This window comes from Streptomyces sp. AK02-01A, from assembly GCF_033795305.1.
Taxonomy (GTDB): Bacteria; Actinomycetota; Actinomycetes; order Streptomycetales; family Streptomycetaceae; genus Streptomyces.
In genome coordinates this window covers 1-57,671 of record NZ_JARBAE010000021.1, presented here as the reverse complement: position 1 = coordinate 57,671, position 57,671 = coordinate 1, and the positions used below count along the sequence as shown (strand labels likewise).

Annotated in this window: 46 protein-coding genes and 1 tRNA gene (1 of these 47 running past the window's edge); 26 read left to right on the top strand and 21 right to left on the bottom strand. The window is 66.7% G+C overall.

The features are described 5' to 3' along the window. The 5 genes from PV679_RS20300 to dnaB all read right to left on the bottom strand — a co-directional run. Positions 1 to 2,193 carry the 5' portion of a TniQ family protein gene (locus PV679_RS20300; protein ID WP_319681744.1) on the bottom strand. Its footprint begins 441 nt before the window's first position, so the window shows 2,193 of its 2,634 coding nt (coding positions 1-2,193); it begins with the start codon at positions 2,191 to 2,193; its stop codon lies beyond the left edge, outside the window. Continuing rightward, the gene (locus tag PV679_RS20295; RefSeq protein ID WP_319681743.1) at positions 2,190 to 3,308 is read right to left on the bottom strand and encodes an ATP-binding protein; all 1,119 of its coding nucleotides are present in this window, start codon (positions 3,306 to 3,308) and stop codon (positions 2,190 to 2,192) included. The genes PV679_RS20300 and PV679_RS20295 overlap by 4 nt, the downstream gene beginning before the upstream one ends. Beyond that, positions 3,305 to 5,434, bottom strand: coding sequence for a helix-turn-helix domain-containing protein (locus tag PV679_RS20290; RefSeq protein WP_319681742.1), 2,130 nt, complete (start codon positions 5,432 to 5,434; stop codon positions 3,305 to 3,307). The genes PV679_RS20295 and PV679_RS20290 overlap by 4 nt, the downstream gene beginning before the upstream one ends. Next, entirely contained in the window at positions 5,431 to 6,231 is an 801-nt protein-coding gene (locus tag PV679_RS20285) for a TnsA-like heteromeric transposase endonuclease subunit (RefSeq protein WP_319681741.1), read from the bottom strand. Before PV679_RS20285 ends, PV679_RS20290 begins: the two co-directional genes overlap by 4 nt. 139 nt (positions 6,232 to 6,370) lie before the next feature. Beyond that, positions 6,371 to 7,849, bottom strand: coding sequence for a replicative DNA helicase (gene dnaB / locus PV679_RS20280; RefSeq protein WP_319681740.1), 1,479 nt, complete (start codon positions 7,847 to 7,849; stop codon positions 6,371 to 6,373). A gap of 422 nt (positions 7,850 to 8,271) precedes the next feature. Here dnaB and PV679_RS20275 point away from each other — a divergent pair, with 422 nt between their 5' ends. After that, on the top strand, positions 8,272 to 9,609 hold the full coding sequence (locus PV679_RS20275; protein WP_319681739.1) for an MATE family efflux transporter: 1,338 nt from the start codon (positions 8,272 to 8,274) through the stop codon (positions 9,607 to 9,609). A 142-nt stretch (positions 9,610 to 9,751) separates the two neighbouring features. Here the strand turns inward: PV679_RS20275 and rplI are convergent, their stop codons facing one another. The 4 genes from rplI to rpsF form a co-directional block, all read right to left on the bottom strand. After that, complete coding sequence (rplI, locus tag PV679_RS20270; RefSeq protein WP_319681738.1) at positions 9,752 to 10,198, bottom strand: 50S ribosomal protein L9; 447 nt, start codon at positions 10,196 to 10,198, stop codon at positions 9,752 to 9,754. 18 nt (positions 10,199 to 10,216) lie between these two features. After that, the gene (gene rpsR / locus PV679_RS20265; RefSeq protein WP_003967857.1) at positions 10,217 to 10,453 is read right to left on the bottom strand and encodes a 30S ribosomal protein S18; all 237 of its coding nucleotides are present in this window, start codon (positions 10,451 to 10,453) and stop codon (positions 10,217 to 10,219) included. A gap of 44 nt (positions 10,454 to 10,497) precedes the next feature. Further along, positions 10,498 to 11,094 carry a single-stranded DNA-binding protein gene (locus tag PV679_RS20260; protein ID WP_319681737.1) on the bottom strand — a complete coding sequence of 199 codons (597 nt, stop codon included), beginning with the start codon at positions 11,092 to 11,094 and terminating at the stop codon, positions 10,498 to 10,500. 74 nt (positions 11,095 to 11,168) lie between these two features. Further along, positions 11,169 to 11,459: a 30S ribosomal protein S6 gene (gene rpsF / locus PV679_RS20255; RefSeq protein ID WP_006604399.1), complete on the bottom strand. Its 291-nt coding sequence runs from the start codon at positions 11,457 to 11,459 to the stop codon at positions 11,169 to 11,171. A 271-nt stretch (positions 11,460 to 11,730) separates the two neighbouring features. On the opposite strand from rpsF, the gene PV679_RS20250 reads away from it, so the two are divergent. From PV679_RS20250 to PV679_RS20240, 3 genes are all read left to right on the top strand, one after another. Further along, complete coding sequence (locus PV679_RS20250) at positions 11,731 to 12,045, top strand: hypothetical protein (protein WP_319681736.1); 315 nt, start codon at positions 11,731 to 11,733, stop codon at positions 12,043 to 12,045. Positions 12,046 to 12,405: 360 nt separating this feature from the next. After that, entirely contained in the window at positions 12,406 to 13,524 is a 1,119-nt protein-coding gene (locus PV679_RS20245; protein ID WP_319681735.1) for a lipid II:glycine glycyltransferase FemX, read from the top strand. 102 nt (positions 13,525 to 13,626) lie between these two features. After that, positions 13,627 to 14,658 carry an alanine racemase gene (locus PV679_RS20240; RefSeq protein WP_319681734.1) on the top strand — a complete coding sequence of 344 codons (1,032 nt, stop codon included), beginning with the start codon at positions 13,627 to 13,629 and terminating at the stop codon, positions 14,656 to 14,658. Between the two features lie 98 nt (positions 14,659 to 14,756). Here the strand turns inward: PV679_RS20240 and PV679_RS20235 are convergent, their stop codons facing one another. Continuing rightward, positions 14,757 to 16,259, bottom strand: a complete 1,503-nt coding sequence (locus PV679_RS20235; RefSeq protein ID WP_319681733.1) for a glycosyltransferase family 87 protein — start codon at positions 16,257 to 16,259, stop codon at positions 14,757 to 14,759. 118 nt (positions 16,260 to 16,377) lie between these two features. Further along, a complete protein-coding gene (locus PV679_RS20230; protein WP_319681732.1) occupies positions 16,378 to 19,086 on the bottom strand; it encodes a transglycosylase domain-containing protein in 2,709 nt (902 codons plus the stop codon). Positions 19,087 to 19,455: 369 nt separating this feature from the next. Between PV679_RS20230 and PV679_RS20225 the strand changes: the two genes are divergently transcribed. The 3 genes from PV679_RS20225 to PV679_RS20215 all read left to right on the top strand — a co-directional run bounded on the left by PV679_RS20225 (position 19,456) and on the right by PV679_RS20215 (position 22,869). Beyond that, a complete protein-coding gene (locus tag PV679_RS20225; RefSeq protein ID WP_319681731.1) occupies positions 19,456 to 20,172 on the top strand; it encodes a PadR family transcriptional regulator in 717 nt (238 codons plus the stop codon). A gap of 60 nt (positions 20,173 to 20,232) precedes the next feature. Next, entirely contained in the window at positions 20,233 to 21,315 is a 1,083-nt protein-coding gene (locus PV679_RS20220) for an inositol-3-phosphate synthase (RefSeq protein WP_319681730.1), read from the top strand. 252 nt (positions 21,316 to 21,567) lie between these two features. After that, on the top strand, positions 21,568 to 22,869 hold the full coding sequence (locus PV679_RS20215; RefSeq protein WP_319681729.1) for an MFS transporter: 1,302 nt from the start codon (positions 21,568 to 21,570) through the stop codon (positions 22,867 to 22,869). 55 nt (positions 22,870 to 22,924) lie between these two features. On the opposite strand, the gene PV679_RS20210 is transcribed toward PV679_RS20215, so the two are convergent. Further along, positions 22,925 to 24,367, bottom strand: coding sequence for a CCA tRNA nucleotidyltransferase (locus PV679_RS20210; RefSeq protein ID WP_319681801.1), 1,443 nt, complete (start codon positions 24,365 to 24,367; stop codon positions 22,925 to 22,927). Positions 24,368 to 24,578: 211 nt separating this feature from the next. Between PV679_RS20210 and PV679_RS20205 the strand changes: the two genes are divergently transcribed. From PV679_RS20205 to trxA, 7 genes are all read left to right on the top strand, one after another. Then, positions 24,579 to 26,924, top strand: a complete 2,346-nt coding sequence (locus PV679_RS20205; protein WP_319681728.1) for a DUF6049 family protein — start codon at positions 24,579 to 24,581, stop codon at positions 26,922 to 26,924. A gap of 45 nt (positions 26,925 to 26,969) precedes the next feature. Next, positions 26,970 to 29,099 (top strand): murein biosynthesis integral membrane protein MurJ, encoded by a 2,130-nt coding sequence (murJ, locus tag PV679_RS20200; RefSeq protein ID WP_319681727.1) that lies wholly within the window; start codon positions 26,970 to 26,972, stop codon positions 29,097 to 29,099. A 119-nt stretch (positions 29,100 to 29,218) separates the two neighbouring features. Continuing rightward, positions 29,219 to 30,919: a protein kinase family protein gene (locus tag PV679_RS20195; protein ID WP_319681726.1), complete on the top strand. Its 1,701-nt coding sequence runs from the start codon at positions 29,219 to 29,221 to the stop codon at positions 30,917 to 30,919. 25 nt (positions 30,920 to 30,944) lie between these two features. After that, a complete protein-coding gene (gene sigM / locus PV679_RS20190) occupies positions 30,945 to 31,649 on the top strand; it encodes an RNA polymerase sigma factor SigM (RefSeq protein ID WP_319681725.1) in 705 nt (234 codons plus the stop codon). Beyond that, complete coding sequence (locus tag PV679_RS20185) at positions 31,646 to 32,614, top strand: hypothetical protein (RefSeq protein WP_319681724.1); 969 nt, start codon at positions 31,646 to 31,648, stop codon at positions 32,612 to 32,614. The genes sigM and PV679_RS20185 overlap by 4 nt, the downstream gene beginning before the upstream one ends. Positions 32,615 to 32,730: 116 nt before the next feature. Next, positions 32,731 to 33,705 (top strand): thioredoxin-disulfide reductase, encoded by a 975-nt coding sequence (trxB, locus tag PV679_RS20180; protein ID WP_319681723.1) that lies wholly within the window; start codon positions 32,731 to 32,733, stop codon positions 33,703 to 33,705. Positions 33,706 to 33,744: 39 nt separating this feature from the next. Next, positions 33,745 to 34,077, top strand: a complete 333-nt coding sequence (gene trxA, locus PV679_RS20175; RefSeq protein ID WP_319681722.1) for a thioredoxin — start codon at positions 33,745 to 33,747, stop codon at positions 34,075 to 34,077. A gap of 94 nt (positions 34,078 to 34,171) precedes the next feature. On the opposite strand, the gene PV679_RS20170 is transcribed toward trxA, so the two are convergent. The 9 genes from PV679_RS20170 to rpmH form a co-directional block, all read right to left on the bottom strand. After that, positions 34,172 to 34,789 carry a GNAT family N-acetyltransferase gene (locus PV679_RS20170; RefSeq protein ID WP_319681721.1) on the bottom strand — a complete coding sequence of 206 codons (618 nt, stop codon included), beginning with the start codon at positions 34,787 to 34,789 and terminating at the stop codon, positions 34,172 to 34,174. 302 nt (positions 34,790 to 35,091) lie between these two features. Next, a complete protein-coding gene (locus tag PV679_RS20165) occupies positions 35,092 to 36,189 on the bottom strand; it encodes a ParB/RepB/Spo0J family partition protein (RefSeq protein WP_319681720.1) in 1,098 nt (365 codons plus the stop codon). After that, the gene (locus PV679_RS20160; protein ID WP_319681719.1) at positions 36,186 to 37,262 is read right to left on the bottom strand and encodes a ParA family protein; all 1,077 of its coding nucleotides are present in this window, start codon (positions 37,260 to 37,262) and stop codon (positions 36,186 to 36,188) included. The genes PV679_RS20165 and PV679_RS20160 overlap by 4 nt, the downstream gene beginning before the upstream one ends. 262 nt (positions 37,263 to 37,524) lie before the next feature. Then, complete coding sequence (rsmG, locus tag PV679_RS20155; RefSeq protein ID WP_319681718.1) at positions 37,525 to 38,241, bottom strand: 16S rRNA (guanine(527)-N(7))-methyltransferase RsmG; 717 nt, start codon at positions 38,239 to 38,241, stop codon at positions 37,525 to 37,527. Between the two features lie 105 nt (positions 38,242 to 38,346). Next, positions 38,347 to 38,856, bottom strand: a complete 510-nt coding sequence (locus PV679_RS20150; protein WP_319681717.1) for a protein jag — start codon at positions 38,854 to 38,856, stop codon at positions 38,347 to 38,349. 14 nt (positions 38,857 to 38,870) lie between these two features. Further along, positions 38,871 to 40,151 (bottom strand): membrane protein insertase YidC, encoded by a 1,281-nt coding sequence (gene yidC / locus PV679_RS20145; protein WP_319681716.1) that lies wholly within the window; start codon positions 40,149 to 40,151, stop codon positions 38,871 to 38,873. 3 nt (positions 40,152 to 40,154) lie between these two features. Next, positions 40,155 to 40,514 carry a membrane protein insertion efficiency factor YidD gene (yidD, locus tag PV679_RS20140; protein WP_319681715.1) on the bottom strand — a complete coding sequence of 120 codons (360 nt, stop codon included), beginning with the start codon at positions 40,512 to 40,514 and terminating at the stop codon, positions 40,155 to 40,157. Next, positions 40,511 to 40,882 carry a ribonuclease P protein component gene (gene rnpA, locus PV679_RS20135; RefSeq protein ID WP_319681714.1) on the bottom strand — a complete coding sequence of 124 codons (372 nt, stop codon included), beginning with the start codon at positions 40,880 to 40,882 and terminating at the stop codon, positions 40,511 to 40,513. Before rnpA ends, yidD begins: the two co-directional genes overlap by 4 nt. An 18-nt stretch (positions 40,883 to 40,900) precedes the next feature. After that, entirely contained in the window at positions 40,901 to 41,038 is a 138-nt protein-coding gene (rpmH, locus tag PV679_RS20130) for a 50S ribosomal protein L34 (RefSeq protein WP_003949374.1), read from the bottom strand. A gap of 361 nt (positions 41,039 to 41,399) precedes the next feature. Between rpmH and dnaA the strand changes: the two genes are divergently transcribed. The 12 genes from dnaA to PV679_RS20070 all read left to right on the top strand — a co-directional run bounded on the left by dnaA (position 41,400) and on the right by PV679_RS20070 (position 57,360). Beyond that, complete coding sequence (gene dnaA / locus PV679_RS20125; protein ID WP_319681713.1) at positions 41,400 to 43,160, top strand: chromosomal replication initiator protein DnaA; 1,761 nt, start codon at positions 41,400 to 41,402, stop codon at positions 43,158 to 43,160. An 851-nt stretch (positions 43,161 to 44,011) separates the two neighbouring features. After that, positions 44,012 to 45,142 (top strand): DNA polymerase III subunit beta, encoded by a 1,131-nt coding sequence (gene dnaN / locus PV679_RS20120; protein ID WP_319681712.1) that lies wholly within the window; start codon positions 44,012 to 44,014, stop codon positions 45,140 to 45,142. 77 nt (positions 45,143 to 45,219) lie between these two features. Continuing rightward, on the top strand, positions 45,220 to 46,107 hold the full coding sequence (gene gnd / locus PV679_RS20115; RefSeq protein ID WP_319681711.1) for a phosphogluconate dehydrogenase (NAD(+)-dependent, decarboxylating): 888 nt from the start codon (positions 45,220 to 45,222) through the stop codon (positions 46,105 to 46,107). Between the two features lie 33 nt (positions 46,108 to 46,140). Beyond that, a complete protein-coding gene (gene recF, locus PV679_RS20110) occupies positions 46,141 to 47,310 on the top strand; it encodes a DNA replication/repair protein RecF (RefSeq protein WP_319681710.1) in 1,170 nt (389 codons plus the stop codon). Continuing rightward, positions 47,307 to 47,861, top strand: a complete 555-nt coding sequence (locus PV679_RS20105) for a DUF721 domain-containing protein (RefSeq protein ID WP_319681709.1) — start codon at positions 47,307 to 47,309, stop codon at positions 47,859 to 47,861. Before recF ends, PV679_RS20105 begins: the two co-directional genes overlap by 4 nt. A 463-nt stretch (positions 47,862 to 48,324) precedes the next feature. Then, positions 48,325 to 50,403, top strand: a complete 2,079-nt coding sequence (gene gyrB / locus PV679_RS20100) for a DNA topoisomerase (ATP-hydrolyzing) subunit B (RefSeq protein WP_319681708.1) — start codon at positions 48,325 to 48,327, stop codon at positions 50,401 to 50,403. Positions 50,404 to 50,454: 51 nt separating this feature from the next. After that, positions 50,455 to 53,100, top strand: a complete 2,646-nt coding sequence (gyrA, locus tag PV679_RS20095; RefSeq protein ID WP_319681707.1) for a DNA gyrase subunit A — start codon at positions 50,455 to 50,457, stop codon at positions 53,098 to 53,100. 87 nt (positions 53,101 to 53,187) lie between these two features. After that, positions 53,188 to 53,805: a DUF3566 domain-containing protein gene (locus tag PV679_RS20090; protein ID WP_319681706.1), complete on the top strand. Its 618-nt coding sequence runs from the start codon at positions 53,188 to 53,190 to the stop codon at positions 53,803 to 53,805. A 58-nt stretch (positions 53,806 to 53,863) separates the two neighbouring features. Then, positions 53,864 to 53,937: transfer RNA gene (locus tag PV679_RS20085), tRNA-Ile, on the top strand. 596 nt (positions 53,938 to 54,533) lie between these two features. After that, positions 54,534 to 55,301 (top strand): hypothetical protein, encoded by a 768-nt coding sequence (locus PV679_RS20080; RefSeq protein WP_319681705.1) that lies wholly within the window; start codon positions 54,534 to 54,536, stop codon positions 55,299 to 55,301. 299 nt (positions 55,302 to 55,600) lie between these two features. Next, positions 55,601 to 55,735, top strand: a complete 135-nt coding sequence (locus PV679_RS20075; protein ID WP_003958712.1) for a DLW-39 family protein — start codon at positions 55,601 to 55,603, stop codon at positions 55,733 to 55,735. 284 nt (positions 55,736 to 56,019) lie between these two features. After that, positions 56,020 to 57,360, top strand: a complete 1,341-nt coding sequence (locus PV679_RS20070) for a hypothetical protein (protein WP_319681704.1) — start codon at positions 56,020 to 56,022, stop codon at positions 57,358 to 57,360. Positions 57,361 to 57,671 lie beyond the last annotated feature (311 nt).

Genomic DNA, 57,671 nt, shown 5'->3' with positions numbered 1-57,671 from the left:
GCTGGCCAGGGTCCGGGCCTGCCGGATGTACTGCTCTCGGAGCCACTGCTCATCGACGATCAGCTTCCTCGATGGCTCTCGGCTAGCGATGAGGCCGGACTGATTGAGTACCTCGCTGATGAGTCTCTTGGGGAGACGGGTCTCTGAGGCGATCTCTCTGACCGTCTTCCGCGCGTCGAGGTACTCGCTTCGCAGGAACTCGTCGGTGAGCACGGTATGTGCTTGTTGACGCGCTTGAGCTGCGGCAAGCCGGGACCGTCGGGCAATGGGCCTGCTGGGGTCAACCCAAGATCCGCCGCTTTTGGAGGGCCAGGGGCTGCTGGGTGGGTGCTGCTCGAAGCAATGGCGGATGCTCTCGAGAGCGACGCCCATCTCCTTCGCCGCGACGGCGGGCGCTCGGCCCTCATCGCAGATGAGACGGTGTGCTCGTCTCACGTCCACTGGTCCGCCGGGCAGGCAGAGTCCAGCGGCAAGGTCCGCTGGAGGCTCCCAGGCCAGCGGTTCGTCGATGCCCAAACCCCGTAGGTAGTTCTCGCCGTACTCGTCGAGAGTTCCCAGGAGGGCGGCGGTGATCCGGAAGGGAACCACCGCGACGCCTCCCGCCGCCTCGGCGGTCGTGATCCGGAGCAACCCTGGCGCCTGCCGGAGATCATTTCCGGTGATGCGCTGATAGAGGTAGCGGCGCACAGACAGCAACCGCGTTTCCTGTCCCGAGTGGACACCGGTCTGTGTGCAAATCGAAACCCAGTCATCAGCAGGCAAAAGGCCCTCGCCTGTCAGCCCGCGGCGACGTTCGTAGTCGATGGGGACGGGCTGGGTGTCCAGGTAGTCGGCGATCTCGCAGAGCCCGGTGAGGACTCCGTCGTGGCCCTGCTGGGCAAGCTCGGCGAGCGTGTAGTGGACGTCGAGTTGCGCCTGGTGGCCGAGCATGCTGATCAGGGGATCGAAGTGACGTTTGGATGCTCCGGGGAGTAGGAGTGCGACGGCCAGGGCCGCGCGGAAGTTGCCGATGTTCCGGACGCCGGCGGCGGGCAGGAAGCGAGCAGTCCATCCACGCCAGAGTAATTGTGGGACTCGGCCGGCCCGTGCGGCGGTCAGGGTCTCGTTCATCTTGTGGGGTGGGCGCGGGCGAGTGGTGCAGCTTCGGAAGCGGAGCCGGTCCACGTTCGCCATGCGGGTGTCCATGGCCTGCCAGATCAGTTGTTGCAGGGCAGTGGAGTGCCCTCTCCAGCGCCTGTTGATGTCACCCAGCGGCATGAGGTCAAGTCGTTCACCGTCTCGTTCGAGGAGGGTCCGCAGCGTGGCGATGTTTGCCTTGTCGGAGCCCTGTTGAAGGATGTGGACGGCGCGAGTGAGTCCGCCTGCGGTCACTGCCGCCGAGCTGGGCGAGAACTGGCCGTCTCCGGCGTAGTCCTGGCATGCCTGCTCGACATGCGGATCAAGTGTCGGGAAGTCGTCGGGTTCCGCGATGCGCAAGACCCAGGAGGCCAGCGCACGTAGGTCGTTGAAGATCATTCGGAGTGCGGGGAGGGACTGTGCTTGTCCCTGTTCGACTCGGTCCAGCAGGTCGTTGATCCAGCGCTGCGACGCCAGTACTGGGCTGTCTTCGCGAAGGGCGGCAGCGGGGGCCAGGGTGAGGTCCGTCTGGCAGAGCGCCCCTGACGGTTTCAGCGTCGTAGGACACTGATGGGGTGGAAGATCACGGAAGATGCTGACTCGGCCGTGGCGGGTGCGCTGGTTGCAAGAGGGACAGGCGTGCGGCAGCAGGATCCGGTGCCGAGTGCAAGCGAAGCTCCAGGGGAGGCGCCAGCGCAACTGCCAGCGGCCGTCGTGTTCGTGAAGGCACTGGGGGCAGTATCGGGAGCCGTTTCGGCCCCATAGCTGCATGCGGTTCACCGTCCGGCGGTGAGGGTGCAGTACGAGCGCATGGCCGTCGTACTGGCGCAACGTCATCGCATGCAACCGGTCAGCGGGGACTCCGCTGACGGCCGCGGCCTGCTCGGCCTGCTCCGGCTCGAGGTAGCGGGTGAGGTCAGGGAGGTTGCCGTCGCGCCGGCCGGGCAGTCCCAAGGCGATCAGGATCTCGCGGAAGCTGACCATGCTGCGGTGGGCCAGAGTCTCCAGCCACGAGTCCAGGGCTTCTCCTGGCAGCGGCGCGACTCTGATCGGGAGAGTCCGCAGGCCGGACGTCACGCGGCTTTCCGGTTGCTGGATCGGGGCCGGCTGGTGAGTCGTCGCTTGTCCAGGGCTGCTTCGAGCTCCCTGCGAGCATTCTCGGATGCCTCGTCGTTCTTCACTCGGTCGAGCAGGTCACGGTCGAGGCGTTCGGTGCCGCTGCGGACGGCTCTCTGGCAGCCCCGGTTGATCAGTGTCATCAGCGAGCCGATATGCCCGGTGCTGCGGGCAAAGAGGTAGTCGGAAAGATCGTCTGCGAGCATGCCGGGGTACTTGTCGGCCAGGACCGCTCGCTTCTCCAGGGCGAGAAGCATCTTCCTCCATTCTCGGCGGCCCGCCTCGTTCTTGATGGTGAAGGGCTGCATGTCCAGTCGAGTCGTGCGCCGGCCTGTCTGGGCCAGGGCTGTGTCACCAGAAGTAGTTCCTTCGCTGAACAGGCCCTTCTCTGCGAGTCCGACGCCGATCATCAGCAAGGTCACGGGGAACTCGTTGGCGATCCACTTCAGGTGGTTGCTGACCTCGATGCCGCTGGTGTTGCGCCACTTCAGGAAGTGCAGATCGTCGAGGGCGAGGACGCGCACTTCGCAGGACAACACGCAGTCCAGGGCCCGCTGGCCCATCTGGGCGGCTGTTCCGCGGTTGCGTCCGGCATGGCCAAAGAATTCCAGAATGCCACGGTTGAGGTCCTTCATGCCGGTATTGCCGGTCAGTCCAACCCGGCAGACCGGAAGCCGTTCGTGTCCCTGGGCTGTGAACTCGCCGTTCTCGGCGATCTCCCGGTGGTGGAACTCACGGAGGAACGCCAGCACCGAGGTCGTCTTCCCGAGGCCGGGAAAGGCGTCGACAGCCACGGCGCCCTTGGCCTTGTCGCCATCCTGCTGATTGCTGTCGACGATGTCCCACAAATCCTCGTGAAGATCGGCCAGTTGCTGCGTCCTGATCGGCCCGAGGTTGGCATGCCACTCCCGGCGCAGTCGGTCGTAGACGGCTCTCGCCTCAGAGGTCAGAGCTTTCAGCTCTGCCCTCGTCAGCAACCTGGGCTGTTCGCGACGCGGAGCGTTGGCGAACTCCTTGAAGTCCTCCTTCCGCGACAACGCCAGATTCCCCAGGCCCAGCGGGAGCGGGTCAGTCACACGTCCTCCAGTGCGTCGGCGTAGAAGTCGTCCTCTTCGACGAGGACTTCGAAGTCGGCCTCGTCGTCATCACCCGTCTCGGCCGGCTCCATCTCCTCCGGCTCCTCGTGGGACGAGCCCTCTTTGTCCCCCAGGGCTTTGCGGACTGAGGGCAGCGAGACGACTGACTCGTCGGACTCGGGCAGTTCGATGGCCGCTTGCTCTCGCGATAGCCGCAGGGCCATCCGCCGCTCTGCCAGCGTTGTGCCCAGGCCGAGGTTCCAGCGCTCCAATAGGTCGGCGACCGCGAGACGGTCGTCAGGAAAGCGATACTTCGCAGCAGCCAGTTTCCGGGCGAAGGCGAGAGCATCCTCGCTCAGCGGCATACCGGCCGTGGGCGCATGTTCCCAGGTCAGGGTGCGCCAGCGACGGTCCAGGTCCCGGACGTAGATGCGGGTGATGTCGTCGGGGTCGACCTGGAAGGGCCATCCGTTCTCGACCGGACCCTTGTAGGGACTCCGGACATGGCTGAGGCCTTTGAGGCCGGGGCCGCTGTAGCGGCGACGGCCGATCTCGACTCCGTAGTGCTGGATCGTGCGCCATTCGGTCTTCAGGAATTCGTAGGCGAGGTCGGGGTCTCTGGGGGCCTCGATGTAACCCGCCCGGGCCATGCCGTGCTCGAACATTGCGGCGGGGGACATCCGCAGCCCTGGCAGGCCCGGGTCGACCAGACTCGTGTGCGGTCGATGGTGGTAGACCGCCGCGACCCACTCACGGATGATCGCTTCCAGCTCATGCAGGAAGAAGAAGGCGTCGTCCTCGGGGTTCTCCCCCCGGGAATGGACGTCCGGCCCCTTATAGCCGGGCAATGCTTGAAGCAGGCCCTCGCGCAGGGTGCGAAAGAATCTTTCGACTGGCCCTTTGTCACGGCCCGTCCGTAGCCTCGCAGGCTGGATCGAGATGCCCATCCGCCTGCAGACGCTGGTCAGATGCTCGGAGTCGTACTGCTTTCCGTGGTCGATGACCAGGGTTTCTGGAACCAGAATGGGGCCAGCTGCACCAGCCCCTTCGGCGACAGCCGTATCCACGAGGACCGTCCGTGGGATGCCGTGCTCGGGCCAGACCGCGTAGCGCGGCCAGTCCTTCCCAGCCAGCCTGGGCCGGAACGACTGGTAGAGCACCGCGCTGACGTCCACCGCCTTCGTCGACACCGGGGTGAGGCGGATGCCGGTGACGCAGCGGGTGTACCAGTCCATGCCGACGCTGAGCTCGGCCTGCACCCATCGAAGCGTGAATGGGTCGAAGGCGAAAACGTCCAGCCGGGTGGAGTCCATCAGGAGATACTCGCCCGGCCTGGTCGGCCGCAACTTGCCATAAGGCCCATTGGGCCGGCCAGCGATGTCCCGGTTCCGCTTCGCACTCAGCCGGAAGAGCGGGTGCTGGTCCTCCAACTCCTCAAGCAGCCGGAAGGCCGTAGCCCGGCTGGGTTGCGGGACGACATCCGGACCGAACCGTGCGACCACCCGTGCTCGGGTCCGCTCGATCACCAGCGTGCGGGACGGCTTGGACTCCTTGGCGTGCTCGACCATGACCTCCGTGGCTGTCTCCACCCACCGGTCATCCAGTTTCGTGGCCCGCCCACGTGCGGGTCGCCCAGCAGCCGCCAAGCTCGCCTCGCCGCCGCGGCGGAAGTCCCGAACCCAGCGCTCGACAGTACGGACGGTGACGCCGAGTTCAGCGGCCTTGCTCGCGTAGCGCTCGCCGAGCGGGAGGTCAGGCGAGTATTCCGGCCTCGGCTCTCCTTCCGCCGCCAGCTCCGGAGCACCCACCCGGTAACCGGTGAGGACTTCCCGGACGTGGCCTGCCCGCTCTCGTAGTCCGTCTTGCTCGGCTTTCGACAGCTGGCTCAGCACGACACCAGCGACGTCTTCGTCGTCGTCACCGGACGGTCCCGGAGCATCCGGGATCACACGAGCTCGGTCAGACAGCAGCAGTTCCTTCACTGCCAGTCTCAGCAGCTTCCCGCGGCCATTCTTCAGTACCGCCTCGTTGCCGTTCGCGGTGATCGCCAGCTCGACTACCTCAACGGTCTCGCCGTCATAGCGGAACCGTGTACCAACTCCCACGCGGATTCCGGCCCAGCTCACTTCGGAACCTTCAGAACGTGATGACCGCTGAGCGGGGTACTCAAGTCGGTGACCAGTTCGCCACGCCAGAGAAGGTGAAGGACCCCAGCTCGGACCTCCTCCGGTTCCCGTCCGGCAAGTGCGTCATCGAGTTCGCCAAGTGTCCGGCGGTCCAGCCCCATCGCTCGAAGTTCGTCGAGCAGGAGACCATCGAAGAGCCAGTCGCGTCGGTACCCGGCGAGGAACCGAAGGTTCTCGAGTTCCGCCGACGCAGGTTCGCTCCACACGACGTATCGCCATCCGCGTGTCTCCAACAGCCGTCGCGTCCAGTCAAAAGTGAATGCCACCTCTGGCTTGGCCACCCGGTGCCTCGGCTTGACGTCGACCACGACCGGACCGTCCTCGCTGATCAGCAGGTAGTCCGGGATGTGTTTGCGAACCTTGCCTTCCACCTCGGCTTTCAGCAGGAAGGGCTGGGCAAGGATTCGGCGGACAGATGGGTCGAAGTCGTCAAACAGCAGTCGAGCAAGTTCAAGCCGCGACTCGTAAATCACGTGGTCACGCATGGTCGACGACCAGTAGGTGCCCGAGTAGTGCTTCTGGCCGTCGTACCACCGGAATGTCCGCCATGGAGACGCTGTCGCTAACGTCGCGCCGCTGACGCTCTCCCACGGCTCGTCTTCGAACTCCCGGCCCGATGTACGGAAACACACCATTGCCGACTTAACTGGCATAAGCACCCCCACTCCCGCAGCATCAGGCTCGATGCGATCAAGCAGTCGGTGACAGCCTGGGCCGTACGGCGGTACGTTCGCCAAGAGAGCTTGGAACGTCCACACGTTTGAGCGAATTCGGCTTCAAAGCCTGGCCAGTCTCACAGCGATGTCGTATCCGACATCCATCCGACATCGACCGTGAGATTCCGACACGGAACATGAGGCCCTACAAGTGGCGGGCTCAGGTCTGTGCCATGTCCACGAAACGCGAGTAGTGGCCCTGGAACGCCACCGTGATCGTCGCCGTCGGGCCGTTACGGTGCTTGGCCACGATGAGGTCGGCCTCGCCCGCTCGGGGCGACTCCTTCTCGTACGCGTCCTCGCGGTGCAGCAGGATCACCATGTCCGCGTCCTGCTCGATGGAACCCGACTCACGCAGGTCGGAGACCATCGGCTTCTTGTCCGTACGCTGCTCGGGTCCACGGTTGAGCTGTGAAAGCGCGATGACCGGCAGCTCCAGCTCCTTGGCCAGAAGCTTGAGGTTTCGCGACATGTCCGAGACCTCCTGCTGTCGGCTTTCGGCGCGCTTCGAACCGCCGGACTGCATGAGCTGGAGATAGTCGATGACCACCAGCTTGAGATCGTTCCGCTGCTTGAGCCGGCGGCACTTCGCGCGGATCTCCATCATCGAGAGGTTCGGCGAATCGTCGATGTAGAGCGGCGCTTGTGACACGTCCGGCATACGGCGAGCCAGCCGGGTCCAGTCCTCGTCCGTCATCGTGCCCGAACGCATGTGGTGCAGCGCCACGCGTGCCTCCGCCGACAGCAGACGCATCGCGATCTCGTTGCGTCCCATTTCCAGGGAGAAGATCACGCTGGGCAGGTTGTTCTTGATGGAAGCGGCACGGGCGAAGTCCAGCGCGAGTGTGGACTTACCCATGGCGGGACGGGCCGCGATGACGATCATCTGACCGGGGTGAAGACCGTTTGTGAGGGAGTCGAAGTCGGTGAAGCCGGTGGGCACGCCGGTCATCTCTCCACTGCGCGAACCGATCGCCTCGATCTCGTCGAGTGCGCCTTCCATGATGTCGCCGAGCGGCAGGTAGTCCTCGCTGGTTCGTTGTTCGGTGACGGCGTAGATCTCGGCCTGGGCGGAGTTGACGATCTCGTCGACGTCTCCGTCGGCCGCGTATCCCATTTGCGTGATCTTGGTGCCGGCCTCGACGAGCCGCCGCAGCACCGCCCTCTCGTGGACGATCTCCGCGTAGTACGAGGCGTTGGCCGCGGTGGGCACCGACTGGACGAGCGTGTGCAGATAAGAGGCCCCACCGACGCGGGTGATCTCACCACGCTTTGTCAGCTCGGCCGCCACCGTGATCGGGTCGGCCGGCTCCCCCTTGGCGTAGAGGTCGAGAATCGCCTGGAAGACCGTCTCGTGGGCGGGGCGGTAGAAGTCGTGCCCCTTGATGATCTCCACGACATCGGCGATGGCGTCCTTGGACAGCAGCATGCCGCCGAGGACCGACTGCTCGGCGTCGAGGTCCTGCGGCGGCACCCGCTCGAAACCCGGGGACCCGCCGTCCCAGGCCGCGTTGTCGCGGCCGCGCTCGTGCTGCTCCTCGCGTCCCCGCCCCTCGCCACGGCGCTGCCGGGAGACTGGTAGACGGTCACTGGGACCGGTGTCGGTCCAGGGGTCGTCCAATGGCTCGGGAATGCTCACCGGCCACCTCCTCACGTCCGCGCCGCGGACCTCGCCGTGCCATTCTTTTTACGGCACGACACAGACAAAACGAGAGGCCTGACTCCGGTTCTGGCGCGTCGGACGCCGGTCCACGGTAGGCCCGCCGGCACCGTCAGCCAATCTGGTTATCCACAGGCCATGTGGACGACGGACCAGATGCTGTGGAGAAGTCCCGCGAACCTGTGCACGGACCGGGGGACAGCACTGTGGACAAAGTCATACCCACCTCGGCGCACCCGCTCTGAGCTGGCCTTTTTCCGTCCACCGGCTGTGGGGGAGAAAAACTTTCCCGGCTGGACCAAGATCAGAACAAACGACGCACGACAGAGCCTCCACACCGGCCGCAAGTAAGGACTCCACCTGCATTGCATCACTTACCTGTGGAAGATTAGATTGAGCGCATGACACAGGCCCCCACGGCATCCAGGACAAGACAGCGACGGCATGACCGAGAGATCATCTCGCTCGCCGTGCCGGCCTTCGGCGCGCTCGTCGCCGAGCCGCTCTTCGTGATGGTCGACAGTGCGATCGTGGGCCACTTGGGCACACCGCAATTGGCCGGGCTCGGCATCGCGGCAGCCCTGCTGACCACCGCGGTGAGCGTCTTCGTCTTCCTCGCCTACGCCACCACGGGTGCGGTGGCCCGGCGCGTCGGTGCCGGCGATCTCTCAGCCGCCATCCGCCAGGGCATGGACGGCATCTGGCTCGCGCTGCTGCTCGGTGCCGTGGTCATCGCCGTCGCCCTGCCCACCGCACCCTGGCTCGTCGGCCTGTTCGGAGCGTCGGACACGGCAGCCCCGTACGCCATCACCTATCTCCGCATATCCAGCCTCGGTATCCCCGCCATGCTGGTCGTGCTGGCCGCCACCGGGGTGCTGCGCGGGCTCCAGGACACCCGCACACCTCTGTATGTCGCCATCGGCGGGTTCGGCGCCAACGCGGCGCTCAACGGCGCACTCGTCTACGGCGCCGGGCTGGGCATCGCCGGTTCTGCCTGGGGCACGGTGATCGCACAGTGCGCCATGGCCATCGTCTATCTGGTGGTCGTCGTGCGAGGAGCGCGTCGTCACAGCGCCTCGCTGCGCCCCGATATCGCGGGGATACGGGCCAGCGCGCAGGCCGGAGTGCCCCTGCTTGTGCGCACACTCTCGCTGCGAGCGGTCCTGATGATCGCCACCGCCGTCGCCGCGCGTCTTGGTGACAGAGACATCGCCGCCCACCAGATCATTCTGTCTCTGTGGAGCCTGATGGCCTTCGCGCTCGATGCGATCGCCATCGCGGGACAGGCGATCATCGGCCGTTATCTCGGAGCCGACGACACCACGGGCGCGCGGGAGGCATGCCGCCGCATGGTGCAGTGGGGAGTCGCGTGCGGTGTCGTGCTCGGAGTTCTGATAGTGCTCGCGCGCCCGCTGTTCATCCCGCTGTTCACCGGCGATCAGGCAGTGCGGGACACTCTGCTGCCCGCCCTGCTGGTGGTAGCCGTCTCTCAGCCGATCGCGGGAATCGTCTTCGTGCTGGACGGCGTGCTGATGGGCGCTGGGGACGGACCGTATCTCGCTGGGGCCATGCTGGTGACGCTGGCGGTCTTCGCGCCGGTTGCCCTGCTCGTCCCCACTCTTGGAGGTGGGCTGACCGCTCTGTGGTGGGCGATGGGGCTGATGATGGCGATCCGCATGCTGACACTCTGGCTGCGCACCCGGTCCGGCCGCTGGCTGGTCACGGGCGCCACCCGTTAGCGCGTGTCCATCACACCGGGGACGTTTCACGTGAAACGTCCCCGGTGCCCGTTTCGCCTTGCCCATAGGCACCATCAGGAACGGCGAGAGGGCCGCATCCCCAAGGGATGCGGCCCTCTCCATGCTCTGTCGTACGCAGCGCTTACGCGGCGATGACCTCGATGCCGAGCTTCGCGGCAACCTCGGGGTGCAGACGCACAGACACCTGGTGCGAGCCCAGGGTCTTGATCGGCGAACCGAGCTCGATGCGACGCTTGTCGACCTCCGGACCACCGGCGGACTTGATCGCCGAAGCGAGGTCAGCCGGGGTGACGGAGCCGAAGAGGCGGCCGGCGTCGCCGGAGCGAACGGCCAGACGAACCTTCACGCCTTCGAGGCGGGCCTTGATCTCATTGGCCTGCTCGATGGTCGCGATCTCGTGGATCTTGCGGGCGCGGCGGATCTGCGCCACGTCCTTCTCGCCGCCCTTGGTCCAGCGGATCGCGAAACCACGCGGGACCAGGTAGTTGCGAGCGTAGCCGTCCTTGACGTCGACGACATCGCCGGCGGCACCGAGGCCGGAGACCTCGTGGGTGAGGATGATCTTCATGATTCAGTCACCCTTCCCTTATCGCGCGGTGGACGTGTAGGGCAGCAGCGCCATCTCACGGCTGTTCTTGACTGCCGTGGCGACGTCACGCTGATGCTGCGTGCAGTTGCCGGTAACGCGGCGGGCACGGATCTTGCCGCGGTCGGAAATGAACTTCCGCAGCATGTTCGTGTCCTTGTAGTCCACGTACTGGGTCTTGTCCTTGCAGAATGCGCAGACCTTCTTCTTAGGCTTGCGCACAGGCGGCTTCGCCATGGTGTTTCTCCTGTGTGATCAAGAAGTGGGGAACGAACCCGCCCTTAGAAGGGAGGCTCGTCCGAGTAGCCGCCGCCGGAGCTTCCGCCCCAGCCGCCTCCATTGCCCCCGCCGCTCTGCGGCTGCTGCTGGCTGCCGCCGGCCGGCGCGCTGGTGGCCCACGGGTCGTCGGCGGGAGCACCGCCACCGCCCTGCTGGCCACCACCACTGGGGCCGCCGCCCCAGCTACCGCCGCCCTGCTGGCCGCCGCCGTAACCGCCCTGGCCACCACTGCGACCGGTGGTCTTGGTGACCTTGGCCGTGGCGTTCTTGAGACTGGGGCCGACTTCCTCGACGTCCAGCTCGTAGACCGTGCGCTTGACGCCCTCGCGGTCCTCGTACGACCGCTGCTTCAGCCGGCCCTGCACGACGACGCGCATGCCTCGCTGGAGCGACTCGGCGACGTTCTCCGCCGCCTGACGCCAGACCGAGCAGGTGAGGAACAGGCTCTCGCCGTCCTTCCACTCATTGGTCTGACGGTCGAAGGTGCGAGGAGTGGACGCGACGCGGAACTTCGCGACCGCCGCACCGGACGGGGTGAAGCGCAGCTCGGGGTCGTCGACGAGATTGCCGACGACCGTGATGACGGTCTCGCCTGCCATGGGTGAACCTCTCGGCGGGGATTGCTTCTGGCTGCTTGCTGCTACTCGAACCCGATGGCCTCTGAGCTAGGCGCTCAGTGGGTCTCGGGACGGAGGACCTTGGTCCGGAGGACCGACTCGTTCAGGTTCATCTGTCGGTCGAGCTCCTTGACGACCGCAGGCTCGGCCTGAAGGTCGATGACCGAGTAGATGCCCTCGGGCTTCTTCTTGATCTCGTAAGAGAGACGACGACGGCCCCAGGTGTCGACCTTCTCGACCTTTCCATTGCCCTCACGGACGACGGAGAGGAAGTTCTCGATCAGCGGGGAGACTGCGCGCTCCTCGAGATCGGGGTCGAGGATGACCATCACCTCGTAGTGACGCATGTGGAACCCACCTCCTTTGGACTCAGCGGCCACGGTCGTTCCGTGGCAGGAGGGTCGTGATGCGTAAGCAAAGGTATCGGCCGCCACTGACAATCCAGCTCGAAGTACGAGTGATCATGTTGTGGCCTGGGCAGACACCGGTGCAGACCATACAGACTACCCGCACACCGGCTTCCGGTTGAAATCCGGCCGCCCGCGGACGCAATCTGTACACATCGGGTGCGTGCGACGCTACGATGCGCCGCCTTCCGGCAAGGCCAGGAGGTGCCACATGGCACAGGCAATGCGACCGAACTCCGCCACATCACTCTTCGCCACCGATGGCAAGCGTCATCCGCTCCAGGACAGCCTGGCCGCGGTGACACTGGTTCTGGGCCTCCTCGCCGTCATCGCGGCGATCTTCGACAACCTCCATCTGCTCAGTTCGTGGGCCGGGCTGGTGGGCATCCTGACCGGCGCGTACGCGCAGTTCATCTCGGTGACGACCCGGGAACGGTTCCTGACCATCCTCGGACTCGGAGCCTCGGCCGTCGGCTTCTTCATCGGCATGGCCCACGGAGGACTGTTCGGCGGGATCGTCGGCTAGGCGCTGTCCGACCGGACAGAGCCCAGACGTATCGCCCCTCCGGTCGCCAGTGACGGATCACACGGTCCGAGAGGATCCGGCGGTCCGGCCGTTCCCGCCGTCCTCGGCGGCGCACAACGACAGTCGGCGCCGCACCTGTGGCCGGGTCGTCCCCATACGACCAGATATGAGGGCGGTGTTCCGCCCCTCGGCGCACCGCGACCGACTGCCGCGTACCGTCCCACCGGCGATTACGGGACAGCGCTTGGTCGGCGGGTCCCCCGTCGGGCCAGACGAGGCGCTCCATCGGCACAGTAGGCTTCGGCGCGAGAGCCGGAGCCCCTGTATCCATGGGGACACACCTGCCGAGGAGCGCCCCGCATGAGTCTGACCCTGAGGACCATCAGCCGAGAGCAGCATCTGGCATACATCCAGAGCCTGCCCGCGGCGAGTCATTGCCAGGTCCCGGCTTGGGCTGACGTCAAGACGGAGTGGCGCTCCGAGAACCTGGGCTGGTTCGACAAGGACGACCAGCTTGTTGGCGCCGGGCTGGTGCTCTACCGGCAGCTCCCCAAGATCAAGCGGTATCTGGCGTACCTCCCCGAGGGACCGGTGATCAACTGGTACGCCCCCAATCTGGACGAGTGGATGCAGCCGATGCTGGCGCATCTCAAGCACCAGGGCGCCTTCTCCGTGAAGATGGGACCGCCGGTCGTCATCCGCCGCTGGGACTCGGGTGCGATCAAGTCCGGCATCCAGGACCCGGACGTCAAGCGCCTGCGCGATGTCGAGGCGACGCATATCGAACCGCGCGCGTTCGAGGTGTCCGACCGGCTGCGGAAGATGGGCTGGCAGCAGGGCGAGGACGGCGGCGCCGGCTTCGGTGACGTACAGCCGCGGTATGTCTTCCAGGTGCCGCTGGCGAACCGCTCGCTCGACGATGTCCTCAAGGGCTTCAACCAGTTGTGGCGGCGCAATATCAAGAAGGCCGAGAAGGCCGGCGTCGATGTCGTCCAGGGCGGCTACGGCGATCTTGAAGAGTGGCAGCGGCTGTACGAGATCACCGCCGAGCGGGATCACTTCCGGCCGCGCCCGCTGTCGTACTTCCAGCGCATGTGGACCGTCCTCAACACAGAGGACCCCAATCGCATGCGGCTCTACTTCGCCCGTCACGAGGGCGAGAACGTCGCGGCGGCGACGATGCTCATCGTCGGCGGCCATGTCTGGTACTCCTACGGCGCCTCCGCCAACCACAAGCGTGAGGTCCGGCCCTCGAACGCGATGCAGTGGCGCATGCTGCGTGACGCCTACGCGATGGGCGCCACCGTCTACGACCTGCGCGGCATCTCCGACTCGCTCGACGAGACCGATCATCTCTTCGGTCTGATCCAGTTCAAGGTGGGCACCGGCGGCGAGGCCGTCGAGTACATCGGCGAGTGGGACTTCCCGCTCAACAAACTGCTTCACAAGGCGCTCGACATCTACATGTCGCGCCGCTGACCGCGAGGACAAACCGGCAAAGACAGCCGTGACGTCGTCAAGAACTCCAAGACCATTCATACCCTTCATACACCGCAGCCACGAGAAAGGTTCCGGACCGGCATGGCGCTCTCCCTTTACGTCGACACCGCGCGCTGGCGGGCGCACCAGAAGTCGGTCATCGAGCAGTTCCCGGGTCTGGTCCCGGTCTGCAAGGGCAATGGCTACGGCTTCAGTCATGAGCGTCTCGCCGACGAGACCACCCGCTTCGGCTCGGACACGCTCGCCGTGGGCACCATCTACGAGGCCGCCCGGATCAAGGACTGGTTCAGCGGCGACCTTCTCGTCCTCACGCCTTTCCGGCGCGGTGAGGAGCCGGTGCCGCTGCCCGACCGTGTGATCCGCTCCGTCTCGTCCGTCGACGGCGTGTTCGCCCTGGTGGGCGCCCGTGTCGTGGTCGAGTGCATGAGCTCCATGAAGCGGCACGGTGTCAAGGAGGAGGAACTCGGCCAGCTCCACGCGGCCATAGAGGACGTACGCCTGGAAGGCTTCGCCCTGCACCTCCCGCTCGACCGTACGGACGGCTCCGACGCGGTCGAGGAGGTCATCGCCTGGATGGACCGGCTGCGCGCGGCGCGGCTGCCGCTGCACACCATGTTCGTCAGCCATCTGCGCGCCGACGAGCTGGCCCGGCTCCAGCAGCAGTTCCCGCAGACCCGCTTCCGCGCGCGTATCGGTACGCGGCTGTGGCTGGGCGACCACGAGGCGACGGAGTACCGCGGTTCCGTTCTGGATGTCACCAAGGTCGTCAAGGGTGACCGGTTCGGCTACCGCCAGCAGAAGGCCGCCTCCGACGGCTGGCTGGTGGTCGTCGCCGGAGGTACGTCGCACGGTGTCGGCCTGGAGGCCCCGAAGGCGCTGCACGGTGTGATGCCCCGTGCCAAGGGTGTCGCCCGCGCGGGCCTGGCCACGGTCAACCGGAACCTCTCGCCGTTCGTCTGGGACGGCAGGCAGCGCTGGTTCGCCGAACCGCCGCACATGCAGGTGTCGATCCTGTTCGTGCCCTCGGACGCTCAGGAGCCCAGGGTCGGGGACGAGCTGGTGGCCCATCTGCGGCACACGACGACACAGTTCGACCGCATCGTCGACCGCTGAGCCGCGGCCGGCCCCGGCCACCGCGACGCCGGAGCCGGCCCTACGCGTCACCGGGGCCCGGAGGCCGGCCGAGAGGCTGATCCGGCCCCGGCAGGCCCTCAGGCGGCCCCCGGCGGCCGTACACCCCATTCGACCCGCAGCCGTCCGTCCTCGGCGTCCTCGGCCCGCGCGGCGTCCCGCTGCGGCTGTGCGGCCTGCCCGAGTACGAACACGTCTTCCGCACCGTCCAGCACTCCGCCCGACGGGTCGTCCGAGCCATCGGTCCGCACCCCGTCCCGCTCCGGCGTCAGGATGTCCCGTACGACCAGCGCGCACAGATACAGCGTCCCCAGCAGATGCAGGGCGATGGCGAGCTGGTAGCCCTCCGTCGGCAGTCCCTTGTGGGCGTCACCGCTCGTCGTGTACGCGAGGTACATCCAGATGCCGAGGTAGTACATGACCTCGCAGGCCTGCCAGATCAGGAAGTCCCGCCAGCGTGGCCTGGCCAGGGCGGCCAGCGGAATCAGCCACAGCACGTACTGCGGCGAGTAGACCTTGTTGGTGAGGATGAAGGCGGCGACGACCAGGAAGGCCAGTTGTGCGAAGCGCGGGCGGCGCGGAGCCGTCAGTGCCAGCGCTCCTATCCCCGCGCACGCCAGGAGCATCAGCAGCGTCGCGTAGGTGTTGACGGTGCCGACGTCCAGGGACTCACCCGTGCGCTGTGTGATGATCAGCCAGAAGGAGCCGAAGTCGATCTGCCGCTCCTGGCTGAAGGTGTAGAACTTCTTCCAGCCCTCGGGCGCGAGCACCATGACCGGCACATTCACCACCAGCCAGGCGCCGGCGGCTCCCAGCAGCGCCGTCCCGTACTCCCGGTACTTCCCGGCCCGCCAGCAGAGCACGAGCAGTGGTCCCAGCAGCAGTACGGGATAAAGCTTGGCCGCGGTCGCGAGCCCGATGAGGATGCCGAAGGCCAGGGCCCGGCCGCGTGACCACATCAGCATGGCGGCCGCCGTGAGCGCGACGGCGAGCAGATCCCAGTTGATGGTGGCGGTGAGAGCGAAGGCGGGTGCGAGAGCGACCAGCAGGGCGTCCCAGGGGCGGCGCCGGTGGGTGCGCGCGGTGCAGACCGCGATGACCGCGGCGCAGATCATCAGCATGCCCGCGTTGACCATCCAGTACATCTGCTCGCGGTACTGCATGGAGCCGCCCGGTGTGAGCCAGGAGGCGACCTCCATGAAGAGGCCCGTCAGCACGGGATACTCCAGGTACTCCATGTCGCCGTTGAGCCGGTCGAAGTACGGCACGAGGTTGTCGGCGAAGCCGCGCCCGAGGTAGAGGTGCGGAATGTCCGAGTAACAGGCGTGCGTGTACTGGGAGCTGGCGCCGCGGAACCACGCCCAGTCGTAACACGGCATCTTCTGCGCCATGCCCAGCGCGAACATCCCGATCGCCACCAGTGCGACGACCCGCACCGGCGTGAGCCGGCTGCTGCCGAACCAGGCCCAGCGGCCGGCGGGGCCGCCTATCAGCTCACTGCCGGCCGCGGCGATCTCGTCCCGTCGTGTGGGCGGCACGACCGACCGGTCCTGGTGCACGGTTGTCTCTTCTGTGCTCGGCATGCCGCCCATCCTGCCGTACGCCGCCATGGATGCGGCGAGGGCCGCCGCACCGTACGTACACGCTGTGTACGCAGCCGGTGCGACGGCCCTCCAGGCGCATGCCGTGAGCCAGGTTTCGTCAGCCTCCCTGGCCGCCGAAAATGCCTCCGTTGTTATTGGCGCCGTTCTGGCCGCCCTCGTTCTCGCCGCCCGGTGGCGAGGAGCTCATGCTTGGCTCCCCACCACTGGCCCCGCCGTTGTCGCCGCCCTGATTGCCGCCGCCGTTGTCCCCGCCCTGGTTGGCGCCGCCGTTCTCACCACAGCCCCACCACTTGTCACAGGTGTCGCTCGGGGTGGGCGCGGACTGGGAAGGCGTCTCGGACGGCGTCTCCGAAGGCGTCTCGGAAGGCGTCTCGGAAGGGGTCTCGCTCGGCGTCTCGCTCGGCGACGCTCCGCCGCCCCAGACCGCCTCGCCCCAGGGCTCCGGCTTCGGGAAGGGCTTGGGCGCCTGCCCCTTCAGCGCCTGTTCCATGTAGTCGTGCCAGATCTCGGCCGGGAAGGAGGCACCGTGGATCGATTCCTGATCTCCGGTGCCGTACATCATCTCGAACTTGCGGTCCTTGCTCTCCGCGTTGTCGTCCATCCGGTACATGTCGATGGCGGTCGAGAGCTGCGGGGTGTAGCCGACGAACCAGGCCGACTTGTTGCCGTCGGTAGTGCCGGTCTTACCGGCCGCTTCGCGCCCCGTGAGCTGTGCCTTCGTACCGGTGCCCTTCTCGACCACGGTCTTCAGTACGTCCGTGACGTTGTCCGCCACCGGCGCGGGGAAGGCCCGCTTGGGCTTGTCCTTGTGCTTGTAGACGGACTCGCCGCCCTTGAACACCTCGGACACGGAGTACGGATCCCGCTGTTGGCCGCTCGCCGCGAAGGTGGCGTAGGAGCCGGCCATCCGGATGGCGCTGGGGTCGGAGATACCGATCGAGAACGACGGCACATTGGACTTGGCGAGGGAGCTCTCCAGCAGACCGGCGTCAATGGCCGCCTGCCTGACCTGCGGGATGCCGACATCCATGCCCAACTGCACGAAGGGTGAGTTGACGGAAAGCCTCATGGCTTCACGCAGGTCGATGTCGGGAGTCGGAGGCGAGTAGTCGCCGTCGTTGGTCTGCAGCCACTCCTTGCCGTCCTCGTTGGTCCAGATCGACCCGTCATAGTTCTTGATCTTCAGCTTGTTCTTACCGATGTAGCGGGCCTTGTCCGGCGAGATCTTCGTACGCTCGTTCTCACCCTGCACTTCGCCGCCCTGGGGGTCACGGACCCCGTCCTGCATCGCGGCGGCCAGCACGAACGGCTTGAAGGTCGATCCGACCTGGGCACCGGTCTGGTCCGCGTTGTTGGTGAAGTGCTGGGTGGCGTCCTTGCCGCCGTAGATCGCGACGATCTTTCCGGTCGAGGGCTCGACGGAGGCACCACCGAACTGGACGTACGTATCGGTCTTCGGGCGCTTCTTCGGATCGATATTGGCCTTCTCGACCTTCTGGACGGCCTCGAACAGCTCCGAGACCTTCTTCTTGTTGAAGGTCGTGTGGATCTCGTAGCCGCCTCGGGAAAGGTCTTCCGCCTTGATGCCCCGAGTGTTGTTGTTGACGAAGTTGGCCTTGGCGAGGTCGACCAAATAGCCGATCTGTCCGCTCAGCTTGTTGTTCTTCTTCGGCTTCTGCGGCATCGGGAACTCGGTGTACTTGGCACGCTCGGCGGCGTCGAGGTGCTTGTCCTTGACCATCTCGTCCAGGATCCACTTCCACCGCTTGGTGGCGCGCGTGGTGTTGTCCGCGGCGGTGGCCGTCGGGTCGATCTCCGTGGCGCCGGCCGGATCGTAGTAGGTCGCGCCCTTGAGGAGCGTGGCGAGGAACGCGCACTGGCTCGCGTTCAGGTCCTTGGCGTCCTTGCCGTAGTACGTACGGGCCGCGGCCTGGATGCCATAGGCCCCGCGTCCGTAGTACGACGTGTTCAGATAGCCCGCGAGAATGTCGGGCTTCTTCATCTCGGTGCCGACCTTGATGGAGATGAACAGCTCTTTGAACTTACGACTCACCGTCTGGCTCTGGTCGCCCAGGCGCGCGTTCTTGACGTACTGCTGGGTGATGGTGGAGCCACCCTGGGTCTGGCCGCCCTTGGCCATGTTCACCAGGGCTCGGCTGATGCCCATCGGGTCGACGCCGGAGTCCTGGTAGAACGACTTGTTCTCGGCGGAGACAACCGCCCACTGCATGTCTTTCGGGATCTGTTCGAACCCGATGATCTGCCGGTTGACCTCACCACCGGTGGAGACCATCGGCGTGTTGTCGTCCCAGTAGTAGACGTTGTTCTCGGCTTCCGACGCCTTGTTCTCGTCGGGCACCTGGACGACGGCGTACGCGATCGTCCCCGCGGCCATCAGCGAGCCGAGGAAACCGATGCTCAGCGCGGTGCTCTGCCTCCAGGACGGCACCCAGCGCCGCCAGCCGTACTTGCCGTAGCGCGGATAGTCGATCAGCCGCTTCTTGGACGGCTGCCCGCCCCGGCCCGGGCCGTCATGGCCGCCGGCTCCGCGCCGGCCACCGCCGGGTCCACCATGACCCGCGCCCCCGCCTTCCGCGCCGCGCCTGCGGCCACCGCGTTGGGCGGCCCGCCTGGCTTCGGCGCGGCCGCCGTAGGGACGCTCCTCCTCGTAGGAGTCGGAGTGCGAAGCCGAAGCGGCTTCTCGGGAAGGGGCCGCGCGGCGGCCGGAAGGCTGCTGGGTCGCACGCCTGGCCGCGGCACGACCGCCTCCCTGCGGCTGTGGCGGTTTGCGACGGTGCTCGCTCATCGAACGACTACTCCTCGGGCAGGCACGTAGGCCTGGAAGCGGCAGTTGAGTTCCGGTCCCCCCGAAATGAACACGGGCCAGCCCGGCGTCGGGCTTGTCCGACATGCATCCGGTAAGCCGACAGTCTTGACGCTCGGAGGCGCCGCGCGGTTCCCGGTGGTCTGCATGCCGCACAGACTACGCACGGTCAAAACCCACCGAGAGCTGAAGTTCACCCCAAATCAGGCAAGTTGCTCGCTGAGAATTAGCGATGTGACGCCGTTCACCATGTCCCCCCTTGTCGCAACAGGAACTCCGCTCTATCGTCATGATGTATCGAGTCGATACATCAGCACGGCATAAGTGTCCGGACGGCGAAGGAGGCGAAGGGTGAGCAGACGCTCGGGGATCCTTGAGTTCGCTGTCCTCGGTCTGCTCCGTGAGTCCCCCATGCACGGCTATGAGCTGCGGAAACGGCTCAACACCTCGCTGGGAATCTTCCGGGCCTTCAGCTACGGAACGCTCTATCCCTGTCTCAAGACGCTGGTCGGCAACGGCTGGTTGATCGAAGAGCCGGGCAGCGCTCCGGAGGACGCACTTGCCGCCTCACTCGCCGGGCGCCGCGCCAAGATCGTCTATCGGCTGACCGCGGAAGGTAAGGAGCACTTCGAAGAGCTCCTGTCGCACACCGGTCCCGACGCCTGGGAGGACGAGCACTTCGCCGCTCGCTTCGCCTTCTTCGGGCAGACGGAGCGCGAGGTCCGGATGCGGGTGCTGGAGGGCCGCCGCAGCCGGCTGGAGGAGCGTCTGGAGAAGATGCGCGCCTCCTTGGTCCGTACGCGCGAGCGTCTCGACGATTACACGCTTGAGCTGCAGCGGCACGGTATGGAGTCCGTGGAGCGCGAGGTGCGCTGGCTGAACGAGCTCATTGAGAGCGAGCGGGCGGGGCGGGATCAGAGACAGTCCGCCCCCGGGGATTCCGCCGCTCGGGAAGACACATCCGAGGAAGCGGACGGCCTGCCCCGGCACCGGGACGCCACGTCTTCCGGAGGCAAGCCTCCGGAGCGTCCCGGCTCGCCGGATCCGTCCGCCGACACGGGCAACTGAGGTCCTGCATCCGCGCAGGGTTTCATCAGGAACACTGAGATCACACAGGGAGCAAGCGGAATGGGTTCGGTTCGCGTAGCCATCGTTGGCGTCGGCAACTGCGCCGCCTCACTGGTACAGGGCGTCGAGTACTACAAGGACGCTGACCCGGCGGGCAAGGTGCCAGGTCTGATGCATGTCCAGTTCGGCGAGTACCACGTGCGGGACGTCGAGTTCGTGGCCGCCTTCGACGTCGACGCGAAGAAGGTCGGTCTCGACCTCGCGGACGCCATTGGCGCCAGTGAGAACAACACCATCAAGATCTGTGACGTGCCGTCCACGGGCATCACCGTTCAGCGCGGTCACACCCTCGACGGTCTGGGCAAGTACTACCGCCAGACGATCGAGGAGTCCCCCGAGGCTCCGGTCGATGTCGTCCAGATCCTCAAGGACAAGCAGGTCGACGTCCTGGTCTGCTACCTGCCCGTGGGTTCCGAGGCCGCCGCGAAGTTCTACGCGCAGTGTGCCATCGACGCCAAGGTCGCCTTCGTCAACGCTCTGCCGGTCTTCATCGCCGGTACCAAGGAGTGGGCGGACAAGTTCACCGAGGCCGGTGTCCCGATCGTCGGTGACGACATCAAGTCGCAGGTCGGCGCCACCATCACGCACCGTGTCATGGCGAAGCTCTTCGAGGACCGGGGCGTCGTCCTGGACCGCACGATGCAGCTGAACGTCGGCGGCAACATGGACTTCAAGAACATGCTTGAGCGTGAGCGTCTGGAGTCCAAGAAGATCTCCAAGACGCAGGCTGTCACCTCTCAGATCCGTGACCGCGATCTGGGCGCCGACAACGTCCACATCGGCCCGTCGGACTACGTGGCGTGGCTCGACGACCGCAAGTGGGCGTACGTCCGTCTTGAGGGGCGCGCCTTCGGCGATGTGCCGCTGAACCTGGAATACAAGCTTGAGGTGTGGGACTCCCCGAACTCCGCGGGTGTCATCATCGACGCCGTGCGCGCCGCGAAGATCGCCAAGGACCGCGGCATCGGCGGCCCGATCCTCTCCGCGTCCTCGTACTTCATGAAGAGCCCGCCCGTGCAGTACTTCGACGACGAGGCGCGCGAGAACGTCGAGAAGTTCATCCGGGGCGACGTCGAGCGCTGAGGCGTGTTTCGGAAGTAGCGCCGTCCGCCCGGAGCTTGGGTCCAACGGTCCTCGCGACACCCGCGATTTGTGGGAGTCGCGAGGACCGTGGGCGTTGAGCGCCCGTGCCGGGCGGGACTTTCGCGATAGACCCCAGCGCCGCAGCGGAAGCACTGGTTTCAGGCTTCCCCACCCCTACGAGAAGGGTCACCGGACCGCTGTCCGGTGACCCTTCTCGTAGGGGCGGACAGCGCGTGTGTGACGCTGGCCCGCATGCCTGTCGTGCGTCAACTGCGCGTGCTCGTGCGCCTCAGTGCCTTCCGCCGGCTCCTGGCGGTCCGTCTGCTGTCCCAGGCGGCCGACGGTGTCTTCCAGGTGGCGCTCGCCGCTTACGTCGTCTTCTCTCCCGAGAAGCAGACCTCGCCTGCCGCGATCGCCTCCGCCATGGCGGTCCTGCTGCTGCCGTACTCACTGGTCGGCCCGTTCGCCGGTGTATTGCTGGACCGCTGGCAGCGCCGCCAGGTGTTCCTGTACGGGAACCTGCTGCGGGCCCTTCTGTCGGCCTGTACGGCGGCGCTGATCCTGACGTCCGTGCCCGACTGGCTTTTCTATGTCGCGGCGCTGTCCGTGACAGCCGTCAACCGGTTCGTTCTCGCCGGACTTTCGGCCGCGCTGCCGCGAGTCGTCGACGACGAGCGTCTCGTCCTGGCGAACTCCCTCTCACCGACGGCCGGAACACTCGCCGCGACAGCGGGCGGCGGTCTGGCCCTTGTGGTGCGACTGACGGCTGCGGACTCGGACGCCGCCGTGATGCTGCTGGGCGCCCTCCTCTATCTCTGTGCGGCACTCACCTCACTTCTGATGGCCCGTGAGCTGCTCGGCCCCGAGCAGGCCCTCGTCCAGCCACGACTGAGAGCCGCTCTCGCCTCCACCGCTCGCGAGCTCGCGGGCGGACTGCGGCATCTCGCGGAGCGGCGGGCCGCAGCCCGTGCGCTGGCCGCCATGACGGTGATGCGCTTCTGCTACGGGGCGCTGACGGTGATGGTGCTGATGCTCTGCAGATACGCCTGGACCGACAAGGAGGCGGACGGGCTGGCATTGCTCGGGCTCGCCCTCGGTCTCTCCGGCGCGGGATTCTTTACGGCCGCCGTGCTCACTCCCTGGGCGGTGGGGCGACTCGGTCCGTCCGGATGGACGGTCGCGTGCGCGGTGGCTGCGGCCGTCCTCGAACCAGCCCTGGGCCTACCCTTCGCGGCGATACCCACACTGGTCGCCGCGTTCATCCTCGGCCTGATCACCCAGGGGGCGAAGATAGCCACCGACACGGTGGTACAGACGGCCGTGGACGACGCTTTCCGAGGCCGGGTCTTCTCCCTCTATGACGTGCTCTTCAACATCGCCTTCGTTGGTGCCGCAGCGGTGGCAGCGCTGATGCTCCCGCCGGACGGCCGCTCTCCGGCGCTGGTGGTAACGGTCGCCGTCCTCTATGCCGGCGTGGCAGGCACGCTGAGACGACAGGGGACGCGAAGGGGCGGTGTTTCACGTGAAACACCGCCCCGGAGCATCGCGAACTGATCCTGCTTCTCGCGAAAGGCAGGTCATGTTTCACGTGAAACATGACCTCCCGCCTTCAGTTCTGCGCGGCCCACCACTCCTTGAGAGCGGCGACAGCCGCATCCTGTTCCATCGGCCCGTTCTCCAGCCGCAGCTCCAACAGGAACGTGTAGGCCGTGCCGATCACCGGCCCAGGGCCGACACCAAGGATCTCCATGATCTGGTTGCCGTCCAGATCGGGCCTGATGGCGTCCAGCTCCTCCTGTTCCTGAAGCTGAACGATGCGCTCTTCCAGGCCGTCATACGCCTTGGAGAGCGCGTTCGCCTTGCGCTTATTGCGTGTGGTGCAGTCCGAGCGCGTCAGTTTGTGGAGCCGCCCCAGCAGTGGGCCGGCATCGCGCACATAGCGCCGCACTGCCGAGTCCGTCCATTCGCCCATCCCGTAGCCGTGGAAGCGCAGATGAAGCTCCACCAACCGCGAGACATCGCGCACCATCTCGTTCGAGTACTTGAGCGCGGTCATCCGCTTCTTGGTGAGCTTCGCGCCCACCACCTCATGGTGGTGGAAGGAAACCCTGCCGTCCTTCTCGAAGCGCCGTGTCCGGGGTTTGCCGATGTCGTGGAGCAGGGCCGCCAGCCGCAGCACCAGATCCGGGCCGTCCTCTTCCAGATCGATCGCCTGCTCCAGGACGGTCAGCGAGTGCTCGTACACGTCCTTGTGCCGGTGGTGCTCGTCGCTCTCCAGGCGCAGCGCCGGCAGCTCCGGCAGCACGCGGTCGGCGAGCCCGGTCTCGACGAGCAGGGCCAGGCCCTTGCGCGGATGAGCGGAAAGAATCAGCTTGTTCAGCTCGTCACGCACCCGCTCGGCGGAGACGATCTCGATCCGCTCGGACATGGCCTTCATCGCCGCGATCACCTCCGGGGCCACCTCGAAGTCCAGTTGCGCGGCGAAACGCGCGGCCCGGAGCATACGTAGCGGATCGTCGGAGAAGGACTCCTCTGGGGTGCCTGGGGTACGCAGCACCTGAGCGGAGAGATCCTCCAGCCCGCCATGAGGGTCGATGAACTCCTTCTGCGGCAGCGCGACAGCCATCGCGTTCACCGTGAAGTCCCTGCGGACGAGGTCCTCGTCGATGGAGTCCCCGTAGGACACCTCAGGTTTGCGTGACGTCCGGTCGTAGGCTTCCGAGCGGTATGTCGTCACCTCGATCTGGTAGCCATCTTTCTGGCTGCCGACCGTCCCGAAGGCGATCCCCACATCCCACACCGAATCCGCCCACGGCCTGACGATCTTCAGAACATCCTCGGGACGGGCATCAGTGGTGAAGTCCAGGTCATTGCCGAGCCGGCCGAGAAGGGCGTCCCTTACCGAGCCGCCGACCAGGGCAAGACCGAATCCGGCTTCCTGAAATCGGCGCGCGAGATCATCGGCGACGGGGGACACCCGCAGCAGTTCACTGACTGCGCGGCGCTGCACCTGACTGAGTGCACGGAGATTGTCTTCATTGGCGTTCGGCACAACAGAAAAGGGTACGTGCCGCGGCTCACGCGGGCGTCCCCGTTTCCAGGCCCTCGGACTACGATGCACGAGTTTCCGGCAGCGCATGAGATTCTTCCGATCATGTGGAGCAGTCCTCAGCACTTCGCCACAGCGCACATCGTTACCATGCGTGGACGCATTAATCGACAACCACCGACGGCAACAGCGATGACAAGGGACGGGCGAGCGCGTGGCGGAGGCGGCAGACTTCCAGGGGACGGGTCACTCTCCTGCCCGCCGGCGGCTGCGGCGCACAGCCTCTCTGATCGCCGGAGCACCGCTCCTGGCCGGTCTGGTGGCGGGTGCGGCGACCCCTGCGGCTCATGCCGCCCCTGCCGCCGTCACGGCGACCGGCTCCCGGACGGTCGATGTGTCCCTCGACACACTGACCCCGAGCGCGCCGGTGAAGGGCGACACGCTGACCGTCTCCGGCACGGTGACCAACGAAGGCAAGAAGACCATCACGCATGCCCAGGTGGATCTGCGGGTGGGACCGAGGCTGTCGGGCAGGACCGCCATTGACGACGCCGCCGAACGCTCGGGCAACGCCTCCGGCGCCGTCGCCCCGATCGGCGGCACGTACAAGGTCACCTTTCCGAAACTCACCACCGGCATCCCGCAGGACTTCTCGCTCTCCGTGCCGGTCAGCAAGCTCGGGCTCGACGAGGACGGCGTCTACCAGCTCGGTGTCTCGCTGACCGGTCAGACCTCCTCCGCGCCGTACGACCAGGTGCTCGGTATGCGGCGTACTTTCCTGCCCTGGCAGCCCGAGGCCACGGAGAAGAAGACTCAGCTCACCACTCTCTGGCCGCTGATCTCGACGACGCATCTCTCCGCGGAGACCGGCTCGGACGATCAGCAGACCCCCGTCTTCGAGAACGACGACCTGGCCACCGAGCTGGCCACCGGCGGCCGGCTTGAGCAGATGGTCTCGCTCGGCAATGAGCTTCCCGTCACCTGGGTCATCGACCCCGACCTGCTCGCCACCGCCGACGCGATGACCCGGGACTACCGCGTCAGAAGCGGCAAGTCCACCATCCCGGGCAAGCACCAGGCCGTGGCCAATCAGTGGCTCAACGCCCTGGAGAAGGCGGTACAGGGCCGTAAGGTCATCGCGCTGCCGTTCGCCGATCCGGACCTGGCGTCGCTGGCCCATCGCGGCAAAGACTCGGGCGCGCTCAGCCACCTGCAGCCGGCCACGGACGTGGCCGGCAAGACGGTGGAGACCATCCTCCACCAGAAGCCGTCCGTCGACTTCGCCTGGCCCGTGGACGGTGCGATCGACCCGTCGATCGTGGACGTCGCGACCTCGGCGGGCGCCCACAAGGTGATCACCCGCAGCGACAGCCTCCAGGACAACCTGCCGTACACCCCCAGCGCCGCACGGCCGATCGGCGGCGGCACCACGGCCGTCGTCGCCGATACGCGACTCTCCACGGCCTTCCAGAGCGATATGACATCGGCGGGCAGCTCCACTCTCGCCGTCCAGAAGTTCCTCGCTCAGACGCTGGCGCTGACCCTGCAGGTCCCCGACAACGAGCGCAGCATCGTCGTGGCTCCCCAGCGGATGCCTACGGCCGCCCAGGCACAGTCCATGGCCCGGGCGCTGCACGGCCTGGACCCCGAGCGGTGGACGGAGCCCGCCGATCTGATCGCGGCGGCCGCTGCCAGGCCCGACGACGACGCCACCACCAAGGTGCCCTCCTCCTCGCGGTACCCCAGGAAACTGCGCGGCCAGGAGCTGCCGAGCGAGGCATTCGGTGAGATCCGGGGCACTCAGGACCGGCTCGACAACTTCAAAGCCATCCTCAGCTCGCCGGACCGGGTGGCCGCTCCCTTCGCCAACGCGATCGACCGGGCCATGTCGACGTCCTGGCGCGGCGAGCCGGACGGAGCCCAGCGATACCGCAACATAGTGGACAACTATCTGCTCGGGCTGACCGCCGAGGTACAGCTCATCGAGAAGTCCGTCCTCACCCTGTCCGGGCGCAGCGCGACCATCCCCGTGACCGTCCAGAACCAGCTTCTGCAGGGCGTCGAGAATCTGGTGCTGCGCCTCAAGTCCGACAACCCGACGCGTCTCAAGATCGATGGTGACCGGACGGTCGCGGAGCGGCCGATCAAGATCGACGGCGGGCACAGCCAGTCGGTCAAGTTCACGGGCGCGGGCAACGCCAACGGCCCGGTCCAGGTGACCGCCCAGCTCTACACGGTGGACGGCAAGCCGTACGGCGACTCCATGACCTTCCAGGTGAAGGTCTCCGAGGTCACTCCCACCGTGATGCTCGTCATCGCCGGCGGAGTACTGCTCCTGGTCCTCGCCGGCGTCAAGATGTACAGCCAGCGCAAGCGGGCGGTGGCCCGTAAGGCAGCCGGCGGGCCCACCGACGACCGCGCCGAAGCCGGCGGTGCGCAGGACACGGACGGCGAGCCGGCTCCGGAAGACACGGATTCCGAGCAGCCGAGTGACCTGACACCGGACACCGGACCGGAAAGCGGGGACCCGTCGGGCGCGGGTGAGAAAGTGGACCGTTGAGCGATGTCGTGGCCGGTTGGCCGGGGACGATGAGGTGGGGTAACCATGAACGCGCCGTACGACGGTGACCGCGGGCCGGGCGCTGGCGGCGATCCGGCAGGCCAGGTTCCGCCCTCGCCGCGGCCTGCCCAGGATCCCTATGTCCAAGACGCCTACAACCAGGATCCTTACTGGTCACAAGATCTCTCCACGCAGGATCCGGTGACCGAGGCGCTCTACGACCGCGCCTCGCACCCGCCGCCGCCTCCGGGTACCTATCCGGAGGCGCAGCAGCTCTACCAGCAGCCGTCCGCGCAGCAGCACTCTCCCGATCCCCGGATCTGGGCCCAGACTCCGCCGCCCGAACCCGAGGGACCGTCCCGCCGTCTTCCGTACGGGGACGACCCGAGGACCACTCAGTTCACCGGCGTCGACGAACTCGTCTCGTCGGCCGCCGACGAGGCCGCGCCGACGGACGCGTTCGCGCACCTCTACCGTGACCAGCAGGACACCAAACCGGCTCCGGAGCCCAAGCCGGCGCCCGCACCGCCCGCCAGGAAGTCGGGCGGCCGGGCCGGAGGTCTGCTCAAGTCCAGCGCTCTGATGGCCGCGGGCACACTGGTCTCCCGGCTCACCGGTTTCGTACGGAGCCTGGTGATCACCGCCGCTCTGGGTGCGGCCCTGCTCGGCGACTCCTTCACCGTGGCCTACACCCTGCCGACGATGATCTACATCCTCACCGTCGGCGGCGGCCTCAACTCGGTGTTCGTACCGCAGCTTGTGCGGTCGATGAAGAACGACGAGGACGGCGGTGTGGCCTACGCCAACCGTCTGCTGACCCTCGTCATCGTCGCGCTCGGCGCGATCGTGGCCCTGGCCGTGTACGGAGCGCCGCTGCTGATCCGTCTGATGTCGGACACGATCGCCGGCGATCCCGCCGCCAACAACGTCGCGGTCACCTTCGCCCGCTACTGCCTGCCCACGATCTTCTTCATGGGCGTGCATGTGGTGATGGGCCAGATCCTGAACGCGCGCGGGAAGTTCGGCGCGATGATGTGGACGCCGGTCCTCAACAACATCGTCATGATCGCCACGTTCGGCCTGTTCATCTGGGTGTACGGCACCTCGGCCGACTCGAACATGACCGTGCGGACCATCCCGCCGGACGGTGTGCGGCTGCTCGGCATCGGTACGCTGCTCGGCCTCACCGTCCAGGCTCTCGCGATGATGCCGTACCTCCGTGAGACCGGATTCCGCTTCCGCCCGCGGTTCGACTGGAAGGGCCACGGCCTCGGCAAGACCATCAGGCTGGCCAAGTGGACCGTGCTGTTCGTCCTCGCCAACCAGGCCGGTGTGCTGGTCGTCACCCAGCTCGCCACCGCCGCCGGCGAGGCGTCCGGCAAGGACGGCACCGGCATCCTCGCCTACAGCAACGCCCAGCTCATCTGGGGCATGCCGCAGGCCATCATCACCGTCTCGGTCATGGCGGCACTGCTGCCCCGGATCTCCCGGGCCGCGCACGACGGCGATCCGGGCGCGGTGCGCGACGACATCTCCCAGGGACTGCGCAACTCCGCGGTCGCGATCGTCCCGATCGCCTTCGCGTTCCTGGCGCTCGGCGTGCCGATGTCCATCCTGCTGTTCTCGTCCAGCGGCCTGGAATCCGCACGGTCCATGGGCTTCATCCTGATGGCGTTCGCCCTCGGACTGATTCCCTACTCCGTCCAGTACGTCGTGCTGCGTGGCTTCTACGCCTACGAGGACACGCGGACGCCCTTCTACAACACGGTCATCGTCGCCGGCGTCAACGCCGCGGCCTCCGCGGCCTGCTATGTGATCCTGCCTTCGCGCTGGGCCGTGGTCGGAATGGCCGCCTCGTACGGGCTGGCCTACGCGGTCGGCGTGGGGGTCGCCTGGCGCAGGCTGCGCAACCGGCTGGGCGGCGATCTGGACGGCGGACGCGTCCTGCGTACATACGCCCGGCTCTGCCTGGCAGCCGTTCCCGGGGCTCTCGCCGCCGGAGCGGTCGCCTATGGCGCGCTGCATACTCTCGGCAGCGGCGCTCTCGCCTCGCTGGCGGCGCTCGTGGCCGGTGGCCTCGTGCTGCTGGGTCTCTTCTTCATCGCGGCGAAGAAGATGCGGATCGAAGAACTCAACGCCATGGTCGGTATGGTGCGCGGACGTCTCGGACGCTGAGACGGCGGGGCCGAGCGCAACCTTCGGCGGCTGCCGCGTGTCGTGCATAGCGTCCAACTGTGGGCACAATTGGCTTGGCTGTTGGATAGTGCGCAACGGATGGGGAGGCAGGAGCGACGGTGGCGGAACGTAGCACGGCTGCCGTCGACGTGGCCGACAACAGTGGTGATGAACCGCTGACCGCCAAGGCGGACAAGGCCACGACCGACGGGGTGGCGAAAGCCCAGGACACAGCGGAGAAGTCCGCACCGGAGACGGACAGCGAGCGGCCGAGCACCGAGTCGGCCGTCGCGACGCCCGAACTCCACAGCGGCCACAAACTCGCCAGACGCTACCGCCTGGAGGAGTGCGTCACTCGTCTGGACGGTTTCAGTAGCTGGCGTGCGGTCGACGAGAAACTGCGCCGTGCCGTTGGCGTGCACCTCCTGCCCGCCGATCATCCGCGAGCCCGTTCCGTCCTGGCGGCCGCCAGGTCCGCGGCCCTGCTGGGCGACCCTCGCTTTGTCCAGGTCCTGGACGCCGTCGAGGAGAACGACCTGGTCTATGTCGTCCACGAGTGGCTGCCGGACGCCGTCGAGCTCACCGCGCTCCTCACCGCCGGGCCCCTGGAGGCCCACGACGCCTACCAGCTCGTCAGCCAGGTCTCCCAGGCCATGGCCGCCGCCCATCGCGAAGGACTCGCCCATCTCCGGCTGACTCCGAGCGCGGTCCTGCGGACCTCCAGCGGCCAGTACCGGATCCGCGGCCTCGCCGTGAACGCCGCTCTGCGCGGAATCCGCGCGGAGCGGCCGCAGCTCACCGACACCGAGGCGATCGGTGCGCTTCTCTACGCCGCGCTGACTCAGCGCTGGCCGTACGAGACGGATGCCTACGGACTCTCCGGCCTTCCCAAGGGCGTCGGGCTGATCGCTCCCGATCAGGTCCGCGCCGGCGTGCACCGAGGTCTGTCGGAGCTCGCCATGCGAGCCCTGGTCAATGACGGCGCGACCGCCTCCCGCCAGGAACCACCGTGCACCACTCCGGACGAGCTGGCCGCGGCGGTCGCCGAGATGCCGCGTGTCCGGCCGCCGGAGCCCTCGTTCACCGCCCCGCCCGAATATCAGCGCACCACCTACCAGCAGGGCACATACGGCCGGACGCAGTCAGTCGCCGGTGTGCCCGCCGCGGCACCGGTGGTACCGCCGCCGCCGCTCCAGAGCCGTACGGGCAAGGCTCTGAAGTGGACTGTCGCCGCGCTCCTCATCGCCGCGCTGGGCCTCGGGAGCTGGCAGGTCGCGGACCGGCTCATCAACCATGGCGAGGAACAGGGCGACACCAGCCCCACTCAGCCGATCACCCAGGACGGGGACAACAAGGCGCCCAAGCCCGGCAAGCCGGTCGCCATCGTCAACGCCCAGGACTTCGACCCGTTCGGCCAGGACAGATCAGAGAAGCCCGCTGGGATAAAGAACAGCTACGACAACAACCGGAAGACGTTCTGGAACACCGACGGCTACTACAGCTCGGACTTCGGCCGGCTGAAGCCCGGTGTCGGCATCATCCTGGACCTCGGCAAGGCTCAGCAGATCGGCCAGGTGGATGTCTCCTTCCTGGGAGGGAACACCGCCGTGGAGCTGCGAGCGGCTCCTGCGAACACGTCTTCCCAGCCGACCGAACTGGACGGTTTCAAGAAGGTTGCCGAAGGATCCGGTGAGAACGTCGCTCTGAAGCCCGGTAAGGCGGTCCAGGCGCGGTACGTTCTGGTCTGGCTGACCGATCTCCCGAAGGTCAGCGAGAAGAACTTCCGGGGCAAGGTCTCGGAGATCTCGATCACTAGCTGACCGGACCAGGGGAGGGGGCTCAGCGTTGGACAGTGCCGCGCTCGGCGACGCGAGCGACCACGATCTCCTGAGTGCTCACGTCACAGGTCACCCTCACGCTTTCGGTGAGCTGGTAAGGCGGCATCGTGACCGGCTCTGGGCTGTGGCCCTCCGAACACTGGGCGACCGCGAGGAAGCGGCCGACGCGGTCCAGGACGCCTTGGTCTCCGCCTTCCGAGCGGCACACACCTTCCGCGGCCAGTCTGCCGTGACGACGTGGCTGCACCGCATCACCGTCAATGCCTGCCTCGACCGGGCCCGGAAAGCCGCCTCCCGGAAGACCTCACCCATGGACGACACCGAACGTCTGGAACAGCTTCTGGAGCCGCACGAGTCGGCGGAAGCTCCTGCCGAACGGCAGGACCTCCACCGAGAACTACTGGCGGCACTGGCGAAGCTCCCTGTCGACCAGCGGGCGGCCCTGGTGCTCGTCGATATGCAGGGCTATCCCGTGGCGGAGGCGGCACGTGTCCTGGGCGTACCGACGGGCACGGTGAAGAGCCGCTGTGCACGCGGCCGGGCGAGACTACTGCCCCTGCTCGTTCATCTGCGCGGCGACGCCCCGGATGACAGGGGCTTCGTACGCGGAAGGAACCGGACGCCGGGGGCATCCGTCCCACCGGCATCGGGACCACGGGATTCAGGACCAAGCGATTCTGCTGCGGTGAAGGGCGGAGGTGGACGCGCGTGACCACGACCGACACGCCTCAGCATCCGGATGTCTCGGAGATCTCGGACCTCACAGAAGGCCTGCTCTCGCCGTCCCGGTCCACGGAGGTGCGCCGCCACCTCGACGCCTGCGCGCTCTGCGCCGACGTCCGTGACTCCCTGGAAGAGATCAGGGAACTGCTCGGCACTCTGCCCGGACCACCACGGATGCCCGACGATGTCGCGGGCCGCATTGATGCCGCGCTGGCGGCGGAGGCGTTCCTTGCCGCAACCGTGTCCGACACGGACGCCAATGTTTCACGTGAAACAACGCCCGCCACCGGGACGTCCGCCGTACCGGACACCTCAGCAGCGCCGTATTCCACAGCTTCGGACTCCGCGAAGGCCAACAGCGTCCGAACCAATCGCCCAGCCGGCCGCCCGACGACGGCGACCGGCCCCGGCCGCAGTGGTCCCAGGCGACGGCGCGGTAGCGGCGCCGTCCTGAGCGCTGTCTTCGTAGCAGCCACGGTGGGCGTGAGTCTTCTGCTGCTCCAGTCCCTTCGGGCAACGGACAGCAACAGCTCCGTGGCCAAGAAGGACAGCTCCTCGGTCAGCACTGCGGCGAACGACGAGTTCTCAGGAATCCCGCTTCAGGACCGCGTCCACACGCTGCTGACCTCCGGCCCCGACGCCAGCTCCCGCTCCGCGACCAAGCCAGGCCGACCGGGCGACTCCTCGAACCGGGACGGAAGCACTTCGAACTCGCCCATGTTCAAGCCGGTACCCGAGGTGCCGCTGTGCGTTCAGCAAGGCACCGGCCGCACCGAGCCCGTCCTCGCCGCCGAGACCGGCATGTACCACGGCAGCCGTGCTTATCTCCTGATCCTGCCGCACCCCGTCGACAGCGCTCGGGTCCTGGCCTATGTGATCGACGCGACCTGCGTCGACAAGGCCGCCTCGGACAAGGGCGAAGTCCTGCTGACGCAGTCCTACTCACGCCACTGACGACTGCTCCGCGCCGCCGGACGCCTCGGGAATGCGGGACCCGTAGGATCCGTTGGATGGGGTGAAGTCGTTGATCCGGCCCCAGTAGGCAGTCCCCAGAGACGAGGAAGAAACCCGTGAGCGACGTCCGTAATGTGATCATCATCGGCTCCGGGCCCGCCGGTTATACGGCCGCGCTGTACACCGCGCGCGCGTCGCTGAATCCGCTGGTCTTCGAGGGCGCCGTCACTGCCGGCGGCGCACTGATGAACACCACTGATGTGGAGAACTTCCCGGGCTTCCGCGACGGCATCATGGGCCCGGATCTCATGGACAACATGCGCGCCCAGGCAGAGCGCTTCGGCGCCGAGCTTGTCCCGGACGACGTCATCGCCGTTGACCTGACCGGAGACATCAAGACGGTCACGGACACTGCCGGCACCGTACACCGTGCCAAGGCCGTGATCGTCACGACCGGCTCCCAGCACCGCAAGCTCGGCCTGGCCAACGAGGACACTCTCTCCGGACGCGGTGTCTCCTGGTGTGCCACCTGTGACGGCTTCTTCTTCAAGGACCAGGACATCGCCGTGATCGGCGGCGGCGACACCGCAATGGAGGAAGCCACCTTCCTTTCGCGCTTCGCCAAGTCCGTCACGATCGTCCACCGCCGGGACACCCTGCGTGCCTCCAAGGCCATGCAGGACCGCGCCTTCTCCGACCCCAAGATCAAGTTCGCCTGGGACAGCGAGGTCGCCGAGATCCATGGAGACCACAAGCTCTCCGGTCTGACCCTCCGCAACACCAAGACCGGCGAGACCTCCGAGCTCCCGGTGACCGGTCTCTTCATCGCGGTGGGCCATGACCCCCGGACCGATTTGTTCAAGGGCCAGCTCGATCTGGACAACGAGGGCTACCTCATCGTCGCTGCCCCGTCGACTCGGACGAACCTGTCCGGTGTCTTCGCCGCCGGTGATGTCGTTGACCACACCTACCGCCAGGCAATCACCGCTTCTGGCACCGGGTGCTCCGCCGCTCTCGATGCCGAGCGCTTCCTCGCTGCCCTGAGCGACAGCGAGAAGTCCGCCGAGCCGGAGAAGACCGCCACCGTCTGACCATCCCCACCCCCACCCCACAAAATTAAGGAGGCCGCCGTGGCCGGCGACCTGAAGCATGTAACCGACGACTCGTTCGAAGAGGACGTCCTCAAGAGCGACAAGCCCGTACTGGTCGACTTCTGGGCCGCCTGGTGCGGACCGTGCCGCCAGATCGCTCCGTCGCTGGAAGCCATCGCGGCCGAGCACGGCGACAAGATCGAGATCGTCAAGCTCAACATCGACGAGAACCCGGCCACCGCAGCCAAGTACGGCGTCATGTCCATCCCGACGCTGAACGTCTACCAGAACGGCGAGGTCGCCAAGACCATCGTGGGCGCCAAGCCCAAGGCCGCGCTCGTGCGCGACTTGGAGAGCTTCATCGGCGAATAAGTCAGCGACCGCTGACTCAATGTTTCACGTGAAACTGGCCCATCCTCCGCACGGGGGATGGGCCAGTTTCCGTTCCACTCATTCGATGTCCGCCTCAGAGCGGCCGCAGCGCCGGCTCCTTCTTCACCGCGCCCAGTAGCCGATCCAGCGCCATCTCCACGTCCTCCTTCCAGGACAACGTGGTCCGCAGCTCCAACCTCAGACGCGGATATCTCGGATGCGGCCGTACGGTCTTGAAACCAACCGCCAGCAGATGATCAGCGGGCAGCACACACGCCGGCTCCTTCCAGCGCGCATCACCGAACGCCTCAATGGCCTTGAAGTCCCGCCGCAGCAGATCCTTGGCCACCGTCTGCACCATGACCCGGCCGAGCCCCTGCCCCTGATAACCCGGCATGATCCAGCCGGTCATCAACTGCACGGCATCCGGAGAGACCGGGCTCGTCGGGAAAGCCGTGGACCGCGGCACATACGCGGGAGGCGCGTACAGAACAAAGCCCACGGGCACATCGTCGACATACACGACCCGGCCGCACGATCCCCACTCCAGCAGAACGGCCGAGATCCAGGCCTCTTTCTCCACCTCGGGCCTGCCCGCTTTTACCGCGGCTTCCCCACTGACCGGATCAAGCTCCCAGAAGACACACGCACGGCAGCGCCTGGGGAGATCCTGAAGGTTGTCCAGCGTAAGCGGTACGAGCCGACGCCCCATGGAGGCTGATCCTCACTCCCTTTGCCTGCCGCGCCACAAGCGGCTGTCAGCGCACTCCGTTCCCGAAGCAGACTGGCGACGAAGCCGCCGAGCGCTCCTAGACCCAGCCCGGCTGACACCAGTTGGCTACGGCTCACCGATCGCATGGCACCCGCTCTCCTTCTGAGGTGGCTCAAGGTGGATGCGCCATACCAGAACGCATCGTATCCACCCAGAGGTTCCCGGCACACCGCGAGACAGCAAAGGGCGGGCTGTGTTCCGGTAAGCATGGAACACAGCCCGCCCTGCCTTGGAGACGAGCCTCAGCCTTCGTCTTCCTCATCGGCGCCCTCGGTAAGGCCCTTGTCCAGCACACGCCCCTCGCCGGGCGCGAGCGTACCGAGAATCCGTTCCAGGTCGTCTATCGAGGCGAATTCGACGACGATCTTGCCCTTCCGCTGTCCCAGGTCGACCTTCACACGCGTCTCGAAGCGGTCCGAGAGACGCGACGCGAGATCGGTCAGCGCCGGCGACAGCCGGGCCCCGGCACGTGGACCCTTGGTCCTTGGAGTGCTCTCCGGACGCGACCCCATCAAGGTCACGATCTCCTCGACAGCCCGCACCGAAAGCCCTTCCGCCACAATGCGATGAGCCAGTCGGTCCTGCTCCTCGGAGTCATCCACCGCGAGAAGCGCCCGGGCATGACCGGCCGACAGCACACCGGCAGCGACCCGGCGCTGGACAGACGGAGACAGTCTCAGCAGCCGCAGCGTGTTGGAGACCTGCGGACGCGAGCGTCCAATCCGGTCGGCCAGCTGGTCATGCGTGCAGTTGAAATCCTTGAGGAGCTGGTCGTAGGCCGCGGCCTCTTCCAGCGGATTCAGCTGAGCACGGTGCAAATTCTCCAGCAGCGCGTCAAGCAGAAGCTTCTCGTCGTCCGTGGCGCGGACGATCGCCGGAATACGCTCCAGACCGGCTTCCCGGCAAGCCCGCCACCGCCGCTCGCCCATGATGAGCTCATAGCGCTCCGGCCCCACCTGCCGCACAACAACGGGCTGGAGCAGTCCCACCTCCTTGATGGAGGTGATCAGCTCGGCCAGCGCGTCCTCATCGAACACGTCACGCGGCTGTCGTGGGTTCGGCGTGATGGAATCGATCGGCACTTCCGCGAAGTACGCCCCGGCCGCCGCAGGCTCGGACACCTCCTCAGGCTCCGGCGCCACCGCCTCCGCTTCCGGCGGCGTGGTGGCCTGCGGCAGCGAAGTGACCTTCGCAGCAGCCACACCCCGCTCCGCGGTCAGCACCGGAGCCGCTCCCGGAGCAGCCGAAGCCAATCCGGAGGCGGGCACCTGCTTCTCCTGCGGAGCGGCAGGAATCAGCGCACCGAGCCCACGCCCCAATCCTCTACGTCGCTCGCTCACTGGATCCCCTCCGCAATACTCTGCTGGCTGTTCTGGCTGCCCACATGGGCCTGCTGGACGTCATAGTGCACCCCGACCCCCCGTAGAGCGATCTCACGGGCGGCCTCCAGATATGACAAGGAACCGCTGGAGCCCGGATCATAGGTCAGCACCGTTTGCCCATAGCTCGGCGCCTCCGAGATACGCACGGAGCGAGGAATGCTGGTCCGGAGCACCTCCTTGCCGAAGTGACTCCGCACCTCCTCCGCCACCTGCGAGGCAAGCCGCGTCCTGCCGTCGTACATGGTGAGCAGGATCGTCGACACATGCAGCGTGCGATTGAGATGTCCACGCACCAGATCGACGTTACGCAGTAGCTGCCCCAGCCCCTCCAGCGCGTAGTACTCACACTGGATCGGGATCAGCACCTCCGCGCCGGCGACCATCGCATTGACGGTCAGCAGACCGAGGGAAGGCGGGCAGTCGATAAGGATGTAGTCCAGCGGCTGCTCGTACGCTTCGATCGCCCGCTGCAGTCGACTCTCCCGTGCCACCAGCGATACCAGTTCGATCTCCGCACCGGCGAGATCGATGGTGGCCGGGGCACAGAAGAGGCCTTCGACGTCCGGGACAGGCTGAACCACTTCCGAGAGTGGCTTGCTCTCCACCAGGACGTCATAGATTGAGGGCACCTCGGCGTGATGGTCGATGCCGAGTGCTGTGGAAGCGTTGCCCTGAGGATCGAGGTCGATCACCAGGACGCGCGCACCATGGAGCGCCAGGGAAGCGGCGAGATTCACCGTGGTGGTGGTTTTCCCCACGCCGCCCTTCTGATTGGCGACGACCATGACACGCGTCTGCTCGGGGCGGGGCAGACCCTCGCCGGCGCGGCCCAGTGCCTCCACCGCCAACTGGGCAGCGCGACCAATGGGGGTGTCGTCCATCGGGGGCGGCGTTTCACGTGAAACATCCTCCCCCGCCGACTCGGTGCGGGGACCGGGGACCGGATCGGTCATCGGTCCCGCGATGTTGGCGTCGGACCGCAAGGATTCACTCTCCTCGACTTCAGACTCGCAATGAACAGAGCCTGCCATGCTTTCGGGTTCGTGAACCAGCGAGGCCCGTGGTTCTGTGGAGGAATCCACCTCTGTGGACAACCCCATCCCTCTTACGAGGGGCTTTCGACTACGCGGCGTAGCAGCCTCGCGACCACGACTGATAATTCCCTGCAGCAGCGAACGACGTTTCACGTGAAACACGATGCATCTGCCACAGGGCTACCCAGTCACGACACTCCGCGTGCGTAGGTACGGCACCTTGTATGGAGCATCACTGAGGCAGTACGCACTGTACGGCTCAGCGACGACGCCTCGCACGACCCGCCCTGGCAGCCTTGGCTCGCTTTGTGGCGAACCGCACACCCCCCGGACTCTCGCCGACCTCCACCCGCACCACCGTGGCCAGCGGATCAACGATCCCCTCGCCGACATGCAGCACCGACGTCCCGACCACGCCGAGCTTGCCCAGTGCCGCACGGGCTCCCTTGATCTCTTCCTCGGCCGTGTCGCCCTTGAGCGCCAGCATCTCGCCGTACGGACGCAGCAGCGGCACTCCCCAGCCCGCCAGACGGTCCAGCGGAGCCACCGCGCGCGCCGTCACCACATGCACCGGCTGCACCGTGCCAAGGACCTCCTCAGCCCTTCCACGCACCACCGTCACATGGTCCAGCCCCAGCAGCTCGACCACTTCCTGGAGAAAGTTCGTCCGCCGCAGCAAGGGCTCCAACAGCGTGATCTTCAGATCCGGCCGCACCAGCGCCAGCGGAATCCCGGGAAGCCCCGCGCCCGAGCCGACATCGCAGACCATCACGCCCTCGGGCACGACCTCCGAGAGCACCGCACAGTTCAGCAGATGCCTCTCCCACAGCCGTGGCACCTCACGGGGACCGATCAGACCGCGCTTGACTCCCGCGTCCGCCAGCAGCTCCGCATAGCGGACCGCCTCCGGAAAGAACTCACCGAAAACAGTCCGTGCCTCTTCCGGCGCAGGGGGAAGCTCTGCTGTCTCCGTCACGGGAACCGTCCTTCCATACCGAACCACCGCCTGGTGGCTGACTATCAGGCTGACAAGGATCGGCCCCGCCTGCGAAACAGACGGGGCCGAAAAATGATGGACCGCTCAGGCCGGGAGCACTACGACAAAGCGCTGCGGCTCCTCGCCCTCGGACTCGCTGCGCAGGCCCGCGGCCGCGACCGCGTCATGCACAACCTTCCGCTCGAAGGGCGTCATGGGATCCAGCTTCACCGGCTCACCGGTGCTCTTCACCTCGTCCGCGGCCTTGGCACCCAGCTCGGCGAGCTCGGTGCGCTTCTTGGCCCGGAAGCCCGCGATATCCAGCATCAGCCGGCTGCGGTCCCCGGTCTCCCGGTGCACTGCGAGCCGCGTCAGCTCCTGAAGCGCCTCCAGCACCTCACCGTCACGTCCCACAAGCTTCTGCAGATCCCGGCCGGCCGAGTCACTGATGATCGAGACCGCGGCCCGGTCGGCCTCGACGTCCATATCGATATCGCCGTCGAGATCAGCGATATCGAGCAGACCTTCGAGGTAGTCGGCGGCGATCTCCCCTTCCTGCTCCAGGCGGGTCAAGGTGTCGCCCCCCTCGGCGGCGGAGATGGTGCCTTCCGTCACGGATGGACTCCTTCTTACTTCTTGGACGGGTGCTTGGGCCGCTGCTGGCCCTTGCGCTGCCCTGGCTTGGCTTGGCGTGCGGAACCGGCAGCGGGCTTGCCCGCCGGCTTGGACGTGGTGTCCTGCGGCTCGCTCTTCTTCTGCAACGAAGTCTTCGCCGCATCACCGTGGGCCTCGGAATCCGTGGCCGGCGTCGACGCGTCCGTACCCGAATGCGTAGCGGCGGCCTGCCGCTTCGCCTTGGTCTGGCGCTTCGGCTGCTGCCGCTTCGCCGCACCACCGGACTCGGCCTCAACAGCCGCGGTGTCACTCTTGATCACCGTGCCGTCGGCCTGCGCGGCCAGGCCCGCCTTCGCCAGGCCCGTCATGAACTTGCGCTCGTTGTCATTGCGGTCAGGGCCCTTGGCCACAATCGCCCGGACGACATTGCGCTTACGCCGGGACCGGATGTCGCTGTGCGCCGCGATGCCCTTCAGCAGCCGCTGCAGATACGCGTCCTGCGCCTTGCTGCCCGGAGTCGGGTTCTGGTTGATCACGAACATCTGCTGGCCCATGGTCCACACGTTGGTGGTCAGCCAGTAGACGAGCACACCGACCGGGAAGTTGATGCCCGTAACGGCGAAGATCACCGGGAAGATGTACATCAGCATCTTCTGCTGCTGCATGTACGGCGTCTTGACCGTCAGGTCGACGTTCTTGGTCATCAGCTGGCGCTGGGTGTAGAACTGCGAAGCCGACATCAGCACGATCATGATCGCGGTGATGACCCGAACATCGGTCACCGAGGCGCTCAGGGACGCCACCTTGGCGCTGCCGTCCGTGAACTTGGCGGCCAACGGAGCACCGAAAATGTGCGCCTGGCGGGCGCTGTCGAGCAGCCCCTGATTGATGAAACCAATCTGCTTACCGCTCGCGATGGCGGAGAGCACGTGGTACAGGGCGAAGAAGAACGGCGACTGCACCAGGATGGGAAGACACGAGGAGAGCGGATTGGTACCCGTCTCCTTGTACAGCTTCATCATCTCTTCGGACTGACGCTGTTTGTCGTTCTTGTAGCGCTCCTGGATCGCCTTCATCTTGGGCTGGAGCACCTGCATGTTCCGGGTCGACTTGATCTGCTTCACAAAAAGCGGGATCAGACAGATCCGGATCAGTACCACCAGGGACACGATGGACAGCCCCCAGGCCCAACCCGTGTCCGGGCCGAAGATCGCCCCGTACAGGCTGTGGAACTGGACGATGACCCATGAAACAGGTGTGGTGATAAAGCTGAAGAGACTGGCAATCGTGTCCACTAATCAGGCTCCTTGAGCGTCGGGCGAGGTCTCTGCGGCCGAACTGGGGGTGTCGGGGGCCGATCCCCCGGAAGGCACGCCAGCGGCGGAGTTCCCGCCCTTACTGCCGCGCCACGCGTTGCGCAGCAGTTCATGCCAACGCGGGCGTTTACGTGGTGGGACATGGTCCACGCCACCCGGCGACCACGGATTGCACCGCAGAATGCGCCAGGCGGTCAGCGCCGTGCCCTTCACCGCGCCATGCCGGTCGATGGCCGTGTATCCGTAGTGTGAGCACGACGGGTAGTACCGGCAGACAGGCCCGAGAAGCGGGCTGATCGTCCACTGGTACAACTTGATCAGAGCCAGCAGCGGGTATTTCATCGCGCGCCCCCTCCCAGCAGCCGCCGAAGAGCGGCGTCCAGGTCTCGGGCCAGCTGTGCATATTCGGCGTCACCCGCTCCGGGCAGCGCCCGTACGACAACCAGGCTACCGGGGGGCAGCTCGGGCAGTCGGTCGCGTATCAGGTGACGCAGTCTCCGCTTCACCAGGTTGCGCACGACTGCTCCACCCACGGCCTTGCTTACGACGAAACCCGCACGCGGCGGGGGAGCGCTCTCCCCAGGCGCGTGCGGGTCCGTAGCACCGCTGCGTAGATGGACGACAAGAAGCGGGCGTCCGGCCCGGCGTCCTCGGCGTACCGCGGTCGCGAAATCCTCGCGCCGCCTCAGCCGATACTCGGTAGGCAGCACGACACGACCTATTGGCGATCAGGCCGACAGACGGGCGCGACCCTTGCCACGGCGGGACGCGAGAATCGCGCGGCCGGCACGGGTACGCATCCGCAGCCGGAACCCGTGGGTCTTGGCGCGACGGCGGTTGTTCGGCTGGAAGGTGCGCTTGCTCACTCGAGGGCTCCAGAAAGATATGTGTGGTGGCGGGACATCGCCTGGCTGTCACCGTGCGCCCACGAGTAACTCGCGTTCACGCCCGAGTGCACCGCTTCACAACCACAGATCGTGATCTTTGCCCATCGGAGGCAGGCGGCAGCAGCCATCGACAACTCGACCTGGTCACGGTACGCGCGGCTACGCCATCCGGTCAAACCAGCTCGGTGCCGGACTCCATTGTGCACAGGCTGTGGACAACAACTTGAACCTCGCGGGTCGCCCTGACTACCGTGGCTGAACTCCGGCTTCATTTCCTGCCGGTCTTCCCACCCCGTCCCGAGAACCACACATTCGTGGGACCTGCGAGAGAGCGTGCCCTGTGGCTGATGTACCCGCCGATCTTGCCGCAGTGTGGCCACGCGTGCTGGAGCAACTCCTCAGGGAGGGCCAGCAGGGCGTCGAGCCCAAGGACAAGCAGTGGATCGAGCGCTGCCAGCCCCTCGCACTCGTCGCCGACACCGCGCTGCTCGCCGTCCCCAATGAATGGGGCAAGCGCGTCCTCGAAGGCCGCCTGGCACCCCTCATCAGCGAGACCCTGAGCCATGAATGCGGCCGGCCCATCCGGATCGCGATCACCGTCGACGACTCCGTCGGCGAGCCCACCCCGCCGGCCCCGCCCGTGCCCCAGCAGCACCGCTACCAGGGGCCTCAGCACGACGACCGGCAGAGCGACACATACGACGGCTACGGACACCGCCCCGCGGACGACGGCATGCCCTCAGTCCGCCCCGCGTACCCGGACTACCAGCGGCAGCGGCCCGATCCCGGCGCCTGGCCGCGCGACCAGGAGGACCTCTCCTGGCAGCAGCCCCGGCTCGGCGGATACCAGGAGCGCGACCCGTACGCCACCGCCCGGCCCACTCAGCCGTCCCACGACTACCGGCAGCCTCAGGGACCCGAGCGCTCGCAGTACGAACAGCGCGGCGAGCGGCACGATCTGCCGGAGCCCCGGTCACCGCGCCACGGCGGCGGACCCAACGACGGCCGCGGCGGAGTGGCGGGCCCTCTGGGCGCACAGCCCGCCCCGGCACCCGGCCCCGGCGAGCCCCACGCCCGGCTCAACCCCAAGTACCTCTTCGACACCTTTGTCATCGGCGCGTCCAACCGGTTCGCACACGCGGCGGCGGTCGCCGTCGCCGAGGCGCCGGCCAAGGCGTACAACCCGCTCTTCATCTACGGGGAGTCCGGGCTCGGCAAGACCCATCTCCTGCACGCCATCGGGCACTACGCGCGCAGCCTCTATCCGGGCACCCGTGTGCGGTACGTCAGCTCCGAGGAGTTCACGAACGAGTTCATCAACTCGATCCGCGACGGCAAGGGCGACACCTTCCGCAAGCGCTACCGAGATGTCGACATCCTCCTGGTCGACGACATCCAGTTCCTGGCGAGCAAGGAGTCGACACAGGAGGAGTTCTTCCACACCTTCAACACGCTCCACAACGCCAACAAGCAGATCGTGCTGTCCTCCGACCGGCCGCCCAAGCAGCTGATCACCCTGGAGGACCGGCTGCGCAACCGCTTCGAGTGGGGCCTGACCACCGACGTCCAGCCGCCGGAGCTGGAGACCCGCATCGCGATCCTGCGCAAGAAGGCGGTGCAGGAGCAGCTCAACGCCCCGCCCGAGGTCCTGGAGTTCATCGCCTCCCGGATCTCCCGCAACATCCGGGAACTGGAAGGCGCGCTCATCCGGGTGACGGCCTTCGCCTCGCTCAACCGGCAGCCGGTGGACCTCGGCCTCACCGAGATCGTGCTCAAGGACCTGATCCCGGGCGGCGAGGACGCCGCCCCGGAGATCACCGCGAGCGCCATCATGGCGGCGACGGCCGACTACTTCGGACTGACGGTGGAAGATCTCTGCGGATCGTCGCGGAGCCGGGTGCTGGTGACGGCCCGCCAGATCGCGATGTACCTCTGCCGGGAACTGACGGATCTCTCACTGCCCAAGATCGGCGCGCAGTTCGGCGGCCGCGACCACACGACCGTGATGCACGCGGACCGGAAGATCCGCGCGCTGATGGCCGAGCGGCGCTCCATCTACAACCAGGTCACCGAGCTGACGAACCGCATCAAGAACGGCTGACACAGCCCGCTCGGACCTGCCGCAGGGCGCTCGGGGACACCGTCCCGGGGCGCCCTGCGGCATGCCGTGACCCCAGGATCGGCCGCCCCGGCGTGCCGTCCGCCGCTCACCGCTGTTCGAATACATGGCGGCGGATGGGTCTTCTCCACAGATCGGAGAGCAATCCTTCGTCCACAGCCTGGGGACTGTGAAGTTGTCCAGACTGTGTCCACAGGCGCACCCGTCGGAATGCCATCGGGCCAGGTCAGAGCCTTGTGGAATTGTGTCTCACGGCGCTCCACAGGCTGTGGACGAAAAAGTCTTCCACAGGGTGCCGCCTTGCTTGTCCACCGGCGGCCCACAGGGCCGATCAAGTTGCCCACAGCTTCTCCACACCCCTGTCCACTGTTCGGCAACGAAACGCCCGGGATCACTGAGCCGAGTGAAAGGCGTCACACCAACAAGCCCGATTGGGCTGTGGGGAACATGGGTAAAGCTGGGGACGGCACTGGGGAGAAGTCCATGTCTCCTGTGCATCGGGTGTGCAGAACTTTCGCCTGTCCACAGATCGGCAGAGTTGTCCACCGGCCGCGCCCACAGGGTCGGTGGACAAAAAATCGGGTCTGACCTGGGCAGATGACGTTATCCACGGTTTCCACAGGCCCTACTACTACTGCCACTCAGAGTTAACGAGGAATCCGCTTCGAAGCGGGGCCTGTGCACAACTTGGGCGGGCGGCCTCCCCGGCCCGTCGCACCGACTTGACCCGCAGCCGCAGCGACTGTCGGCGCCGTACGTCAGACTGGTCCCCGGCATCACAGCCGACGACGAAGGCCAGCAGGGCGAGCCAGCAACAGCAGGAGGCGGTTCCGGTGAAGATCCGGGTGGAGCGCGATGTACTCGCGGAGGCGGTGGCCTGGGTGGCCCGTAGCCTTCCGGCCCGTCCGCCGGCGCCCGTACTCGCGGGCCTTCTGCTGAAGGCGGAGGACGGCGCTCTCAGCTTCTCCAGCTTCGACTACGAGGTCTCGGCACGGGTCTCGGTGGACGCCGAGATCGAGGAGGACGGCACCGTCCTCGTCTCCGGCCGGCTGCTGGCGGACATCTGCCGCGCCCTGCCCAACCGTCCGGTCGAGATCTCCACAGACGGTGTACGCGCGGTCGTGGCCTGCGGCTCCTCGCGCTTCACGCTCCACACACTCCCTGTGGACGAGTACCCGGCGCTGCCGCAGATGCCGACGGCGACCGGCACGGTCCCCGGTGAGGTCTTCGCCTCGGCCGCCTCCCAGGTCGCCATCGCGGCGGGCCGTGACGACACGCTGCCGGTGCTGACCGGCGTCCGGATCGAGATCGAGGGCGACACGGTCACCCTGGCCTCGACCGACCGTTACCGCTTCGCCGTACGCGAGTTCCTGTGGAAGCCGGAAGCCGCGGACATCTCCGCGGTCGCTCTGGTGCCCGCCAAGACGCTGCTGGATACCGCCAAGGCGCTGACCAGCGGTGACACGGTGACTCTGGCGCTCTCCGGGTCGGGCGCAGGCGAGGGGCTGATCGGGTTCGAGGGCGCGGGCCGCCGTACGACCACCCGGCTGCTCGAAGGTGATCTGCCGAAGTACCGCACGCTCTTCCCCACCGAGTTCAACTCGGTCGCGGTGATCGAGACCGCTCCGTTCGTCGAGGCCGTCAAGCGTGTGGCCCTGGTCGCCGAGCGGAACACGCCGGTGCGGCTCAGCTTCGAGCAGGGTGTGCTGATCCTGGAGGCCGGTTCGAGCGACGACGCACAGGCTGTGGAGAGGGTCGACGCGCGTCTCGAAGGTGACGACATCTCGATCGCCTTCAACCCGACCTTCCTGCTGGACGGCCTGAGCGCGATCGATTCGCCGGTCGCTCAGCTCTCCTTCACGACGTCCACGAAGCCGGCGCTGCTCAGCGGCAGGCCGGCCGTCGACGCCGAGGCGGATGAGGCGTACAAGTACCTGATCATGCCGGTGCGGCTGAGCGGCTGACCCCACAGGTGAGTAGCCGGGCCCCGGCGTAGGCTCGGGCCCGGGTACGAATCGCCTCAACGCTTAAGGAACGCCTGATGGAGCTCGGTCTCATCGGTCTCGGCAAGATGGGCGGCAATATGCGCGAGCGCATCCGCCGCGCAGGCCACACCGTCATCGGATACGACCGCAATCCGGACATCGCCGATGTTCACAGCCTCCAGGAGCTGGTGAGCAAGCTCAAGGGTCCGCGGGTTGTGTGGGTGATGGTCCCGGCCGGTGCCGCGACCCAGTCCACGATCGACGAGCTGGCGGCGCTGCTGTCCGCCGGCGATGTCGTGGTGGACGGCGGGAACTCCCGCTGGACGGACGACGAGAAGCACGCCGTGGAGTTGGGCATCAAGGGCATCGGCTTTGTCGACTGCGGTGTTTCGGGCGGTGTCTGGGGCCTGGAGAACGGCTACGCGCTGATGTACGGCGGCGCGAGTGAGCATGTGGAGAAGGTGCAGCCGGTCTTCGACGCGCTCAAGCCGGAGGGTGACTTCGGTTCTGTGCACGCCGGCAAGGTCGGTGCGGGCCACTTCGCCAAGATGGTTCACAACGGCATCGAGTACGCCATGATGCAGGCCTATGCCGAGGGCTGGGAGCTCCTGGAGAAGGTTCACTCGGTCACCGATGTCCGTGAGGTCTTCCGGTCCTGGCAGGAGGGCACGGTCATCCGGTCCTGGCTGCTGGACCTGGCGGTCAACGCTCTGGACCAGGACGAGCACCTGGAAGAGCTGCGGGGCTTCGCCCAGGACTCCGGCGAGGGCCGCTGGACGGTCGAGGCGGCCATCGACCATTCGGTGCCGCTGCCCGCGATCACGGCGTCGCTGTTCGCGAGGTTCTCGTCCCGGCAGGACGACTCGCCGCAGATGAAGATGGTCGCGGCGCTGCGTAATCAGTTCGGCGGCCATGCGGTCGAGTCGAACGGGTCGAAGAAGTAGAGCCCTGACACCGAGGGAGGCCTGCGTTCATCCATGCACGTCACGCATTTGTCGCTGGCCGACTTCCGGTCGTACGCCCGGGTCGAGGTTCCACTTGCCCCGGGCGTCACCGCGTTCGTGGGGGCGAACGGGCAGGGGAAGACCAATCTTGTCGAGGCGATCGGCTATCTGGCGACTCTCGGCAGTCACCGGGTGTCCTCGGACGCGCCGCTGGTGCGGATGGGGGCGGACCGGGCGGTGATCCGGGCCGCGGTGACCCAGGGTGAGCGTTCGCAGCTCGTGGAGCTGGAATTGAATCCTGGGCGGGCGAACCGGGCGCGGATCAATCGGTCGTCGCAGGTCAGGCCGCGTGATGTGGTGGGGATCATACGGACGGTGCTGTTCGCGCCGGAGGATCTGTCGCTGGTGAAGGGTGATCCTGGCGAGCGTCGCAGGTTTCTGGACGAGCTGGTCACGGCGCGGTCGCCCCGGATGGCGGGTGTGCGGTCGGACTATGACCGGGTCCTCAGGCAGCGCAACACGCTGTTGAAGTCGGCGGCGATGGCGCGGCGGCACGGCGGGCGCGGGATGGATCTGTCGACGCTGGATGTGTGGGATCAGCATCTCGCGCGTGTGGGCGCGGAGTTGCTGGCGCAGCGGGTGGATCTGATCGCGGTGTTGCAGCCGCTGGCGGACAAGGCGTACGAGCAGTTGGCTCCCGGTGGTGGTCCGGTGGCGCTGGAGTACCGGTCCTCTTCCGCGGTCTCCGCGGGTGAGTCCGGTGAGAGTTTCGGCGGTGATTCTTCGGGTGGTGGCGCGCATACGCGTGATGAGCTGTATGAGCGGTTGCTGGCGGCCCTGGCCGGTGTGCGTAAGCAGGAGATCGAGCGGGGTGTGACGTTGGCCGGTCCGCACCGTGACGACATGGTGCTGAAGCTGGGGCAGCTTCCCGCGAAGGGCTATGCGAGTCATGGTGAGTGCTGGTCGTTCGCGCTGGCGCTGCGGCTGGCTTCGTACGACTTGTTGCGTGCTGAGGGTAATGAGCCGGTGCTGGTGCTGGACGATGTGTTCGCGGAGCTTGACGCGCGGCGGCGGGAGCGGCTCGCGGAGCTGGTGGCGCCGGGTGAGCAGGTGCTGGTGACCGCCGCGGTGGATGACGATGTGCCGGGTGTGCTGGCGGGTGCGCGGTTCGTGGTGGCCGACGGCGCTGTGGAGCGGGTGTGAGCGGCGCGGGAAGGTCTGAGGGGCCTGAGGTGCCGGAGCCTGTTGAGTCGTCTGGTGTGGATCTCGCGCGGGTCGCGTTGCGTGCGGCGAAGGAGCAGGCGCGTGCGCGGGGTGCTGCCGCGCAGCAGAAGAAGCAGGCCAGGCGCGGTGGTGGGCTGCGTTCGGGCGCGCGGGCGGATGGTCGTGATCCGCTGCCGTTGGGTGCGGCGATCAATCGGCTGATCACGGAGCGTGGCTGGGAGACGCCGGCCGCGGTGGGCGGGGTGATGGGGCGGTGGTCGCAGATCGTCGGTGAGGACGTGGCGAAGCACTGTGTGCCGCAGCGGTATGACGAGGGTGAGGACGAGCGTGTGCTGACGGTGCAGTGCGATTCGACGGCGTGGGCGACGCAGTTGCGGTTGCTGGCGCCGCGGCTGGTGGCGCGGCTGAATGAGGATCTGGGGCATGGCACCGTGCGGGTGATCAAGGTGCTGGGGCCTGGCGGGCCGCCGCAGCGGTTCGGTCGGTTGCGGGCGCCGGGGAGTAAGGGCCCGGGAGACACGTACGGCTGATGGGGCGGCGGCGGCCTTGACGGTGTGCGGGCCGGGAGTGGTCCGTCGGGTGCCGGGGCGGGTGTGCGACGGATCGCCGTGCGGGCCGGGTTTTCCGTGTGCGCGCCGGCTGTGTTCCTGCCCGTGGGTGTGGTCCGGGGGCTGGGCCGGGCCGTTGTCCGGGTGGCTTTCGCGTACGGCGGTGGCCTGGGAGATCGTCCGGGAAGGATGAGGCGTCCCTCACCGTAGCGGGAGGTTGACAGGCCGAAGCGCTCAATGCCGGTGTGAGCCTCTTGGAGCCCCTTCCCGAATATGGGGAGTCGGTAGGCGCTCGTCGAGGGCGGCACATGCGGACTCAGGTACCGGCAAACCCCCATTCGGGTCGGCGCTACCGGTAGACTGATGGGAAATCCCGCTGCGCTTGCGGGACACGTCGACACAAGCCGAACGACGCAGCCGATCCCGCTTGCTCGGAGAACGGCCTGTGCTGTGCCAGAAAGGGCGCTTCGTGGCCGATTCCGGCAACCCCAATGAGAAGACTCCGTCCACCTCGACTGGTCAGCACGGCGAGGTGACCGCCTCGTACGACGCCAGTGCCATCACTGTGCTGGAGGGCCTGGACGCGGTCCGTAAGCGGCCTGGCATGTACATCGGTTCGACCGGTGAGCGTGGACTGCATCACTTGGTGTACGAGGTCGTCGACAACTCTGTCGACGAGGCCCTGGCGGGTCACGCGGACACCATTGACGTCACGATCCTCGCCGACGGCGGGGTGCGCGTGATCGACAACGGCCGAGGTATCCCGGTGGACATCGTTCCGTCGGAGAACAAGCCGGCCATCGAGGTCGTGCTGACCGTGCTGCACGCGGGCGGTAAGTTCGGCGGTGGCGGTTATGCCGTCTCCGGTGGTCTGCACGGCGTCGGTGTCTCGGTGGTCAACGCCTTGTCGTCGAAGGTCGCGGTGGAGGTCAAGCGTGACGGCTATCGCTGGACGCAGGACTACAAGCTCGGTGTGCCGACCGCGCCGCTGGTGCGTAATGAGGAGACGGCCGAGTCCGGTACGGCGGTGACGTTCTGGGCCGATCCGGACATCTTCGAGACGACGGAGTATTCGTTCGAGACGCTGTCCCGGCGTTTTCAGGAGATGGCCTTCCTCAACAAGGGGCTGACTCTGACGCTGACGGACGAGCGTGAGTCGGCGAAGGCCGTCGCTGGTGCGGAGGTCGCGGGCGGGGACACGGTCGAGGAGGCGGACGAGGAGCGGGTCCGCACGGTGAAGTACTTCTATGAGGGCGGCATTGTCGACTTTGTGAAGTACCTCAATTCCCGTAAGGGTGAGCTGATCCATCCGACGGTCATCGACATCGAGGCCGAGGACAGGGACCGGCTGCTCTCGGTGGAGATCGCGATGCAGTGGAACGCGCAGTACAGCGAGGGTGTGTACTCGTTCGCGAACACGATCCACACGCATGAGGGCGGTACGCACGAGGAGGGTTTCCGTGCGGCGATGACGGGTCTGGTCAACCGTTACGCGCGGGAGAAGAAGTTTCTGCGGGAGAAGGACGACAACCTCGCCGGTGAGGACATCCGCGAGGGTCTGACCGCGATCATTTCGGTGAAGCTGGGCGAGCCGCAGTTCGAGGGGCAGACGAAGACCAAGCTCGGTAACACCGAGGCGAAGACGTTTGTGCAGAAGATCGTGCACGAGCATCTGACGGACTGGTTCGACCGCAATCCGAACGAGGCCGCGGACATCATCCGTAAGTCGATCCAGGCCGCCACGGCCCGGGTCGCGGCTCGTAAGGCGCGTGATCTCACGCGCCGCAAGGGTCTGCTGGAGAGCGCGTCGCTGCCGGGCAAGCTGAGCGACTGCCAGTCGAATGATCCGTCGAAGTGCGAGATCTTCATCGTGGAGGGTGACTCCGCCGGTGGTTCGGCGAAGTCGGGCCGTAACCCGATGTATCAGGCGATCCTGCCGATCCGCGGCAAGATCCTGAACGTCGAGAAGGCCCGGATCGACAAGATCCTGCAGAACACCGAGGTTCAGGCGCTGATCTCGGCGTTCGGCACTGGTGTGCACGAGGACTTCGACATCGAGAAGCTCCGCTATCACAAGATCATCCTGATGGCGGACGCCGATGTCGACGGTCAGCACATCAACACGCTGCTGCTGACGTTCCTGTTCCGCTTCATGCGGCCGCTGGTCGAGGCCGGGCACGTGTATCTGTCGCGTCCGCCGCTCTACAAGATCAAGTGGGGCCGGGACGACTTCGAGTACGCGTACTCCGACCGGGAGCGCGATGCCCTGGTGGAGCTGGGCAAGCAGAACGGCAAGCGGATCCGCGAGGACTCGATCCAGCGCTTCAAGGGCCTGGGCGAGATGAACGCCGAAGAGCTGCGGATCACCACGATGGACATCGATCACCGTGTGCTCGGCCAGGTCACCCTGGACGACGCGGCTCAGGCCGACGATCTGTTCTCGGTGCTGATGGGCGAGGACGTCGAGGCGCGGCGTTCCTTCATTCAGCGCAATGCCAAGGACGTCCGCTTCCTCGACATCTGAGTCGGTCTCTGCTGACGGATTCGAAAAGGCCGAAAGGAACACTGACCAGCAATGGCCGACGAGAACACCCCTGACACTCCTGACACGCCCGAAAGCCCGGACACGCCGGTGGTCCCGGAGGCCGCTGTGGCGGTGGAGGGCCTGGCGCTGCGGGTCGAGCCGGTCGGGCTCGAAACGGAGATGCAGCGCTCGTATCTCGACTACGCGATGTCCGTCATCGTGTCGCGTGCGCTGCCGGACGTACGGGACGGTCTCAAGCCCGTCCACCGGCGTGTGCTGTACGCGATGTACGACGGTGGCTACCGGCCCGAGAAGGGCTTCTACAAGTGCGCCCGTGTCGTCGGTGACGTCATGGGTACGTACCACCCGCACGGCGACTCCTCGATCTATGACGCGCTGGTCCGGCTGGCGCAGCCGTGGTCGATGCGGATGCCGCTGGTGGACTCCAACGGCAACTTCGGTTCTCCGGGCAATGACCCGGCCGCCGCCATGCGGTACACCGAGTGCAAGCTGATGCCGCTGTCGATGGAGATGCTCCGGGACATCGACGAGGAGACCGTCGATTTCACGGACAACTACGACGGCCGTAATCAGGAGCCGACGGTTCTGCCGGCGCGGTTCCCGAATCTGCTGATCAACGGCTCGGCCGGGATCGCCGTCGGTATGGCGACGAACATTCCGCCGCACAACCTCCGTGAGGTCGCCGCGGGTGCGCAGTGGGCGCTGGAGCACCCGGACGCCAGTCATGAGGAGCTGCTCGACGCGCTGATCGAGCGGATCAAGGGTCCGGACTTCCCGTCCGGTGCGCTGGTGGTGGGCCGCAAGGGCATCGAGGACGCGTACCGTACGGGCCGCGGTTCGATCACGATGCGCGCGGTGGTCGAGGTCGAGGAGATCCAGAACCGTCAGTGCCTGGTGGTCACGGAGCTTCCGTACCAGACCAATCCGGACAATCTCGCGCAGAAGATTGCCGACCTGGTCAAGGACGGGAAGATCGGTGGCATCGCGGACGTCCGTGACGAGACGTCTTCGCGTACGGGCCAGCGGCTGGTTGTCGTCCTGAAGCGGGACGCGGTCGCGAAGGTCGTCCTGAACAACCTGTACAAGCACACCGAGCTGCAGACCAATTTCGGCGCGAACATGCTGGCGCTGGTCGACGGTGTGCCGCGCACGCTGTCGCTGGACGCGTTCATCCGGCACTGGGTGACGCACCAGATCGAGGTCATCGTCCGGCGTACGAGGTTCCGGCTGCGCAAGGCCGAGGAGCGGGCGCACATTCTGCGCGGTCTGCTCAAGGCGCTGGACGCGATCGACGAGGTCATCGCGCTGATCCGGCGCAGTGACACGGTGGAGATCGCGCGTGAGGGCCTGATGGGTCTGCTCACGATCGACGAGATCCAGGCGAACGCGATCCTGGAGATGCAGCTCCGCCGGCTGGCGGCTCTGGAGCGGCAGAAGATCGTCGCGGAGCATGACGAGCTGCAGCAGAAGATCAATGAGTACAACGCGATCCTGGCGTCGCCGGAGAAGCAGCGTCAGATCGTCAGCGAGGAACTGGCCGTCATCGTCGAGAAGTTCGGTGACGACCGGCGTTCGAAGCTGGTGCCCTTCGATGGCGACATGTCCATGGAGGACTTGATCGCGGAGGAGGACATCGTCGTCACGATCACGCGTGGCGGCTATGTGAAGCGTACGAAGACGGACGATTACCGGTCGCAGAAGCGTGGCGGCAAGGGCGTTCGCGGTACGAAGCTCAAGGAAGACGACATCGTCGACCACTTCTTCGTCTCGACGACGCACCACTGGCTGTTGTTCTTCACGAACAAGGGCCGGGTGTACCGGGCGAAGGCGTATGAGCTGCCGGACGCCGGCCGTGACGCGCGGGGTCAGCATGTGGCCAATCTGCTCGCCTTCCAGCCGGACGAGCGGATCGCGGAGATCCTGGCGATCCGTGATTACGAGGCCGTGCCGTATCTGGTCCTGGCCACCAAGGCCGGTCTGGTGAAGAAGACTCCGCTGAAGGACTACGACTCGCCTCGGGCGGGTGGTGTCATCGCGATCAATCTCCGGGAGACGGAGGCGGGCGGTGACGACGAGCTGATCGGCGCGGAGCTGGTGTCGGCGGAGGACGATCTGCTGCTCATCAGCAGGAAGGCCCAGTCGATCCGGTTCACCGCGACGGACGACGCGCTGCGTCCGATGGGACGCGCCACATCGGGTGTCAAGGGGATGAGTTTCCGCGAAGGGGACGAACTGCTCTCGATGAATGTCGTCAGGCCCGGTACGTTCGTGTTCACTGCTACAGATGGTGGGTACGCGAAGCGAACCGCTGTCGACGAATATCGCGTCCAGGGTCGTGGTGGCCTCGGTATCAAGGCTGCCAAGATTGTGGAGGACCGTGGTTCCCTCGTCGGCGCGCTGGTGGTCGAGGAGACGGATGAAATCCTGGCCATCACCCTCGGCGGCGGTGTGATTCGCACGCGAGTCAACGAAGTCAGGGAGACGGGCCGTGACACCATGGGCGTCCAACTGATCAACCTTGGTAAGCGCGACGCCGTCGTCGGTATCGCTCGTAATGCCGAGGCTGGCCGTGAGGCGGAAGAGGTCGACGGGAGCGATGACCCGGGGACCGAATCGGCGGGTACGGCCGAGGTCGCCGGGGGCAGCAAGCCCTCGGCCGGGGAGCACGAGGAGTAAAGCGTGAGTGGAGCCACGGGCGCCGGATCGGCCGCTTCCGGAGGGAACGGTGCTCGTGGCCCTGCCACGGACTCCCAGGGGGTTACGGTGACCGATACCCGGGGGCAAGAGCCCCCGTACGAGACGTATGGATCTGGGCAGTCGGAGCAGGCTGCGCAGCCCTACCACCCGCCGCAGGCGTATCCCTCGCCGCAGGGCGGGGTAACTCATGGCGGACAGCAGGGTCTCCAGGGCCAGCCGGCCCAGCCGGCGGCCCAGCAGCGGGCCGCCACCAGTCAGCAGAAGTCGGCCTCGGCGGTGCGCAAGCCGAGGACGGGTGCGCGGACGACACCACGTACGCGCAAGGCGCGGCTGCGGGTGGCGAAGGCCGATCCGTGGTCGGTGATGAAGGTCAGTTTCCTGCTGTCCATCGCGCTGGGCGTGTGCACGATCGTCGCGGCGGCGGTGCTGTGGATGGTCATGGACGCGATGGGCGTCTTCTCGACGGTGGGCGGGACGATCAGTGAGGCCACGGGCTCGAACGAGGGCAACGGGTTCGATCTGCAGTCGTTCCTGTCGCTGCCGAGGGTGCTCATCTTCACCTCGGTCATCGCGGTGATCGATGTGGTGCTGGCCACGGCGCTGGCGACGCTCGGAGCCTTCATCTACAACCTGTCGGCGGGCTTCGTGGGCGGTGTTGAGCTCACGCTCGCCGAGGACGAGTGAGGGCCGGGTATCGATTTTGGGACTGCCCCTGAAGTGCGCTAATCTTCAGGGGCAGCGCGGGGCTATAGCTCAGTTGGTTAGAGCGCATCCCTGATAAGGATGAGGCCACAGGTTCAAATCCTGTTAGCCCCACTGGCGCGAAGACCCCCGACCGATCATGGTTGGGGGTCTTCGGCATCTATGGCTGACATCAGCCGATGAGTAGATCTGCCGGCAGCCCCGAGTGCAGCGGCTTTGGCCGCCGCGCCGAGGCTCATGCCTTGGGGGCGAGCGGGGGGCCATGACTGATCACGGTTGGTCTGACGGTAGCGATGACGAAGACCCCTTCGAACGCGGGAAGCCGGATTGGGCCTTTGTGCGGTGGATCCTTTTCGCGGGGTTCGTGATCTGCGTGATCGGCGTGGCGTGGTTCTCTTGGGCCTTTACCCAGCGGACCCCCTGACGGCTGTAATCCCCGGCGGGCGCGCGACGTCAGCTACGGCGCCTCGCCGCGTTGTCGGGGATTACGGGACGGCCCGGTGTTCTTGGCCGCGGTCCTCATTCTCCAACTGCCTTGTGGACAGGCGACTTCAGGCTTTACGCGTGATGCGGCGGCGGCCGGCGCGGCGGCCCTGGTCCGGCATCGGCGTGCCAGGGCACGCGAGTCCGGCATCCGAACGGGAGGCCCTAAGATGCGGCGGGTTCGTACGGCGCGGCCGTAGAGCCGTCCTCCGGGGGGAGAACGCGTCATGGATGTCCTGACGCTGGTGTCCGCGATGGTCGCGCTGGTCAGCGCGTCAGTGGCGGCCCTGCTTGGCTACTGGCAGCAGCGGCGCCTGCGCGCCATGGAGCAGCGCAACCTGATGGAGGCTTACGGGGCCTCACTGGCCTGGGCCGCCTTCGACCTGCAGAGCAGGCTGTTCAACATCCTGCACGGTCACGTCGTCGACCGGAGGCCCGGGCCGGCCAGCGGATTCCTGACGTCGTTTCTCACGCTGGGCAACGAGGAGGAGGCCGAGTACGTCCGGCGCTCCACGGTCTTCGTCCTCGCCGAGTATCTCGGCTGGGTGGAGATCCTGCGGCGGGACATCCAGTTCCTCGACCTCGGCCGCTCCCGTATCAACCGGGACGTCATGGTCAAGATCTCCGAGATCGGCTCATCGCTGAGCCGTATATCCGCGGAGGGCAACGAACTGTGTCTCTTCCGTACTCAGCAGCGGGCGATCGGCGAGCTGATGGTCCATCCGGAGGGTGAGCCCGGCAGACGGCGGTGCCTCGGCTTTGTGGAGTTCTGTGTGAAGCTCGACACGGACGAGGGTTTCGGCCGGTGGTTCCGGCAGCCGTTGGCGGACATCGACCGTCTGGCCGGGGACGCCGGACCGGCGTTCTTCCGGATCGAGGCGATGCAGCGGCAATTGGTCGCTCTGATGGACCTGCTGGATCCGAAGTCCGAGCGGTTCCCGCAATTCCGGCAGGCCTTTGACCGCGACTTCCATCTGAGGTCGCCGCGGGGGTGAGGGAGGCGGCCGGTTCGATGGGACGGGGCCTGGTTCGGGAGGCCGGCGCGGAATCCGGAAATGGTGCGGGACCGAGCACTCGCTGTGGCCCGCTTCGCGCCGATCGGCCCTTACGGAACGTGTGTGTACGGAGCCGGCCCGTACGGCCCGGGAGCGCTCCGCGGGCCGCTGTGACCGGCCGGGCTTTCTCGCTGGTGAAGGCGGGGGACGGGGTGCGGGGAGGTCACCGATCGGTATCGGTCGGTGTGTATAGTCGGGCGCCAGAAGTCCCTTACGCCAAGGAAAGACGAGGTCGCGCGGTGAAGAAGCTTCTCTTGGTCGCACTGGCCGCCATCGGCGGGCTCCTCGTGTACCGCCAGATCCAGGCGGATCGCGCCGAGCAGGATCTGTGGACGGAGGCGACCGACTCCGTGCCCGCAGGTTCGGGTGTGTGAGACGCAGCAGAGTCCGATTGCGAGCCCCGGCCGCCGAGCGGCCGGGGCTTCGTGCTGTCCGGACCACGCCGTGCGGGCCGTGGAGGGACGGTTTCTCTTCGCTCGCGTGAATCGTTCGCTCGCGGAGGCGAACGTTGTCGGGGTGGGTCAGGGCGTGCCCGGCGGATACGCCCTGGCGGGTTGATTCGGCGGGCGCGAGACAGCGGTGGGAACGCCGGGGCAGGATGGACCGGCTGCCGCGACCGGGGCGGCGCGGGGCGGCCGGGACGACCGAGGGGAAGCGCGTGAAGAGGCGGCGCAGCAGGGGCCGGGTGGCGCTGGCGGGGATGGCGGCGATATGTGCGGTGGCGGCGCTGCCGGGGCAGGCGGAGGCGGCCGGTGAGCCGAGTCCGTATGTCTTCCAGCCCGGAGCCGTGCGGATCATCGGAGCGGCGACCACGAGCGACGCGGAGCGGCTCGACGCCGGGTCCACCTACCGCGACTCGATCAGGCCGGGCGGCAAGCTGATCTACCGGCTGGACCTGGACGCGAAGACGAACGCCTATGTCTCCGCCGTGGCCGTGCCGAAGCTGAACACCAAGGTGGCGTACGGGGACAAGATCAAGGTCTCCGTGCAGAACCGTGAGGGCAACGACTGCAGCTCCAACGACGCGGGGTTCGGCGTCTCCGGCGAGTTCGCCCGGCCGCTCGCCGCCTATGCCTACCGGGTGATCGGCAAGGACGCGTATTCCTGCCAGGAGGCGGGCCCGTACTTTGTCGTCGTCGAGCGGACCAGCAAGGACACCTCCACACCCGAGCCGTGGGATCTGGAGATCCGGCATGTGTCCGAGCCCGGTCTCAGGGAGGCGGGGCCCTCCGAGGCGCCGTCGGTGTGGCCCAGTGCCTCTCCCGAGCCGGTCGGCGACGGGCCGCGGGTGCGTGAGGGCGGGACGAGCTTCTACGACGCCACCGGGCTGACGCAGGGCGAGTGGACGGCGAGGATCGAGCCGGGCGCTTCTCTTTTCTACCGGGTGCCGGTGGACTGGGGACAGCAGCTCTTTGTCAGCGCCGACCTGGGCAGCTCCGGTGGGACGGGGTTTGTGAGCGGCGCGGTGGCCGTGTCCCTGTACAACCCGGCGCGGGGCCTGGTCGACAGCAGGGACTCGATGTCGTACGACGGCAAGCAGAAGACGACGGCCCTGGAGCCGCTGCCGCCGGTGGCGTACGAGAACCGTTTCGGGTCGGGCAGCGGTGACAGCGACATGCGGTTCGCGGGCTGGTATTACCTGCGGGTCAGCCTCAATCCGCAGGTCGGAGAGGTGTTCGGGGAGAAGCCGTACGGGCTGACGCTGCGGGTGAACGTCAAGGGCCGGGCGGAGAGCGGGCCGGGGTACGCGGGGCCCGCCGGGGACTTCACCGTGACGCCCGAGAAGCTGGACGACGCCACGAACGGTCAGAGCAGCGAGGACGCCGCGAGGAGCGACCGGATGGCGCTGGTCGCGGCGTCCGGGATCGGCGCGGGCACGGTGCTGCTGGTCGGGCTCGGTGCCTGGACGCTGCTCGCACGGCGGCGGGTGGGCCGGGCGCCGGGACAGGGCGCGGAAGACGTCCGGACGCGGGAGTACGGGCCGCCCTCCGCCTGGTAGCGGGGAAGCGCGCGGCTCAGATCCGGGTCAGCGCCCAGATGCCCACCGCGAAACAGACCAGTGCCAGCAGCAGGACCGGGACCGCCACCTTCGGGGGCGGTCCCGGTCGCTTCGCGGAGGAGTGGCGGGCCGGTGTCCCCGGGCGCCGGCCCGGTGGCTGGGTGGGAACCTGCGGGCTCTGAGCGGTGTATGGATCGTCCCTTATCACCCTCTCCCAGCCCACCAGGCCAAAGGGAAACTCGTATGCCGTCCTCTGGCTGGAAAAAAAAAAAAACACAAAGACACACGCAGGTACAGGATGTAGACGATAA

Excerpts from the sequence above, each read along its gene's own strand:
- PV679_RS20275 (WP_319681739.1), top strand. The coding sequence starts at position 8,272 with ATGACACAGGCCCCCACGGCATCCAGGACAAGACAGCGACGGCATGAC.
- rplI (WP_319681738.1), bottom strand. The coding sequence starts at position 10,198 with ATGAAGATCATCCTCACCCACGAGGTCTCCGGCCTCGGTGCCGCCGGC.
- rpsR (WP_003967857.1), bottom strand. The coding sequence starts at position 10,453 with ATGGCGAAGCCGCCTGTGCGCAAGCCTAAGAAGAAGGTCTGCGCATTC.
- PV679_RS20260 (WP_319681737.1), bottom strand. The coding sequence starts at position 11,094 with ATGGCAGGCGAGACCGTCATCACGGTCGTCGGCAATCTCGTCGACGAC.
- rpsF (WP_006604399.1), bottom strand. The coding sequence starts at position 11,459 with ATGCGTCACTACGAGGTGATGGTCATCCTCGACCCCGATCTCGAGGAG.
- PV679_RS20250 (WP_319681736.1), top strand. The coding sequence starts at position 11,731 with ATGGCACAGGCAATGCGACCGAACTCCGCCACATCACTCTTCGCCACC.
- PV679_RS20245 (WP_319681735.1), top strand. The coding sequence starts at position 12,406 with ATGAGTCTGACCCTGAGGACCATCAGCCGAGAGCAGCATCTGGCATAC.
- PV679_RS20240 (WP_319681734.1), top strand. The coding sequence starts at position 13,627 with ATGGCGCTCTCCCTTTACGTCGACACCGCGCGCTGGCGGGCGCACCAG.
- PV679_RS20235 (WP_319681733.1), bottom strand. The coding sequence starts at position 16,259 with ATGCCGAGCACAGAAGAGACAACCGTGCACCAGGACCGGTCGGTCGTG.
- PV679_RS20230 (WP_319681732.1), bottom strand. The coding sequence starts at position 19,086 with ATGAGCGAGCACCGTCGCAAACCGCCACAGCCGCAGGGAGGCGGTCGT.
- PV679_RS20220 (WP_319681730.1), top strand. The coding sequence starts at position 20,233 with ATGGGTTCGGTTCGCGTAGCCATCGTTGGCGTCGGCAACTGCGCCGCC.
- PV679_RS20215 (WP_319681729.1), top strand. The coding sequence starts at position 21,568 with ATGCCTGTCGTGCGTCAACTGCGCGTGCTCGTGCGCCTCAGTGCCTTC.
- murJ (WP_319681727.1), top strand. The coding sequence starts at position 26,970 with ATGAACGCGCCGTACGACGGTGACCGCGGGCCGGGCGCTGGCGGCGAT.
- PV679_RS20170 (WP_319681721.1), bottom strand. The coding sequence starts at position 34,789 with ATGGGGCGTCGGCTCGTACCGCTTACGCTGGACAACCTTCAGGATCTC.
- PV679_RS20160 (WP_319681719.1), bottom strand. The coding sequence starts at position 37,262 with ATGGCAGGCTCTGTTCATTGCGAGTCTGAAGTCGAGGAGAGTGAATCC.
- yidD (WP_319681715.1), bottom strand. The coding sequence starts at position 40,514 with ATGAAATACCCGCTGCTGGCTCTGATCAAGTTGTACCAGTGGACGATC.
- gnd (WP_319681711.1), top strand. The coding sequence starts at position 45,220 with ATGGAGCTCGGTCTCATCGGTCTCGGCAAGATGGGCGGCAATATGCGC.
- recF (WP_319681710.1), top strand. The coding sequence starts at position 46,141 with ATGCACGTCACGCATTTGTCGCTGGCCGACTTCCGGTCGTACGCCCGG.
- gyrA (WP_319681707.1), top strand. The coding sequence starts at position 50,455 with ATGGCCGACGAGAACACCCCTGACACTCCTGACACGCCCGAAAGCCCG.
- PV679_RS20080 (WP_319681705.1), top strand. The coding sequence starts at position 54,534 with ATGGATGTCCTGACGCTGGTGTCCGCGATGGTCGCGCTGGTCAGCGCG.